The organism is Bifidobacterium apousia, assembly GCF_007559275.1.
Lineage (GTDB): Bacteria > Actinomycetota > Actinomycetes > Actinomycetales > Bifidobacteriaceae > Bombiscardovia > Bombiscardovia apousia.
This window is the reverse complement of record NZ_VMHK01000001.1, coordinates 1-57,671: the sequence shown is the minus strand read 5'-3', so window position 1 is coordinate 57,671 and position 57,671 is coordinate 1. Positions and strand designations below refer to the sequence as shown.

The window sequence follows — 57,671 nt, the reverse complement described above, 5'->3', positions numbered from 1 at the left end:
CCCAGCTTCACGCCTGAGATTCACTCCATGCCGGTGCCAGTGACTTATTCGGAACTTCCGGACGATAGCCAGGACGAGGATCTGGATGACGAGACAGACATGGCCGACACCCGTCTATTCGGCCGTTTTACGACTCGCTCTGTAGTTATTGCGGTAGCGGCCGCAATCATCGTAGTGGCCTTGGTCTGGGCGGTCTCGACCATCTCCGGCTCCCGGCCCAACGTCGGCAAGGAGGAGGGCGGCTGGCCAGTCATGTCCAACGTCCCCTTCCCCGGTGGGACTGATGGGGACGAGGAGGCGACAACTTCCAGCAATGGCAAGGCCAAGGCTAACGGCAAGGCCAAGGCCGGAGCCGACAAGGTCAGCCATGCCGACAAGGAGGCCAAGAAGGTCCCCGATCCGCCCAAGCCCAAGAACACCACAGCCTATCAGTCGGATCGGCAGCTCTTCCTGAACAAGCCCGCCGGCCTGCAGGGATTCGGATGGTACATGCACCTGACCAAGCCGGAGGAAGTCTCCCGCCTGACCATCGTCATGCCCCAGAGCGGCGGCCATGCTCAGATCTACGCGAACTCCACAGCGGCCCAGCCCAACCAGGGGCAGCCGCTGGCCGACTTCAGCTTCGATCCCTCGGGCACCACCCAGGTCACCCTGCGTGAACCGGTCACGACCCAGGACCTGGTCGTCTGGGTGCCCATGGACGGCATGCCGGGCAACTCCCTACGCTTCACGTCTGTCCAGGCCTTCTAAGCAGGTCCGTCACACGTCCTTGGCGAAAAACTTGGCTGTTCATCCTTACCGCTGCCGTGCTGTTGCCGATCTTCAAAGCAGCTAGGATTGGAAGTTCCTGGAAAATTGGCAGGAATCCCAGGCGGGGTTCCGACCATGGGTGTACCGAAATGGTAATGTGTTGGATTTTTCCTCCAACAAAGCCCTTGCAGGTAATACAGTTTCCTTAGACAACGGCGGCAGGAAGGCGGAAGTCAGTTATGGCGGATGATCCCAATATCGCATCCAAGGTCATCAAGAACGATCCCTGGTACAGCTCCTATGCGGCACGGGCCGAGCAGATGCGCGCCTCCGAAATTCGCGCCCTCTTCGCTGTGGCCAACCGGCCCGAGGTAGTCTCCCTGGCCGGCGGCATGCCCTACCTGGGCCGGATGCCTTTCGATAAGCTGGCCGATCAGCTTGGCGACATGCTGCGGAGCAAGGGCCAGGTGGCCTGGCAGTATGGGTCAGCACAGGGCGATCCCCACCTGCGCGAGGATGTGCTGCCCATTATGGAGCTGGAAGGCATCAAGGATGTCCAACCGGATGACGTGGTTATCGTCAACGGCTCCCAGTCGGGACTGGATCTGATCACCAGAATTATGTGCGACCCCGGCGATGTCGTGCTGGCTGAAGCACCTAATTATGTGGGTGCCCTGGGCGTCTTCCAGTCCTTCCAGGTCGATGTGGTCAACGTGGCCATGGACGGAAACGGACTGATTCCCGAGGCTCTGGAGGAGACCATTCTGGAACAGCGCCGCCAAGGCAAAGCAGTCAAATTCCTCTACACTGTACCCAACTTCCACAATCCTGCCGGCGCCACCATGAGCGTCGAGCGGCGGCCGCGGATCATCGAGATCGCCAGAAAGTACCACGTGCTTATTGTCGAGGACAATCCCTACGGACTGCTGGCCTTCGACGGCCAGACCTATCCGGCCCTGCGCTCCTACGATTCCGAGGGCATTGTCTACCTGAGCAGTTTCTCAAAGATCATCGCCCCGGGCATGCGCGTGGCCTGGATGGTTGCGCCTCCTGGCATCCGACAGAAGCTGGTTCTGGCCAACGAGTCAGCCATTCTCTGCCCCTCCAACATGAGCCAGATGACCATCACCACCTACCTGGACAACTTCGACTGGAAATCGCAGATCAATGATTACCGAGGGATGTACAAGGAACGCTGCGATGCCATGGACGAGGCTTTGAAAAAATATTTGCCCTACTGCTCATGGCTCAAGCCCAAGGGCGGCTTCTACATCTGGCTGAAGATACCCCAGGGGCTCAACGCCAAGGACATGCTGCCCAGAGCGATCACCGCCAAGGTGGCTTACGTGTCAGGCACAGCCTTCTACGATAACGGGGAGGGAGCGGATCACATGCGCCTGTCCTTCTGCTACCCCACCCCCGATCGGATCCGGGAAGGAATACGCAGACTGTCCACAGTCATCGAGAACGAACTCGCCACCGTCCGGCTGTTCGAGCCTGACAGCGGCAAGGAAAGGGGCTGAATCATGGCGCCCAAGCACAGCAAGACACCTCGGCAGCAGACCGGGGGCAAAACCGCGGCGGCCAGCAAGACCAAGGCAACCGCGAGCGCGACGACGACCACGGTCGCAAGCCCGACCAGCACTGCGGCCACCACTTCAGCCACAGCTGCTGGCGAAGTGGCCAAAAAAGCCAGGCGGACCTCACATCGCTCCATCCGTGAGGCTACGCCAGTCACCATGGACGATGTCACCTCCCTGGCCAGCAAGGCCACCAAGCGTGCTGATAAGTCGATCCTGGTGATCTGCGGGGGCCTCAGCCATGAGCGTGATGTCTCCATCAGCTCAGGACATCGGGTCCAGGGATTCCTGGAGGAGGCCGGGTGGACAGTCCACGTCCACGACATGGATGGCTCGCTTCTGCCGTACTTGACCGACGAGTCGACCCGCCCCGATCTGGTCTGGCCTCTGCTGCACGGCGCCAACGGCGAAGACGGCTCCATCCGCGATGTCTTGGAGATGGCGGAACTGCCCTACATCGGATCCCGGGCCAAGGCCTCACGGACCGCTTGGAGCAAGCCCATCGCCAAGAACGTTGTCCGCATGGCCGGATTGCACACTCCGCATTCCGTGACGCTGCCCGAATCCATGTTCCGCGAACTGGGTGTCGAACCCGTTATCGATATGCTTCTCGGCTCGCTAGGACTTCCGCTCTTCATCAAACCCACCATGGGCGGCTCAGCTATGGGCTGCACCATGGTGACTGAACAGAGCCAACTCACTCAGGCGCTGATCAACTGCTTTGCCTATGGTGATGTAGCGCTGATCGAGCAGGCTGTCACGGGCACCGAGGTCTCTGTGTCCATCCTCGAGTTTGACGGACACCCCCTGGTGCTGCCTCCGCTTGAAATCTGGACTCCCTCAGGCACCTACGATTTCGAAGCTCGTTCCACACCCGGCCCGACAGAGTTCTATGTTCCAGCCCGACTGGATGCCAAGACCACGCAGGCTGTCAGCGATGCCGCACTGACTGCTCACCGTGCTCTGGGGCTCCGCGATATTTCACGAACCGATTTCATTGTTGATGCCCAAGGTCAGCCGCAATTCCTGGAGTCCAATGTGGCGCCCGGCATGACGGACACTTCGCTGCTGCCACAGTCAGCGCAGGCCGCTGGTTACAATCTGCCAGAGCTATACACGGCATTGGTTCAATCGGTTTTGAATCAAAAGCGAACCAATTGATATCTTAAAGCCCCTTTGGTCCCGCCTATCGTTCGACTGGCACGAGCAAGGTCCGCCTGGTGCATAGTTTGCAATTCGTGCAATATGCGCCAGGCGGATCTGCAATATAGACGGATTGCAATACAGGCCGAGCGGATAGCACCCAGGGCAGGCACCATATTCTCATTAGCATCGTTTCCCGGCCATCGAATGACGGCTGTTCACCATTCACCATTCATTGTCGGTTATTTCCTTCCCTCTATTTGATGTGCTCGCCTCTCCACATCTGCTGTATTCTCAACTTCTTCTCTACTACTCAGCCAAGGCCAACATTGCCCGAAAGGCATGTTCAATCAGGTTCCGGCTTTTATATTGCCGACAAGACTCACTCGCGGAAGCGACGCGGACTAATGAATTGTCGATGCTGCAATAACTGGGTCATCCTCCAAGACTCCACGCTCAGTAAACCGCAGTATTGATACACACCCTTGAATACAAACACAGTCGATATCGAATGTTTCACGTGAAACATTCCGAGGTGATCAACTTACGTCATCAACTCCAGCGAGGGCCTCACGCGATATAGCGGTCTATGACCGGCAACGGATTCTCCCGTTAAAAGTGCTAGTCGAATAAAGATATGATCGAGCGAGAATGAAGACAGCCTTCATAGGGTTGCAATCACAACAAGTTTCGCATCATGTTGCTCAAGTTATCTCACCAAGATATCTCATCAAAACCCGCAAGGCGGCATATAGGCGATGCTGCTTTTAAAGCATCGAAAATCAGGCCATTTCGACTATGCCGTCACGAACTGAGAGCGAAAGCTGTGTTTTCACCTGCGAATTATCATTCGATCCTAGGCATTGTTATCCCAGTTCATTTGCCCTAGTTTGTTCATCGCCCTCGCTGAGAGCATGATCTTCTTATCAGAATTCATTTATCGAGTCATATTGTGCTGACGCGGTTTGCTCCCCCGTGCCCGCTTCAAGACCTATAGATACAAGCCCATAACTACTCTGCAAATCAGTGGATCAATATATCCAAGTGCATCAATCTGTCCTTGTTCAGGGACTGCATTTCACAAGATCAAACAAACAATCGAAACCGCACCCCACTATGATTGAACAGTCTGCGGCCTTGCTCAATATGCCTTACTTATCTCCGCCTCTTTCCTCGCCCTTGTCCGATGCGCGCGAAGAACTTTCACCCGGTTCTTCTTGAGTCGAGGATGTATATCGGTCGGCAGACCTAACTGTCATATCATCATCAGCTCCAAGGCTTTTGTCTGTTACCAGAGAATCTGCGTCCAACTTGTCTTCATTGTCATCAGAGCTTGGAGGATTCCAAAAACGCCAGCTATGCCAGCTGTCATCCTCATCCTTATCATCTGTCTGATGGCTGGGATGCTCCCGCAGTAACCGATCAACTCGGAGCATAAACCAGATCAGCACCAGAATCGTCCCAAGATTGGTTACGATAGCCACTATCACGGTTTTCTCCATGGTTTAAGAATAGCCTGCTCTGTCAGGAACGGACTTACAGTGAGATAAGTAAGGATCCTTTTCGCCCACCGCGTGTGACCCGGTCATCATGCATGGATACAGTAGCGTTATGAAGCAAACTGTTCACGATGCCATTGTCATAGGGTCCGGACCAGCGGGTTACACCGCCGCCATTTATCTTGGCAGAGCCGGTTATGCTCCCCTCGTTATTGCTGGAGCCCTAACGCCCGGCGGTCAGCTTATGAACACGACAGAAGTGGAGAATTTCCCAGGATTTCCAAAAGCTGTACTGGGACCGGATCTGATGAATCAGATGCGCGAGCAGGCCGAACATTTTGGTGCTCAAATCGAATACGATGATGTCGTCTCAGTTGACTTGAGTGGAGACATCAAACGGATCACCACCGATGGCGGTGAAGAATACCAAACTCGAGCAGTCGTTATCACCACTGGTTCGCAATATCGAAAGTTGGAGATTCCCGGAGAGCGCGAATTTTCTGGGCGAGGGGTTTCCTACTGCGCCACATGTGACGGATTCTTCTTCAAGAATAAGCCGATCGTGGTCGTTGGCGGCGGCGACTCTGCCATGAGTGACGCAGACTTTCTGACCCGTTTCGGCTCCTCTGTCACGTTGATTCACCGTCGCCAAGGCTTCCGCGCTTCAAAAATCATGGTGGATCGAGCCAAGGCCAATGACAAGATCAGCTTCCTTCTCGATTCAGTCGTCACGCGGATCAACGGCGATGGTAGCGGCGTAACCTCTTTGGATGTACGCAATACAGCAACAGGTCAGCAGTCCAATATTCCGGCGAATGGAGTTTTTGTTGCCATTGGATTCACCCCTCAGACTGCTTTCTTTAATGGCCAAGTCGACCTGGATCAGGACGGCTATATCCTGGTCAAGGGTGGGTCAACGAAAACCTCAGTACCCGGAGTCTTTGCCGCTGGTGACGTAACTGACAAGATCTATCGTCAGGCCATTTCTGCTGCCGGTATGGGTTGTCGTGCAGCCTTGGATGCTCAAGAGTATCTTACGAGCCTGGATAACCGATAAAGCCTGATCCGCCCTGTAAACAAGAATTTACGTGCCTGGCAGTTTACGATTGCCAGGCACATCGTTTATTGACCATCACAGCCGTTTATTCAGCTGCCCTTAATTGTCCAATGGTCACGACGGAATAGCACGCTCAATAGGAACATCACTGACCTTACAGCTGCTACTATCGCCCCCACTGAAATAACTGCTCCCCGTTGAGGAGACATTGCACAACCCAGCCCCCCTCGCCACATCGAAAATTCTAAAGGCCCTGCCAGCTCAGGTATATTATCGCCCTACCAGACAAGAGCGATGCTTGCTCTAGAACCACCTTTAAGCGGTGAAGACTCACCTATCTAGCTGACACACGCATAAGCAACCATTCCAGTATGCCCCACTAGCTGGCTGGCTGGTCAACGACTCACCGCACGCCCCCACTATTGGAGGCACTCATCCATCTATGACAGCTAAAGAGCTGAGATACCGATCGAATCTGATGTCGTGAGCCCGCAACATAATCTGGTTGCTCGGTTAGCAGTCATTCGGAATCCGACAGTCTGGCAGCGGATATATTGCACACAGCCTTTCAACACCGATATATCTGTGCAGAGAATGGCACATACTAACGGCATTCAGCCATCCCGGGTTTAAGACAAATGCAGCGATTGCTCATCAGCTCATACAAAACCAAATTGAGCGATGAAACAATCGCTTGCCTTATCGGCAGGGTTTGGTTGAGCAATCCCTGCGGCCGCAATTTCAGAATGGGATCAAACCCAGCCTTTGTCGCCTGAATGACTGCTATTACTCGCGGATTGATCCTTTTCCAGGAGTATGGCAACAATGCGGTCCATATCTTCAGGCGAAGAAAACACGATTTCTATTTTCCCGTGCTTTTTAGTGCCCTTAATAGCCACCTTTGTATCAAAGCGGCTTTCCAAATCTTGGCGTACAGGACTATCTACCCATGCGTTGACCCTAGGCTTTTTTGCTCTCTTCTTCGTCTGCCCGGTCTGCAATGCTACGAGTTCCTCCGTAGATCTTACCGACAGTCCTTCAGCAATGATCTTGTCTGCCAGAGCCGTCATGGATTTTTCATCTGGCAAAGTAAGTAGGGCACGGGCATGTCCAGCTGACAACACCCCGGAGCTTACTTTTTTCTGCACACTTGGAGGCAACTTCAACAATCGAAGCGTGTTGGTGATCTGAGGTCTGGACTTGGAGATTGACTTAGACAAACCGTCCTGAGTCAAGCCGAACTCATCGATCATTTGCTGATAAGCCGCTGCTTCTTCCAAGGGATTAAGAGCTACTCTATGGAGATTCTCGAGCAATGCATCACGCAACATGGCGTCATCGCTCGTTGTTTTCACAATTGCAGGTATGGTATTTAGGCCAGCCAACCTAGTAGCACGCCACCGACGTTCGCCCATTATGATTTCATAATGTGTTGTTTGCCCCAGATTAGCGTTTCTCTGGTTTAAATGCTGGCCCGATTGCTCTTCACTAGTCTTAGTGTCAAATGCTTCGGATTTACCTCCTGCACTGGCAGCTGAAGTTGTTTTATCCTCGATTGTTCTTGGCCGGTCTGCAAAAGTTGATTTTCGCACCACTATGGGCTGCAATACACCGACTTCCTTGATGGAGCGGGACAGCTCCAACAGTTCATCTTCATCGAAAATCTGCCGCGGTTGCTGAGCATTGGGCCTAATGTCGTCCACACGCACTTCAGCCAAATACCCGCCTTGGACAGGCTTCAGCTCCTCTTGGCTATTGCCCTCCGCTTTATTTAGCCCACTATCATTGTCGATAGTAGCTGCTCGGTTAATGCTTTGCCGAGTTTCCTTTGTCCGAAGATCATCAGCCTCTATCGATCCCGCAATCGGCGATGTTTCACGTGAAACATTTGTCGTCGTAGAACCGAAGAATAGATCGCTCGGATGCTCCAAGCTGCTGATGGATGGGACAGACCTACGCTTGGTAGCCCTCTTCGACGGTGATGTTTCACGTGAAACATCACCGTCGAGGGACTTGGAAATACTTACTCGCTTTTGTCCTGTGTTGGTATGTTTACGACCGCTTTTAGACAATCTTTCAGAATCCGCGAGGTTTGAGCTAGCAGGATCCGAATGCCTAGTTCTTCTTTCTGGTTTTGTCTCGCCTTTTGCTGTGTCGTCCTTCTCTAGGCGCTTTCGTCCATTCGACTCCGCACCCAAACCTTGAAGAGCAGGCTGCTTATTGCTTGGATTTGGTACTTTGTTATCTTCTCGCCGACTATTGTCAGCATTGGTTTCATCATCTTCACCTGGCAGGGCAGGGAATAGAGCCCCCAAGCCTTTGCCTAACCGTGAACGGCTTGTCATGTCCTCACTCCCCCTGTCTTCTATTGGCAATATGTTCCAGCACTTGCTCGGATCTCTGCGCGATTTCTAACGCTGCCTCTTCATAAGCGATAGCGCCGGCTCCCTTAGGGTCGTAGGTGACAACGCTTTGCCGAAAGCTGGGAGCTTCAGATATTTTGACAGAACGCGGAATGGTCGTATTCAGCACTATCTCTGGATAGTGTTCCTTGACTTGATCAAACACTTCTTTGCTGAGCAACGTCCGCCTGTCGTACATCGTCAACAACATGGTGGAGATTACGAGATAAGGATTATAACTTTGCTGAACAAGTCCGATAGTATGCAGTAGTTGTTGCAGTCCTTCAAGAGCATAATACTCAGCTTGCACTGGGATCAATACTTCGTTGACTGAACACATGGCATTCAGAACTAGCAGTCCGAGGCTAGGTGGGCAATCAACGAGAACATAGTCATAGTGTTGGTGACAGACTTTGAGATAGTCGGCAACTGCTTTTTTCATCAGCTGATTACGGTTGGGCATATCCGCAACTTCCAGCTCAGCACCACTTAGATCAATAGAAGATGGGACCACCTCGAGGTTGGGGAATTCAGGGGAAACCACCTTAACGTCATCGATCCCAAGACGACCCTCGAGCACATCATATGTTGATGGTGTACCAGACTCATGGGCCACACCCAATGCAGTAGAAGCGTTGCCTTGTGGATCCATATCGATGACAAGCACCTGTTCATTGAATTCAGCAAACGCGCATGCCAGATTGACTGTGGTCGTAGTTTTCCCTACCCCGCCTTTTTGATTGGCAACGGCAATGAATCGGGTTTTTGAAGGATGAGGGAATTGAGCCTGGCGTAAGGCCTGATAACGTGCAGAAAGATCTGCCATTTCCGCACCGGACACCGAACCTGCCCCGTCAGCGAATATTCGATTCAGAATATCCGTTGCCGACTCCATACCTGATGCGTTCGGCGTATCTTGCTCACCGCTATCCGAGGTATTTCTCGTAACGGGTTTCACCTTCTTCGATGCGGCCACGAACCTTCCTCCTTTTGATAACAACTCAATTTTCCCGTCCTAGTTGGACATGTCAGAATAACCGCTAGTTACACACAGCCGTTGTTCATAACTGTGGATAAGTGTGGATAGTTACATCGGTGCCTCGATCGCTGACCCTTTCTATAGATTATTAGCTTTGCCTTGTGATTATTGACAATTCTGGCGCTACCCACAAGGCGGCATGGTCTACAAACGATAATGTGGATAATTCATTTGTGTGGTCTAAATTGTGCATAACTTAAAAGTCGGGAATCAATAAATTCACTACCTCACTTATGCATGCAATACTATTCATGGGACTTGTCAATGAATACATCAACCTGTTGGATAGCGGTTATAACACTGCTTCAACGCTCCTATTAAACCTCTTGGCGAGGGACCCTGTACAACTGTACTGCAGAGTAGTGTTTCACGTGAAACATCTCTATTGTCTGGGAGGTACTATTACCTTGTTGATTGTTGGCTCACGTAGTTGCGTGCTTTAATCTTGCCTGTTGTATATTCAAAGCCTGCCCTTCTACAAGAAGTCAATATTACGGATTCAATAGACACTTCTCACTTTTTAAATTATAAAAATGTATTTATATTGTTAAGCGATAGGTCTTACTAACCGATAAGCGTCGTATTCTACCAGGTGTAAGTGTGGTTGCATAAAGGACTCTAAGAAAGAGATCACAGACTACCCGTTTCCTAATGAAGATATAGAAGCTAGTGCCATATTCTTTCACATGTACTCCAACAACCGTGATCTAGATTATTGAATTCCGCGTCGATAGTTTCACGTGAAACATTGCAAACAATCTCCACTAAGAAATCAGCCACTAGGATTAGCAACAACTGAATAAGGTCATGGCTAAGATGCTGCCGAATATAGCTGTCTCAGATACCTCTCTTGGATACCTCTCTCTTATGTCACATACCCTCAGCGATCAACTCGGGTATTAACCTGTGACATCGGTAAGCAACGAAGCATGGTTTTTCAGTTAAATGTAAAATAAGATATGTATTTACAATGTTTCACGTGAAACAATCTCTGGTGCACACATCAGGAACTAGTGAATATCTCTCTTGTACTCAGTGCAGCGCTAACCTCTACCTCCAACATCAGAAGAATATTCGATGTTGAAAAGTGATTCCGGAGTTTCTCCGTGGCTGACCAATCGATTACTCCAGTTATCGCTCATACATGTATAACGATCAATATTGCTCGGTAAGTGTTAATGATTAGACAACGAAGGGCGCTGCACAGGTTCAAACACGTTAAATCCCCTGTATGTAATGGGACCTGCAAATGAACACACCATGGCGAGTATAAATAGAATGGTCTACGCAAGAACTGGGTAAAGCAGGTCAATTTATAGATCACCGAGCGCCAAAAGGACAACGTCGCCAGAGACGGTTAATCAAGCGTCAGAAAGTTGGCGGTATATATCAAGTTCGAAGATATATCCCATACAATTAGCCCAACGATGTACGGGAGACAAAACCAGTATCAACTAAGACTCGAAGCGAAGCAACCGGAAGATACAAAGCGTAGTGCTCAATCGCAAAAGAGACAGGCATGATTATTTCAAATATTATAATTATATGTAAACAGCTGCAGCCTTACTCTTTGACACAGGATAGATACTGGAGTGTCAAAGTTCATAAAAGCTCCGGAGTGACAACCATTCTAAGGAAGGCAATACAGGATCACAAGTGTGCTTGCACTCCCCTTAACTGAGCATGGCACCCATCACGATAAGGAGGCAACCACTCATGTTGCTGTCCGGGAAAGGCAGTTTCAATCAAGAAGAGTTGTTCAATAATTTCTCATTAGCTTTGACATGGCTCTGTTTGAATGCTGATAATTTATTCTCTGATATAGCAAATTCCTAGGTTGCCTGATTTTTATCTCGCTATCAAGTAAATGCTCTGACAACGCAGTCATAAAATAATGTTGTATCAACGTCGTGTTTTAGCGTTTGTCCACAAGAACTACGTGGGTTTCTTCAAGACCAGGTGCAACTGGAGCTTGGCTGACCCGTGGATTCACTCCATGATATTTTTTTATCTCTTTAGCAGCTTTATCAAGCTCATTTTGCGCTGAACGGCCTTTAAGGGCAATAAGCTGACCCCCTGATCTCAAGAGAGGTAGGGTCCACCCAGCGAGCTTTGTCATAGGTGCCACAGCCCGGCAGGTCACGACATCAAAAGTCTCAGGTACTGAAGGCGCGGAACCTACCCTTGCCAGACTTTCTCCGCCCATCGCTGCCGATGATTCAGGACCATTCACGGTTTGCTGACTATCACCATTCCTGGTGGTGACCAAAGTTGAAGAACCATGGCCAGAAACAGAATTGGACCCTTCCTCGCTTCGGCGACGACCATGACGGTGGCTTTGTGAAGCTCTTTTCTTGTGCCGATTCGATGCGTGAGAGGATTGCGGGACCAGATCCTCTGCACGTTTGCGAAGCACTGAGGCATTAACCAGGTGCAACTCATCAATGACTTCCCGCAACCAGAGCACACGCCGCTCCATTGGCTCGACAAGCACAACACTGCACTGCGGAAGACACGCAGCTAGCACAATGCCCGGAAAGCCCCCACCAGAACCTATATCTGCCACCGTTGCTGTCTGACCATCAGTAGTCAATCGTTCTCGCACAAAAGGCACAATGGCAGCTGAATTGAGTATGTGCCGTTCCCAAATAATGTCTTCATCGCGAGGGCCGATGATGCCCCTCTCCACACCCTCACCTAAGAGCTTGTCGTGAAAACGCTGCATGGGTGACAAAGCATCGCCAAGCACCTGCCTCAAGAGGGGACTATCGTTCAGTTCATCATCCACAACAGCCATTTCAACTCCTCACATTCACATTCGACGCGCAGTCAATCACAGCCACAGACCCCGACAGCGTCATACTGTCTTGCATCTTGCATCCAGGAGATTCCACCATGTCAGAATCTGAAACCACTGGATTCTGAAAGCAGTTACCAACATGCGGTTTTCAACTGCAAAATAGCGTCGAAGGCACACATCAGTATCCTCACGGAACCAGCATAGGAGGCGGCCTCCTATATGGGATGACCAACCAAGATCATTCCGAATTAAGCAGCATGGCAAACTCAGCACCATCATGAGCCAGACAAGGCAATACATCTGACAGATGGCACGACCCTGGCCGATAGCACAGCAAACTTAGACAGTCTGACGGCAGCAAACAATGAAACAATCCAAACAAGGCGGACGTCACCAATACTTCATCGGCGCACAGCCCTACTTGGTTCTGCAATCACTCCCTGTCCGCGCCAGCAGGATCGTCATCAGCCGCGTAGTCAGCCGAATCATCGGCCTGATCGGTTTCATCCGAGTCCAGCGGGGCATCATACCCGACTGGCTCGTCCTCAACATCGTCAGGCAGGTCCTCGTCTTCGCTCTTGGCCTTCAGGTAGACGGTGACGTACCGGTGGGGCTCCTCACCGTGGGAGCGTGACTTCAGCCCCTCCTCTCGGACCATGTCATGGACGATCTTGCGTTCAAAGGAGTTCATGGGCTTCATATTGACGGGATCGCCGGTCTCACGGACCTCATCGATCACATCCAGGGCCTGCTCGCGAAGATGCTCGCGCTTGCGCCGCAGGAAGCCGTCCACATCCACGATCAGATGGGAGCGCTCCCCTATCTTCTGCTGCACGGCCAGCCGCGTCAGCTGTTGCAGGGCATCCACCACCTCGCCATCCTTGCCGATCAGATGCTTGATATCCGTGTCGTCGTCAGCCACAATCTGCACGGTCGGACGGTGGTTGCGCACCCCCATCTCGATATCGCCCTCGTAATCGACGATGTCCAGCAACCCCTCCAGATAGTCGGCGGCGACATCCGCCTCCTCATTGAGTTGCTCGATGGTCTTTCCCTGATCCAGAGACTGAGACATCTATGCTCTCCTTACACGCGTTTACATCCGATTCATAACCTCAGGTCCACTGGATTCCTAGTCACCAATCGAGTGTCCAGTATTGAGGATACACGGACGTGATGATTGCAGACTACTCCAGTATCCGCCCGACCGAAAACTTGGTCACCGCACCGGCCACCGCTGCCAGTAGCTGCATCAACGACCGCGACGCTTGCGGTGGGGCTGAGAACGCTGGTGGGAGACGTTCTTGTTGTTGCGGGCTTCCTCCTCCAGCCGCTTGGCCTCCATCAGCTGCTCCTCCTCCAAAGAGGGCAGCCCTTGGCGCTTGCGACGAGCGTTCTCACGGCGGTGGTCCCGCTCCTCCTTGCTCTCTGCAGCCGGCGAGCCCGGCGTAGGCATATGGCGGACCTGGAAGAGGGTTCGGCCCAGATTCCAAAGGTTGTTGGTCAGCCAGTAAATCAGCACGGCGAAGGGGAAGTAGATGCCTGAGAAGATGTACATGACCGGGAAGATGAAGGCCATCATCTGCTGCATCTTGTACTGCTGTCCCTGCATGGCCGACCTGGGCATGTTCCGCCGGACGTTGTGGAACTGCGAGTAGAACATGGCCAGGCACATGAGCACGATGAAGACCACTATGACTATGCGGCCCGCACCCTGGGCGGACATGAAGTTGTCCGAAATCCGCAGCCCGAAGAAGGTGGTCTCCTCGAATTCCCGCGCCACCTGTCGGTTGAAGGCTCCAAGGGGCGCCCGCTTGCCCCGGGCGATGAAGGGCACAGCCGAAAGCACGTAGAACATGGTCATGAAGACCGGGCCCTGGACCAGCGCGGGCAGACAGGAACTCATGGGGTTGGCATGGTTATCCTGGTAGACCTTCATGGTCTCCCGGCTCATGGCCTCTCGGCTGGCTGGATCCTTCTTGTTGCGGTACTTGTTCTGGATCTTCATCAGCTTGGGCTGCAGGGCCTGCATCTTTTGCATGGATCGCAGCTGCTTGATGAAGAGCGGCAGCACGCAGAGGTTGACGACCAGCACCAGCATCACTACCGAGAGCGCCCAGGCCACCCCGGGACCCTTATGGAGCCCGATCAGGGTCAGGAACTTGTGGCAGTAGGTCATGATGTAGGTCATGAGCCACTCGATGGGGTAGAGGATCTTATAGAAGAAGCCGTATATGCCCGTATCGAAAGTGAAAGTGTCGTTGTTCTGGAACATTGTCAGGCCGTCTCCTTGTCTGGGGCCATGGGGGTCAGCCGGGCCTCCTCATGGGCCTTGGACCACGGGAACCGATAGAAGATGGAAAACCTCTGGGGCACGTCATCGATCCCGCCGTTGTTGAAAGGCGTGCAGCGCAATAGCCGCAGAACGGCCAGGATGGTTCCACGCAAGGCCCCGAACCGCCTCAGAGCGGTCAGAGCGTACTGGGAGCAGGTCGGGTAGTAACGGCACCGCGGCGGCGAGAGGGGTGAGATATGGCGCTGATACCAGCGGACTGCACCCTGCAGAGCCCGGGAGGCCAGGCCGCTCATGCCCTGTATCCTTCATTGGCTTCCAGCCGTTGAGCCGGTTGACGCTTGGACCCGACGAGCTGCAAACCTGATTGCGTTCGCCCTTCAGAGCCGCCGGCAATCTTGCCAGTCTTGCGCATAAGGTCACGGAAGAGCCTGTCCACTTGCTCCTCCAGCTGCTCATAGGTGGCTCTGGCAGCGCTGGGCTTGGCGCGCATGACCAGATCACAGGAGGATGGCAGCAGGCCCTCCTTGGATCCGGCAAGTTGCCTGAATCTGCGCTTGACCTTGTTCCTAGTCACGGCATTGCCTACATTTTTGGATACAGCGAGTCCCATGCGGCGTCTGCCCGCAGGCAGGATGTCATGCCGCCCTTCGTGCGCAACCGATGCCACCGGCAGCGGGGTCACCGTCTGGTCAGATCCAGGGATCGAATAATGAATAACCAGATCCCGGCTGCTGACCCGATGGTGTCGCCTGAGCACCGCCGTGAACTCCCGGTGGCTCCTCAGCCGTTCCACCTTTTGCGAAAGGATCGAAATCCGATTCAGGCGGAGAGCGTCCGACGGCCCTTGGCCCGGCGACGATTGATCAGAGCGCGGCCAGAGCGGGTGCGCATGCGAGCGCGGAACCCGTGCTTCATGTGACGACGGCGGTTATTGGGCTGGAATGTCCTCTTCATAATTCGTTGCTCCCGTGTGTAGACATACTCGAGTACGGCTCGTTATGAGTCAAGCTATATCACGGTACACAGGAGCCGGGACGGAGTCAAACAGGCATCCGCCCCTCAGATGACAAGGACCGCCTCGTATCCTGCACAAACCCTGTCGTGGCGCGAGAAAGCGCCTCCTCACTTATCCACAAATTACATCACTGTTATTCACATTCAGCGCAGACACAACACGCTATCCTGTGGATAACCACGCAAAGTCGGTGTAACAATGGGCTACTGTCGACTTTGAGAGAAGCAGGAAACACGGGAAATCCGTCGTCGAGAAGAGAGGAGCACACTGATGGCGCAGGATCCGCTGGATGCCGCTGCCCAGGCCAAGAGAATCTGGGATGCGGTCCTGCAGGTGCTCCGCTACAGCAGTTCGCTGACCTCCAGGGACAAGGGCTGGCTTGAAGACATCACCCCCGAGGCGGTCTTCGGCACCACCATCGTTCTGCGTGTCTCCTCCAAGGCCACCCAGGAAGCTATTCAGGGACCGCTCAGCCAGCCCGTCCTCAGCGCATTGCAACTGGTCACCAATCAGGAAATGTTCCCGGCCATCAAAATCGTCTACCCTGAGCAGATGGCCAAGCAGATGGCTGCCGACCAACAGAACGACCAACGCGCATCCGCCATGGCTGGCTCCGCCCCGGGAAGCGGCGAGTTCCGTCAGGTCCCCGGCCCAGCCCAGGATCCATACGGCGACTACCAGCGCCAGAACAGCACCGGCCGATCCTCCTCCGGCACAGAGACCCGTTCAAATTGGAGGCCTGAGACCGCAGGGACCGCCAAAACCCCGATCGTCTCGGCCAATGATTTCCATCAGGGCACCTACGTGCCCATGACTTTGGACATGCAGGCCGAGCTGTCCGAGTCCTCCCCTGCTACAAGGTCCACGGCGAGCGCTGATGCCGATCAGCAGGCCGAGGCCGAGCGGACAACGTCTCGGCCCGCTTTTACCGTGCCTCGCTTCCCCATGAGCCAGAACCGGGTGGAGCGCGATCCGCAGACTCATCTGAACAAGAACGCCACTTTCGATACCTTCGTCCCAGGCGACTCCAACCGCTTCGCGCGAACCGTGGCCCTGGCCGTGGCCGAAGGCTCGGGCCAGGACTTCAATCCCCTGTGCATCTATGGCAGCTCAGGTCTGGGCAAGACCCATCTGCTCAACGCCATTGGCAACTATGCCCTGGTTAAGGATCCTTCGCTCAAGGTCCGATACGTCAATTCGGAGGAATTCACCAACGAGTTCATCGACGCCCTGCAGAACTCAACCCAAGGCTCGGGCCAGATCGCGGAATTCAACCGCCGCTACCGGCAGGTTGATGTGCTCCTTATCGATGACATCCAGTTTCTGGGGGGCAAGGAAGCCACCCTGGACCAGTTCTTCCACACCTTCAACGCCCTGCACGACGCCAACAAGCGCATCGTCATCGCCTCGGACGTGGCCCCCAAGAATCTGAAAGGCTTCGAATCGCGACTGATCTCGCGCTTCGACTCGGGCCTTACCGTGGACGTCAAGCCGCCAGACAGGGAGACCCGAGTGGCCATCCTGAGAATGATGGCCTCCATGAACGGGGTCAGCATTCCCAACGAGGTCCTGGATCTGATCGCGGAACGCTTCACCGAGAACATCCGAGAGCTTGAGGGGGCTCTGACTCGTGTCACAGCCGTGGCCAGCCTCAATAACCAGCCAGTCACCACGGCCTTGGCTGAACAGACCCTGCAGGACTTCTTCTCCACGGACGTAGAAATCAAGCCCACCGACATCATCTCCCAGGTGGCCAAGTACTTCCATCTGACCTTTGACGATATCGTCGGCCGTACGCGCACCAAGAACATTGCCCTGGCCCGGCAGATCGCCATGTACTTGGCCCGGGAAATGACCAGCATGTCCTTGGTAGACATCGGCGAGGTCTTCGGCGGCCGCGACCATACCACAGTCATGCACGCCTATACGCGCATCTCCAATGAGATGCAGGAAAAGCGGGAGATTTACAACTACGTCATGGAACTGACGGTCCGGCTCAAGCAGCCTCAGAACTGATGCGACACGCAGGAACCGGTGTGGATCATCAGAAAAAGATATCCACCTTCTTATCCCCAGATGTGGGCAAACCTTGGGAATAACCCACCGATTTTCCGGGGACAAGTGGTGGATCTTCAGCGAATAACCACCATACTTTTGTGGATAACTCAGCAAAAATCCGCCCTTGTGGATAATTTGGCTTTTTAGTCACATCGATCTCACCACTTATCCACAGCGCCTGGATGAGGTATATCCACCGCATTGCAAGGATTTGGAAACTTATCCACACCATCCACCGAGCTTATTACGATGACTCTATGTATATTTATGCAACAATCATCGTCACATTCAAGCACACTTCTTCACTCCAACCACATCCCCTGACCTATTCGATAGAATGATCCCAGTTCATTCATCGACAAGAAGGCTCCCATGAAAGTAGAAGTGAATTCATCCGCACTCTCAGATGCAGTGGCTTGGACCACCCGCATCATCCCCTCCCGACCGGCTTCGCCGATTCTGGCGGGCGTGAGAATGGAAGCCTCGGACGGAACATTGAAACTTTCTGCTTTCGATTATGAAGTTTCAGCGAGAAACCATATCGAAGCAGGCATCGACGAATCCGGAACGGCTCTAGTCCTAGGCAAACTTCTGGCGGACATCACTAAATCACTGCCTTCGGAGAAGACCTACCTATCAACCGAGGGATCCAAGATGACCATCACTTCGGGCAAATCCACTTTTTCCCTGCAGCTGATGCCTGACAGCGAGTATCCCGACCTCCCTGCCGTTCCCGAACCCATGGGCCAGGTAGATGCTGAGACCTTTATCCAATCCATCTCCCAATCCATCGTCGCAGTTTCCCGGGAAGAGAGCCGTCCAGTCCTGACTAGCGTAAAAACCGAAATCAGCGGGGACAAGGTGGTCATGACCGCCACCGACCGTTTCAGGCTGTCCCGTTCGAGCTTCACCTGGACTCCTCGCGACGCTGATTTCTCCACCTCGATGCTGATACGCGGTTCTCTGCTACGAGACATTGCCCGCTCCCTCGACGAACACCAGAACGTGACCATGGATTACGAGGCTGACAACCCCACCATCATGGGCGTGGAAAACGCTGGCAAGATATCCACCACCCAGTTGATTGACGGGGAATTTCCGGCCGTGGATCGTCTCTTTTCGGACGAGTACCCCATCCAGGCGGTCATCGCCAGGCAGGATCTGATCGACGCCATCAAGCGCGTGGCCCTGGTTGCCGAACGCAACGCCCCCATTCGCATGGTCTTCTCCGGCAACGAGGTGACCCTGAGCGCAGGCACGGCTGACGAGGCACAGGCCCATGAGGTTCTGCAGGCGGATCTGGATGGCGAAGACATCACGGTAGCCTTCAATCCCAGCTATCTGATCGACGGGCTGGGCGCCATCGCCGAGCCCTTTGTCCGTATCAAAATGACCTCGGCGGTCAAGGCCGTGGAGTTCAACGGCCAGCAGGAGCAGGATTCCGAGGAGTCCATGGACTACCGGTACCTGCTGGTGCCCATGCGTTTCAACAACTGACACCCGGGCAGGTTCGAGGAACGATCGCCGTGCACATCTCCCGTCTGGTTCTGGATCACTTCCGTTCCTGGGAGCACTGCGTCCTCGATCTGGAGCCCGGAGTGACCATTCTGGAGGGGCGCAACGGTCTGGGCAAGACCAACCTGGTCGAGGCCATCGAAGTTCTGTCCACCGGCGGCAGCCATAGGACCTCATCCTCGCTGCCCCTGGTAGAGCGTGGGCAGTCCAAGGCCACTGTCAGGGCCAGGCTGGAGCAGGACGGGACTGCCACCGACTATGAGCTGACCATTGCCGCCAAGGGAGCCAACCGGGGAAGAATCAACGGCGGGCCTGCCCTCTATCAGCGTGACCTGGTAGGCCGGGTGCCCTGCGTGACCTTCAGCCCCGAGGATCAGCTGATGGTCTCCGGAGAGCCGGCAGCCAGGCGGGCCGTGCTGGACCAGGCCGGCAGCCAGCTCGATGCTGACTATTTTCAGGTTCGGCAGGATTTTCGCCATGTGGCCAGGCAGCGCGCCGCCCTGCTCAAGCAGCTCTCCCAGGCGGGCCGCGACCCCTCGGGTGATGGGCGTGACGCAGCCCTGTCCGGCCTAGAGGTATGGACTGGGCAGTTTATTCGCACGGGGCTGGATTTGAGCCAACGACGGGCGGCTCTGGTAGAGGCTCTGGACCGGCCCTTCAGTGATCTGTATGGTCGGCTGGCAGGCCCTGATCAGGATGCCCGATTGACCTACCGGCCCTCCCTGGAGGAGATAGGACCCGATGGGCAGACCGGTCCCGAGGTCGCCGAGGCCGTCAGCCGCCACTTTCAGCGGATATACCCGGGGGAAGTGGCCCGGGGCACCAATCTGATCGGCCCCCAGCGCGATGATCTGGTCTTCACCCTCAACGGCATGCCTGCCCGGGAGTTCGCCTCCAACGGTGAGATGTGGACCTTGGCCCTGGCTCTGAGGCTGGCTCTGCTGCAGGTGGTCAAGGATCGTCGCGCCCTGGATCCCATCGTTATTTTGGATGATGTCTTCGCCCAGTTGGATCGGGGCCGCAGGGATCAGATTCTCGACTTTGCCCGCCAGCAGGACCAGGTGCTGATCACTGTGGCCGCCGACAGCGATATCCCCTCCTTGCAGGGTGCCAGCTTGGTGGATGTGTCCGCACTGAGGCCCGTGCAGCCATCCGATCCGGCTGCCCAGGATCCGGCCATCGCCATTGCCATGCAGGACTTGCGTCGAACCAGGGGGACGGCTCATGAGGACTCTGATATGCCGGATGGGCCGGAGGGGAACGACCTGTCATGAAGGCGCCCATGGTTGAGACCCTGCACCTGGACCAGCGTCGATTGCCGGCCTTGGTCTTCGAGGGCTGCACGCGACGGGCGGCTACTCGTCGGCAGCGGGAGGATGACTCCCGCAAGGCCTGGTATGCATTCGGCAAGCCAGGCCGCGACCCCGCCAAACTGGGAGGAGTGGTGACCAGCCTGGCTGCCGGGAGCGGGTGGACCAGCCACCTGAAGGTGGCCCGGCTGCGCAACCAGTGGGACAGTGTGGTGGGACCCGGCATCGCCGCTCATTCGAGAGTGGTCTCCTGCCGGGAGGGCGTGCTGATCATCCAGGCGCAGACCACAGTCTGGGCCACCCAGCTGACCTATCTGGTCCCCCAGCTCAAGGCGACCATTGTCAAGCGGCTGGGCATGCCGGTCAAGCAGATCCGGGTGACTGGCCCCCACAACTACAGTTTCCGCCGTTCTCGGTTCGATCCGCCCGGCCGAGGCGTGCGCGACACCTACGGATGAACCCATAATCTGCGAATACCGTCTTCCCAGCTTTCTGTAAGCCTAAAGTCCCCTAGCGCTGGTAATCTATAGGTTATAGGGTCAAACGCTTCCAAGGCCCCTTTATGGACGATTTGGAACCTGGTGACCATGACTCGATCCCCCGCTCGACCACGAACGGAAGCTGCTTTGTCGTCAGTGGGCGACCATGGGGGTGCAGAAAGGACTATCCGTGGCAGATCTCAACACTGACCCGTCCCGGACCCCGCAAGAGGGCCGGGAGCATGAGGAGGACAAGCCTCAGGATGACGGCATGACGGGCCAGGATCAGCTGGACGACGCGCAGCTGGATGACTCGCTCTCCCCCGAACACTATGACGCCAGCGATCTGAAAGTGCTGGAGGGGCTGGAGGCTGTTCGCGTCCGTCCCGGTATGTACATCGGTTCTACAGGTCCCAGGGGCCTGCACCATCTGGTCTACGAGATCGTCGACAACTCGGTCGACGAGGCTCTGGCCGGGTACGCTGATCACATTGAAGTCACCATCCTGCCCGACAACGGCATCCGGGTGGACGACAACGGCCGTGGCATACCTGTGGACGAGGTGCCGGGCGAGGGCAAGAGCGGAGTCGAGGTGGTCATGACCAAGCTGCATGCCGGCGGCAAGTTCGGCGGCGGCGGCTACGCGGTTTCAGGCGGCCTGCACGGCGTGGGCATCTCTGTGGTGAACGCCCTGTCCACCCGGATCGATGTCCAGGTGCGCCGTCAGGGTTACCACTGGCATCAGAGTTTCCACAACCAGAAGCCCACCGCTCCCCTGTCCAAGGATCAGGCCATGGGACCGGACGAGGGCACCGGCACCTCCGTGACCTTCTGGGCCGATCCCAAAATCTTCGAGACCACGGTCTACGACTTCGAGACCCTGCGCAGCCGTTTCCAGCAGATGGCCTTCCTCAACAAGGGCTTGAGAATCACCCTGACCGATCTGCGCCCCAACAACCAGGCCGGTGACGAGGTGGCGGGCGAGGAGCAGACCCCTGAGCAGAAGGGCCAGTCCGTCAGCTACCAGTATGCCAACGGCATCAAGGACTATGTGGACTACCTGGTCAAGGTCAGGAAGGCCACGCCTGTGGAGGCCGAGGTCATCGACTTCGAGGCCGAGGACCTGAAGCTGGGCATCTCCGCCGAGGTGGCTATGCAGTGGACCACCGCCTACTCGGAGTCGGTCCACACTTTCGCCAACACCATCGCGACCACCGAGGGCGGCACCCACGAAGAGGGGTTCCGTGCGGCTCTGACCAGCATGATCAACCGCTACGCCCGGGACAAAAACATCCTCAAGGACAAGGATGACAACCTCTCGGGCGATGACGTGCGCGAGGGGTTGACCGCCGTGGTCTCCGTCAAGCTGACCAATCCGCAGTTCGAGGGCCAGACCAAGACCAAGCTGGGCAACTCCGAGGCCAAGACCTTCGTTCAGCGGGTCATGACCGAGAGGCTGAGCGACTGGTTCGACGCCCATCCCGGCGAGGCCAAGGCCATCATCCAGAAGGCCATGGAGGCCTCCCGGGCCCGGATCGCGGCCAAGAAGGCCCGCGAGAACACTCGCCGCAAGTCCATCTTCGAGACGGCCGGCATGCCCGACAAGCTCAAGGACTGCCAGTCCAGCGACCCCGAGGAGTGCGAGCTGTTCATCGTGGAGGGCGACTCCGCAGGCGGCTCGGCCATCCAGGGGCGCAACCCCATGACCCAGGCCATCCTGCCCCTGCGCGGCAAGATTCTCAACACGGAGCGGGCCAGTCTGGACCGCATGATGAAGTCCGACACCATCGAATCCCTGATCACGGCTGTGGGCGGCGGATACGGCGAGGACTTCAACATCGACAAGGTGCGCTACCACAAGGTCATCATCATGGCCGACGCCGATGTGGACGGCGCCCACATCGCCACCCTGAATCTGACCCTCTTCTTCCGCTACATGCGGCCCATGATCGAGGCTGGCTACGTCTACGTGGCCATGCCCCCGCTCTACCGGCTCAAGTGGACCAAGGGGCCCCACAGCTTCGTCTACACCGATGCCGAGCGCGACAGGGTCCTGGCCGAGGGCAAGGCCTCCGGCCGACAGCTGCCCAAGGGCGAAGGGATCCAGCGTTACAAGGGTCTGGGCGAGATGAGCTACCAGGAGCTCTGGGAGACCACCATGGATCCGGATCACCGCATCCTCAAGAAGATCCGCATCGATGACGCTGAGCAGGCCGACGAGACCTTCACCATGCTCATGGGCGACGAGGTCGAACCTCGGCGTCTGTTCATCCAACGCAACGCCCACGACGCCCGCTTCATCGACGCCTGAGACGGAAGCCTCCCCTTTTCACCATTTGAGCTAAGGATCGATTTTGGCAGACGATAACAACAATGACAACAGCCCGGACCAGGCCGGCCTCAACCTGCCCGACGGGTCCCGAGAGCCGCTCAGCCCCCAGGAGATGGACAACACCGATTACGGCCTCCTTAAGGGCGAGCGGATTCAGCCCATCGACCTCCAGCAGGAGATGCGGGAATCCTACCTCTCCTACGCCCTGTCCGTGATCGTGGAGCGGGCCCTGCCCGATGTCCGTGACGGCATGAAGCCGGTCCACCGCAGGGTCATCTACGCCATGTACGACGGCGGATACCGGCCCGACCGCGGCTACAACAAGTGCTCGCGCGTGGTGGGCGACGTCATGGGCAAGTACCACCCCCATGGCGATGCGGCCATCTATGACACCATCGTGCGTCTGGCCCAGTCCTGGTCCATGCGCTACCCGCTGGTGGACGGCCAGGGCAACTTCGGCTCCCCCGGCGACGACCCGGCGGCCGCCATGAGGTACACCGAGTGCCGTATGGCCCCCCTGGCCATGGAGATGGTGCGCGACATTGACAAGGACACGGTCGATTTCATCCCCAACTACGACGGTAAGACCCAGGAACCCACGGTTCTGCCCTCCCGCTTCCCCAACCTGCTGGTCAATGGATCAGCCGGCATCGCCGTGGGCATGGCCACCAACATTCCTCCTCACAACCTGCGCGAGGTATCCAAGGGCGTGCACTGGGCCCTGGAGCATCCCGAGGCCTCCAAGGAGGAGCTGCTCAACGCCCTGATCGCCATCATCAAGGGGCCGGACTTCCCCACAGGCGCCACCATCCTGGGCCACAAGGGCATCGAGCAGGCCTACCGGACTGGACGCGGCCTGATCACCATGCGGGCCGTGGTCAACACCGAAGAGATCCGCGGCAGGATGTGCCTGGTGGTCACCGAGCTGCCCTACCAGGTCAACCCCGACCGGCTGGCCTCCTCCATCCGCGAGGCGGTGCGCGACGGCAAGATTCAAGGCATCGCCGACATGCGCGATGAGACCTCGGGCCGTACCGGCCAGCGCCTGGTCCTGGTGCTCAAGCGTGATGCCGTGCCCAAGGTGGTCCTCAACAACCTTTACAAGCACACCCAGCTGCAGCAGACCTTCGGGGCCAACATGCTGGCCCTGGTGGACGGGGTCCCCAGGACCTTGAGTCTGGATGCCTTCATCCGCCATTGGGTCGACCACCAGCTGGATGTGGTCGAGCGGCGCACCCGCTATCTGAAGCGGGAAGCCGAGGATCGCGACCACATCCTGCAGGGGTATCTGAAGGCCCTGGACATGATCGACCAGGTCATTGCCCTGATCCGCGCCTCCAAGGATGTAGAGACGGCCCGCACTGGCCTGATGGAGCTGCTGGATGTGGACGAGGTCCAGGCCGATGCCATCCTGGCCATGCAGCTGCGCCGTCTGGCCGCCCTGGAACGGCAGAAGATCCTGGACGAGCATGAGGATCTCATGCGCAAAATCGCCGACTACAACGACATTCTGGCCCACCCCGAGCGCCAGCGCACCATCGTGGGCGACGAGCTGGACGAGATCGTCGACAAGTACGGCGACGAGCGGCGCACCCGGATCGTCCCATACTCGGGCGAGATGAACGTGGAGGACCTGATCGCTGATGAGCAGGTGGTGGTCACCGTCACCCACTCCGGCTTCGTCAAGCGGACCAAGGCCGACGAGTACCGGGCCCAGCACCGCGGCGGCAAGGGTATCCGCGGGGCCAGGCTGCGCGAGGACGACGTGGTGGACCACTTCTTCCTGACCAGCACCCACAACTGGCTGCTCTTCTTCACCAACAAGGGGCGGGTGTACCGGCTCAAAGCCTATGAGCTGCCCGAGGGCTCCCGCGACTCCAAGGGACAGCATGTGGCCAATCTGCTCCAGCTGGGCCCGGGCGAGCGGATCGAACAGGTCCTCTCCCTGCATGGCTACGACGATGCCAACTATCTGGTTCTGGCTACCCGGACCGGACGGGTCAAGAAGACCCGTCTGGCCGAGTATGATTCGCCACGCCAGGGCGGCCTGATCGCTGTGCGGCTGATGGAGCTGGGCACCGTCACCGACGAGGAGGGGCAGGAGGTGCCCCAGAGCGACGAGCTGGTGGGTGCCGCCCTCTGCAATGCCGACGACGAGATCATCCTGGTCTCCCGCAAGGGCATGAGCGTGCGCTTCCCGGCCGACGACTCCACCCTGCGGCCCATGGGACGGCAGACCGCCGGCGTCCAAGGCATGCGGTTCCGCCCTGGCGACGAACTGCTGAGCATGGACGTGATCGCCAAGGAGTCCGGGGATGATCTGCTGGTGGTCACCGACGAGGGCTTCGCCAAGCGCACCGCTCTGAGCGAGTACCGCCTGCAGGGCCGCAACGGCTACGGCGTCAAGGCCATAGCCATGGTCGAGGGCCGTGGTTCTCTGGTCGGCGCCCTGGTGGTGAACGAGGACGATCAGATCATGGCCATCATGAAGTCCGGCAAGGTCATCCGCTCCGATGTGGCCGAGGTCAAGCGGACCGGCCGCAACACCCAGGGGGTCACCCTGGCCAAGCCCGACAAGGGCGATGAAATCCTCTCGATCGCCCGCAATGCCGAGCGTGACGATCAGGAGGAGAGTAGCGGTCAGGTTGATGTGGCTCCTGCAGCTCCCCTGGCGGCCAAGGATCAGCCCATCGCCACCACCGGAACCGGCGACGGCCAAGGTCTGGCCCAAGAGGACTGAGCAGGTCCGCTACCAGTCTGACAAGACTGGTAGCCTCGTAAGAAGTCGTGCAGGTCCTGCGGCGGTGTGCGCGGACTGGTGAATGCAAGGATCAAGGAGTGCCGATGAGCCAGGATGATCAGAAGCAGGCCAAGGCCGGTACCGGTAAGAAGGGTACAGCAAAGCCCAAAACCGGAAAGACCAAGGCTGATGAATCCGAAAAGGACGAGTCCCGCCGACCATCATCGGCCACTCCCCCGGCTTCTGCTGCCGGCCGGACGGCATCAGGGCGTTCCGTAAGAACCGCAGCTTCTGCTGCCGGTCCGGTCAAGGCCTCTTCGACCACGCGTCCTCACGTGCCTCGGGCCCGGCGCATGCAGCTGTCCTTGACCCGGCTGGAACCTTGGTCCGTGGCCAAGGTCACCTTCCTGCTGTCCATCGCCGGGGCCATCATTCAGGTGGTGGCCGCCGCCCTGCTCTGGATTCTGCTCAACGCTATGGGGCTCTTTGACAACCTGACCCAGGTCATCTCCAAGACAGGCCTGGATGCGGGTGGTTTCGACCTGGGCCAGGTGCTGAGCTTGGGGACGGTCCTGAGCTCGGTGACCATTTTCTCTATCTTCGAGATCGTCATAGTAGTGGCTCTGGTCACCATTTTTGCCTTTCTCTACAATCTGGTCAGCTCCCTGGTTGGCGGCATCCACGTAACCTTGGGCGACGACTGAGCTCTTCGTCGGCGCAGTCAATCGGACAACAGGCCTAAGCACGATTTAGACTGGAATTGTGCTCTCGACATACCTGGACTACTTCAGCGGCTCCTTCGGCATATCTTTGGTCTTTTGGCCCCTGGCCTCGCTGATCCTGACCCTGCCCATCCTTGCCCTGATCTACAACCGCTATCACCGGCTCCGGCTGACAGCAGCCATGGCGGCTTATCTGACCGTCTTGTACCTGCTGGCCTTGGTCTTCTTCACCCTCTGGCCCATGCCCGACGACCGTGCTGCCTTCTGCGCCACCCATCATCTGACCCCCCAGCTCAATCCCATGCAGTTCCTGGCCGACCTGAGCACAGGCGGGCGGATGGCCATGCTGCAGATCCTGCTCAATGTGGCCTTCTTCCTGCCTCTGGGCTTCATCATGGGGCGGGTCTTCCGCTGGCGCTTCATCCTGGCCCTGCCGGTTGCCTTCCTGGTCTCCCTCTTCATCGAAACGGCCCAGCTGACCGGGGTTTTCGGCATCGTGGGCTGCGCCTACCGCCTCTTCGATGTGGACGACCTGATCTGGAACACTTCAGGCGCTCTGATCGGCTACCTGGTGGCCATGGTGGCCAACAAGCTCGTTCCCACTCGTCAGGCTGACGCTGCCCAGCTGGTCACCAACCCTGGGTTCATTCATCGTGCCGTCTCCCTGGCTCTGGATCTGCTTCTGGCCACCATTCTGTCCATGTCCCTGGGGATGGGCGTGACCTATGCGGTCCATCGCCTGGGCGCCTATCAGCTGGATGGTCACTATCGCTTTGGTGGATTGCTGATCGCCCCGTCCGCTCTGGATGTGTTCGGAACCGTGGTTGATCTGGCCATGCTGCTGATCTTTGAACTGCTCATACCCCTGCCCCGCCGGGGACGGACGCTGGGCGCCACCTTCACCCACATGACCGTCGAAACCAAGCAGCGGCATGGCTGGTCCCGCTTCCTCTTCTATCTGTTCAGGACTGCAGTCATCCTGGCTGTCTTCGGCCCTTGGACCGGCAAGGTTCAGACTGCGACGCGCATCCTGGCCCTGCTCCTGCTGGTCTTCTACCTGATCAAGCGGCAGATGCCCTATGACCTCTTGCCTGGGGCATCCTACCGGGAGGAGGACACCGGTGCAGAGGAATCCGCCGACGACCGGCGTGGGTGAAGCCTGACCTCGGACAGGATGATGGCGGCGAAGATGATGGCGAAGCCCAGCAGATGGGTGGCCGTCAGCTCCTCGTGCAGGACCAGTACCGAGACCAGCATGCCGAACAGGCTCTCCGAGCACAGGATCAGCGAACCCTGGGCGGCGGGGACCCTGGAGAAGGCAATGTTCTGAAAGTTCTGAGCCATCAGGGTCGAGATCAGCGTCAGATACATCATGGAACCCAGGGTCGAGGGCGTGAAGTCGGCCGCAGTGGGCAAGGGATCGAAGATCAGCGCGCAGACCAGAAAGAGCATGCCGCCGAAGAGCAGCTCCAGGTAGGTCAGCGTGGGGGCATCGAACTTCTTGGTCAGGAAACCGGTGATCACCAGGTTGACCCCGTAGAGCAGGGCGCCGGCCAGAGTCAGCAGGTCGCCAGTGCTCAGAACCAGCCCCTGTCCCCCGCCTTGGGCCGGCAGCGAGATCAGAGCCACGCCCAGGATGCAGATGGCGGCCGCGACGAAGTGCCGCAGGGCCGGCCGTCGGCGGGCCATGATCCAGACCAGGAAGGGCACGAAGATGCAGTAGGTGGCCGTCAGGAAGGAGTTGCGGCCCGGAGCGATGGTGGTCAGCCCCATCATCTGCAGGCTGAAGGCCGCCCAGTAACTGACCCCCAGAATCAGCCCCGGTACCAGGGTGTGTATGGCCCCGGTTCTGCGCAGCCGGGGCAGCAAAAAGGGTGTCATGATGACGATGGCGCAGAGGATGCGAATGCCCATCAGCCAGCGCACGGTCAGGGTCTCCATGGCAACCTTTTCGAAGGTGTATCCGGCCCCCCAGGCGGCCGCGGCCATCAGCAGCATCAGACGGGCCAGCCAGGTGGAGGGTTTCCAGGACGAAGAGGGTGCGAAGGTAGACATGTTTCGACTCTAATCGTTCCCGCCCACAAGTGAGAATTCATTCGCAACGTACAAAACGAGTAGTTCAAACTTGTTTGCTTTTTTCAAGCCAACCCCCCTGCTTGTCAGCGTTCGGCTTCAGGCAAGCGGGGTCTGCCATGCGGACATCTCCGATATCATTGAAGAACGGTGATAACGGCGGCCATGGGTCCTTGGTCGACGGGGTAAGGAGTGTGTGCCAGGATGATCAGAATCGCAGTGGTGGATGACGACTCCATCAGCTGTCGGACCATGGTCAATTACCTGAGCCGCTACCGCAAGGAACGTCAGGAAGAACTGACGGTCAGCGTCTTCACCGAAGGCAAGGCTTTTGCGGATGGCTATCGACCCGTCTATGACATCCTCCTTCTGGACATTCAGATGACCCCCATGGACGGAATCGAAGTGGCCCGCAGGGTACGCGCCCGTGACGAGTCGGTGGTCATCGTTTTCATCACCTCCGCCCCTCAGTACGCCATCAACGGCTATGAGGTGGGCGCTCTCTCATATCTGCTTAAGCCCCTGCCCTGGTTCGCCTTCTCCCAGGAGCTGGACCGGTCCATCGCCCAGGTGCGCGGCCGCGTGGACCTGTCCATCCTGATCACCGAGGGTGCCCGATCCACCAGGATCCCCCTCAAGGACATCGTTTTCATCGAATCCGTTCGCCACAGCAGCGTCATTCACACCTTGGATTCCTCACTGACCACGAACAACACGCTGAAAAGCCTGGAGGGCCAGCTGGACCAGCAAGGATTCTTCCGCTCCAACTCCTGTTACCTGGTCAACCTAGCCCATGTGACGGGCATGGAGGACCAGGACTGCATCATGTCTACCGGCCAGCGGCTACGGGTCAGCCGGCCCCGCAAGAAGGCCTTCATGACGGCTCTGACCGCCTATGTGGCAGGTCGGCCATGACCAGCACCCACATCCTCAACGCCCTGCCCGACATCCCCCGGCTCTATACGGGCATCAGCGAGTGGCTGGGTTGCTTGGTCTATCTGCTGGCCATCGGCGTGCGGACATCACGCCTGAGAATGACGGTTGTGCTTCTGCCTGGTCTGGCCGTGCTCATCGGGGTCCAATACTGGGCCGGCACCCTGCCTATCGCCTTCTGGATCATCAGCATGTGTCTGGCCGTGGCCTGCATGTATGCCATCATCATGCTGGCTTCGGGGTTGAGGGCGCTGGACGGGGCCTATCTGCTGGCCCGTGCCTTCGTCCTGGCCGAGCTGGTTGCCTCCCTGCACTGGCAGCTGGATTCCTTCATGCGTCCTTCCAACCACAGCCTGTACGACCCGGCGTCCTTGATCCTGCTGGTGCTGATCTACGGGGGCGTAGGACTGCTGGCCTGGGTGGCGGAACGGCGCAACTTCGCCGATGCCCAGCCTTCTGTGCCAGGACGCAGCGTCTTCATAGCCGCGGTCATCGCTGTGGTTACCTTCGCCATGTCCAACCTGAGTTTCGTTTCCACCAACACCCCCTTCTCCGGTCGGGTCGGCCTGGAGGTCTTCTACATCCGCACGCTGGTGGATCTGTGCGGCTTCGCCATGCTCTACGCCCAGCAGGAACAGCTGCGGGAGAGCCATACCAGCGCCGAGCTGGCTTCCATCAACGCCCGGGCTTACAGCCAGCATCGGGAGTACATACGATCCAAGGAAAATCTGGAGGCCATGGGCAGGCTCGCCCACGACCTCAAGCATCAGATCGCCGCCTTGCGCTCGCAGATGGACCCTGAGCGCAAGTCCCAGGATTTCGAGGAGCTGGAGGCTGCGGTCGGGCGGTACGGGTCCCAGCAGCACACCGGCAACCCCATCCTGGACGTGGTCATGTCAACCAAGGAGCGCATCTGCTCCGAAGAGGGGATCACCCTGACCATGGTGGCCGAGGGCTCCCTCTTGGAGGGGATGTCGCCCATGGATGTCTCCACCCTCTTCGGCAACGCCTTGGACAATGCCATTGAGGCTTTGAGGAAGGTTGAGGAACCCGACCGCCGCCTGATCAAGGTGGCCCTGTATGCCCGGGGACAATTCGTGGTGATTCGCATTGAAAACTACTTCGCATCGCCCCTGAATTGGAAAGGCAATGGCGAGCTGGCCACCACCAAGACCAGGACTGAGGATGGCCTGCATGGCTACGGGGTCAAGTCCATTCGGCACATAGCTCACCGCTATCAGGGCGAGATGACCCTGCGGACCGAACATCACTGGTTCAGCCTCTGTGTACTCCTGCCGCGGGTGGGCGATCAGTTGAAGCCCATGGCGGCTTCGGCGGCCTTATAACCTAGACGGATGGCCAAGCGACCGGGCCTGCCCGGCATGTTGATCATCCGGCAGAGCAGGGTGGAGCGCACGTCGGAGGCGATGACGGGGGAGCGGTGCTCTAGCCTTCGCCAGAGCATGTCCTTGTTTCGGTAGTTGCTGGGCTTGCGAGAGAGAATCAGGAAGACCGAGGTCACCACGCAGTTAATGGACAGATAGTGGATCATATAACGATAAAGTCCACGGGGAACCGTCCCTGGTTCAGGCGTGGAGTCAGCCATGAGCCCGTTGACCAGCAGCAGTTGTGAAACCCGGGCGATCATGATCGAGGTCTGCACTGACTGGCCCTGACGGCCGGTGTGGTAACGGTAGAAATCCGTGTCCAGGTAGAGCAGGGTGTGCACCCAGGGCAGGGGCTGATAGGAGTAGATGAAGTCCACGTAATAGGTGTGCTCGGGCAGGCGGGTGTGGGCCTGGCGGAGCACCTCGGTGCGCAGGATCAGGGCATGCATGATCATGTACTGGGCCAGCCCGAACCGCCGCAAATGGTTCCAGTCCAGCACCCGTCCCGGGTCCATGACGCTGCGGAAGTTGATGACCCGCTTATGCTTGCGGCCTTCCTTTTCATAGACATAGTTGGTGACCATCATGTCCACCGGATTCGAACGTCGCGACTGGTTGCGCAGTTGGTCCAGAACCAGACTCAGGGAGGTCGGGTCCACCCAGTCGTCGGCATCGACCACCTTGATATAACTGCCCCGGGCGGCTGCCAGACCCGTGTTGACCGCGCCGCCGTGGCCCTTGTTGGTCTGGCTGATCAGGCGGACAGTGTGCGGGTGGCGTGCCTGGTATGACTTCACCACCTGCGCTGTGGCATCGGTGGATCCGTCGTCGACCACGATGACCTCCAGATCGTCCCCCTCCCGGCTCAGGAGCGAATCCAGGCAGGTCGGCAGATGCTGGGCCATGTTGTAGGCGGGGACGATGAAGGTGAGAACGGGCGGGCTCGTGGAGGCCGGTCGGTCAGCTGTCATGAACGATCACTTCGCAAAAGAATGGGTCGGCGGGGTTGCCGGCGGGGTTGCCGTAATCCCGTCGGCGGCCGTTGTATGCGACCACTGTACATGATGGGTTTGAGGAAAAGGCCCCGCCCCTCTGGCTGCCGATGCATGCCGGTTCATTGACAGCCGGGGGAGTGGGGCCAGAATTTTACTGGGCGCTCGCCTCTGATTCGGTGGGCTCCTGACGGAAGATGACCTTGAAGATGGGGAAGAAGACCCAGAAGGAGATGGCCGAGTTGATGATCATGGTGACCAGATCAGCAATGGTGGTCCCCAGGCTGCCCCAGTTCAGGGTGTGCTGGAAGAAGCCGTAGATGGGGTCCTTGTACCAGCCCTGCAGCGCCGCCGCGATGATGGTGATGATCACGTAGGCCACCAGGTACCAGAAGGCCGCCTTCCAGACCGAGGAGTTGGACTTGAAGGTGATGTTGCGCTGGAGGAAGAAGTTGATGATCTGGGCGATCAGCAGGGTGATCTCCACCGCGAGGAAGTAGGCCAGGCCGCCCCCGCCGCCGTGGCCGATGGACCCGGCTGCGTAATCGAACAGGTAGTAGGGCTTGCCGCCGACGGTCCCCATGCGCCAGATCTGGAAGTTGGTGCCCACCAGGGAGGTGCCGTTGAAGATGGCCTTGAGCACAGGCATGAGCACCAGCTGCAGGACGGTGACCCCGTTGGACAGGATGAAGAAGACGATGAACTGGGCCAGGGTGGTGTGCCGGTCGCTGAACCGCCGCCACCAGCGGACGATCGCCCACTGCGAGGCCGTTGTCGTCTTCCCCTGGGCCGGCTGTCCGGCCTGCTGGCTGTGCTGATCACTCATGATTGAGCTCCTTTCCGGTCCTGCGGTTGGCAGCCATGTTCCTGAAGAATCCAGCGATGAATCCGCCCAGCCCCCTCCATAGGTGGCCGTTGGGAATGCGGACGATGGCCTCGACCATGGCCGTGTCGATCAGCCCGTTGGTCATCTTGGCCATGGCCCTGGGGGGCATGTTGAGCAGGAAGAGGGTGTTCAGGTCGGGGTTGCCGGTCTTGGCTTCGTGGCGTCTCTCGCTCTTGGCCAGGAAGTTGGCCACGAACCTGGCCAGGGCGCTTCTGGAGTCCTTCCAGGATGAGAGCGGATCGTTGACGCCGAAGGTGCTGACGGTGCCCTGTCGGACCACCGGGTGGCCGAAGAGCGCTGTCACAGCGGCATCGTCGACTTCCTTGACCCGGCCGGTCAGGTAGGCGCCCAAGGCAGGGTCGGGATTCTGCGGGTCGACGGTGCCCTGGACGCTCAGGTGCCCGCTCAGCTCCATGGTGCGCGCGTCGGATCCGATCATGATGGTCCAGTCGCCGGACTCGACCTGCCAGGAGTTGCTGGCCGTATCGAAGTGCCGGAAGGTCGTCTGGTCGAAGTCGATGCGGACCTGGGTTGACTGGCCGGCCTCCAGGCTGACCTTTTTGAAGCCCTTCAGTTCGCGGACTGGCCTGAGCACGCCGCCCTTGGGCGCCTGGACGTAGAGCTGGGGAACAGTGGCCCCCTGCCTGTCCGAATCATTGGTCAGGGTGAAGGCGACTCCCTTGTCGTCCACGGTCAGATCGGCGTAGGCGAAGTGTGCATAAGACAGGCCGTATCCGAAGGGGAAGCGTTCCTCCACGTCGGCGGTCAGGTAGTAGCGGTAGCCGACGAAGGGGCCCTCCCGGTAGATCGACTCGTGCGCGGGGTCGGGGTACCAGTCGGCGCTGGGGCAGTCGGCATAGGACTTGGGCCAGGTTTCCGCCAGATGGCCGGAGGGGTTGACCCGGCCGGTCAGGATGTTCAGGGTGGCTGATGCTCCAGCCTGTCCGGACAGTCCTATGTAGAGGACGGCATCGCACTGGTCGATCCAGTCGGTGGTGACGGGGGAGCCTGCCACCAGGACGACCACCAGGGGCTTGTCCGTCGCACCAAGGGCCTTGATCAGGTCGACCTGGTTGCTGGGAATGTCCATGTGGGAACGGTCCAGACCCTCGGATTCGCTGCGTTCATCCAGGCCCACGCAGGCGACAATCACGTCAGCCTGGCCAGCCGCAGCCACGGCCTGATCGATCAAAGAGTGGTTCTTCTCGCCATGGCGTTCGTAGCCCTGGCTGTAGGAGGCCAGCTCCAGTCCGTCGCCGTTGCCCTGCCTAAGCAGGTCCAGCATGCTCTCCTGCTTGGCTGCGTTGACCTTTGAGGATCCGGATCCTTGGAACCTTGCGGTTTTGGCCATATCCCCGACCAGGGCGACCCGGGTGCCGGCGGCCAGTGGCAGGCGTCCCTCCCGGTTGACCAGAAGGACGGCGGATCCCTCGGCGATGCTCCGTGCCACCTGATGGTGGTCCCGTATCTGATCCGCGGTCAGATTCCCATCAGGATCCATGTCAGAGTGGTAGGTCAGCTTGGCCAGCCGCGCCACCTCTTCGGCCCGGGCGTTCAGGTCGGCTTCGTCCAGTCGACCCTCCTGCACGGCCTTGGCAACCTGTCGGACGGAGTCATATCCGGCCTGGGGCATCTCCAGGGAGGAGCCGTTGGCGGCTGCGGCGACCGCGCTGTTGGAGCCGCCCCAATCCGAGACCACCATGCCGTCGAAGCCCCACTCTTTGCGCAGGATGTCCTTGAGCAGGTGGGGATTCTCGTTGGCATAGGTGCCGTTGACCATGTTGTATGAGGTCATGATGGCCCAGGGGTGGGCCTGGCGCACGGCGATCTCGAATCCGGTCAGATAGAGCTCGCGCATGGTGCGCTCGTCCACCACGGAGTCAGATGCCTGGCGGCGCAGCTCCTGGCTGTTCATGGCGAAGTGCTTGGGGGTGGCGGCCACGCCCTGGGACTGGATGCCTTCGATCAGGCCTGCAGCCATATGACCGGCCACCTGGGGATCCTCGGAATAGTATTCAAAGTTTCTGCCGCACAGGGGGTTGCGCTTGATGTTCATGCCCGGACCCAGAACCATGTTGACGCCCAGGCTCCTGGCCTCGCTACCCAGCGCCTGGCCCATGGTCTTGGCCAGCTCCGGGTCCCATGAGCAGGCCACGGTGCCCGCTGTAGGGAAGCAGGTGGCGGGCTTGGACTTGCCCATGCCCAGGTTGTCCCCTGATCCGGTCTGGCGGCGCAGGCCGTGCGGGCCGTCGCTCAGGACCATGCTCGGGATGCCCGCCCTCTTCAAGGCACGGGTTGCCCAGGTGGATTTTCCGGAGAGCAGCGATGCCCGTTCCAGAACTGTCAGATCCTTGACTTCCATAGTGTTCCCTCTCTGTGACGGGGGCCGATCCTGCTGCGGGAACCCTCGTTGCTTCCACAATCGGCCTCGGACTGGTACTGAATTTTCATTATTCCCCGACTGCCGAGGCCTGCTCGAGCGGGTTGCATAACCTGTTGTTTTCCTGGCATGAATGCTGCCTGGGCGTCAACGGGGGTGTCGATCCGCTCCTCGGCCGACGGTGCATAGGTCCGTCCGCCGAGGAGCAGATCAACAGAGATGGAGGATCAGGCCGTCGGCCCTTGGTCGGAGCTGTCCTCGGACGGTGTGGTCTCCATGCTGGCCGGATCCTGGGCGCGGGTCTGCCGGGCGTCGTCCGCCAGATCGCTCAGGGTGCCCACATCCACAGCGCTGCGACGTGCCTTGAACCTTCTGAAGGCCAGGTACTCCAGGGCCAGGAAGATCAGGGCCAGCACAACCAGTGCCACGTAGAGGGCGATCTGCCAGGCAGGGGTCTGCACCTTGGGGTCGCCATTGGCGTACTTGTAGCCATGTACGACCGTGTAGAGGATGTTGTGGCTAGCCTGGCGCATGGCCTTGACCGAGGTGGCGCTCTTGTCCTTGACGTGGTTGGTCACCTCGGTGGTGGCCAGCATGGCGTCGTTCCCGTTGCGGATCAACTGGTCGGCGTTCTGGTAACCATAGACGCCGAAGTAGTCGGTCAGAACCATGCCGCGGAAGCCCCACTCACCGCGCAGTACATCCTGCATCAGCGGCGCATAGGCGGCCACGTAGGTGGTGCCGACGTAGTTGAATGAGCTCATGGCAGCCTGGGCACCGCCCTTGACTACAGCAGCCTGGAATGGCTTCAGGTAGATCTCGCGGATGGTCTGCTCGTTGGCCCAGGTGGCCAGCATGTTGTTGCGGTTGGTCTCCTGGTCGTTCATGGCGAAGTGCTTCATGAAGGAGTAGACGCCCTTGGACCGAGCTGCTGCGACCTCGTTGGATCCCATGACTGCATTGATTTCGGGGTCTTCGGAGAAGTACTCGAAGTTACGTCCGGAGAAGGCGCTGCGGTGGATGTTGAAGGCCGGCGCATACCAGCCGGAGACATCCATGTCATGGGCCATGGTGCCGATCATCTCGCCGTAGCGGGTGGCCAGACCGGGGTTCCAGGTGCAGGCCATGGAGGTGGATGAGGGGAAGCCCAGGGAACCGACCTTGGTGAAGTTGTTGTTCAGGGCAGCGGGGCCGTCGGCATCGGTGAGCTCGATCTTGCCGATGCCCTTGACAGCTTGGGTGCCATAGCCACTCATGGCGATCAGACTGTCCATGTCCTTGACGCTGAGCTGGTCCAGCAGCTTGTCCCACATGGGGTCGTCGTACTTCTTGTCGCGCAGCTGGTAGAGCCTGACATTGTTCTTGGCACCTGTCGTGGGCATCTTGTCGCTGTCGTTGTCGAACTTCTTGGGGTCGTAGTTGCTGTTGTTGTAGAAGTGGGCCTTGGCCTCCTCGGGCATCTCGGTGCTCTTGGGCGCCGCCACGGCATCCTCATAGTTGGCGAAGTGGTTGGCCCTGGACAGATAGGTCGCCGTGCCCTTGGCATCGTCGAACCTGTTGGTGGCTGCAACCTTGTCGACGGAGCGAGGATTGCTCTTGTCATAGGTGACCGTATGGGCGATGTTGACCGTGTCGGACTGGATTGGACGGTGGGAGTCGGATCGGATGGAGATGCCGTAGTCGCCCTGGTCCAGCACGTAGGCCTTGGCATGGTCGGCATCATAGGAGGCCATGTCCTCGTCCTTGAAGCTCACCGGGATGGTCTGGCTCTTGCCGGGATTCAGGATTTTGGTCTTCTTGAAGGAGACTAGGTTGGCGCTGGCCTTCTCGATGCCCCCGTTGGTGTAGGGAGGCTCGAAGTAGGTCTGGACCGTATCGCGGCCGGCCTTGGCGCCGGTGTTGGTGACGGTCACATCAAAGGAGATCTTCCCGTCAGCATGATGGATCGATCCCATCTTCTGGCTGAAGGTGGTGTACGACAGGCCGTATCCGAAGGGGTACTGGACCATCTGGTCGTAGTTGATCAGGCCTTCCTTGGCCGCAGTCTCCCAGAAGCGGTAGCCCACGTAAATGCCTTCGTTGTAGTCCACGAAGGTAGGCGTAGTGGTTTCGGGCTTGCCGGTGAACCCGGTGAAGGTGGCCTTGTGGTCGTCCATATTGGTGTAGGTGAATGAGCCGAAGTTGTTGTAGGTCGGCGTCTTGGTCAGGTCGCGCACGAAGGTGTCAGAGGTCTTGCCTGAGGGATTGACCTTGCCTTTCAGGACCTCGCCCAGGGCGGTGAAGCCGGCCTGCCCCGGGGGCGGGCACCAGAGGACGGACTTGATCTGCGGATATTGACCCACGAAGTTCAGGTTGAAGGTGTTGGCGCCGTTGTAGACCAGGACCACCTTGTCGAAGGAGCTGGTGACCTTGGCGATCATGTCGTTTTCGGGCTTGGACAGCTCCAGGAAGCTCTGGCCCTGCTTGAAGTCCGGATTGGCCTTGTCGTTGTCGTGATAGGTGATGTCCTTGGCCTTCATGTCCTTCGGCAGGTCGGCGCCCTCGCCGCCCACTCGACCGATGACCACCACGGCGGTGTCGGAGAACTGCTTGGCATCATCCATGAGCTTGCTGGTGTACTTGTCGGCCGTGGGTTCGGGCAGGGTCCAGTCCTGGGCGAACATCTCGACCTTGGGACGGTCCGCGCGGTACTTGGTATAGAAGTCGCTCAGCTCCTTGTTGGTCTTCAGACCGGCTGAGGAGATGCCGTCAAGCAGGCTGGTGGTGGGGTTGTCTGCCGACATGGAGCCGGAGCCTGTGCCGCCGTAGACGGGGTTGGTCGAGGCCCAGCCGAAGACGTTGACCTTGTCGGACTTCAGGGGGAGTGTGCCATCCGAATTCTGCAGCATGGTGACGGACTCACGCTGGATGTCCTTGGCCAGGTTCCGGGCTGCGGTAACGGTCGCCGGCTGCAGCTCGTGCTTGCTGGTGGACTTGGTGATCAGGTTGGACAAGGGTCCAAGGAGCATGGTCGCCAGGGCTGCGACGACAGCCACAAAGGCCACCAGCCAGGACTGGGAGTGGATCATCTTTCGGTTGGCTACGTTTTTGACGGTGTGCTTGTTCACGGCGATCGTGATCAGCAGGGCCAGTACCAGAAAGACGCCGATAACCACCAGCTGGGGTATCAGCGACTTGAGTACGGCGACCACATCGCTCAGATTGACACTGAACATGTTCGCTACTTTCCTCTGTTCTCTGCCGAAGCTTCACCCGGTCACGACTATGGGCCGGTCACGCAGCAGACGGAGCATTTGAACTGTGATCCGCCTCCTGGGTGGGCGAGCGACCTTCAGCTGCATCGACACGCCTTTATGCCACAATTTCAGTTAATCATTTACGACGTGTTTCTGTGGCTGCACATGCGCGAACTGTCGAATTCGCCGCATAACCTGATTTGTTTCGCGGCGTGTATTTGCGTGTGCGAAGTGGCGCGACACCCCTTTGGGGAAAGCAAGTATAGGTCAAGTATAGGTTTGAAAATCAGAGAGACGGGTGTGATGGGAACGATTCTCGCACTCTGTGTCACTACGATCTAGGAACCCCGGTCGACTCTCGTTCGATCAGGTGGCCTGGTAGCTCAACCAGCCTGTTCCAGTCATCGGTTCTGCCTCGCCCTTGATCGACATCGTCGATTTCCGTTTTCAATAGGTCGAAGGCCTTTTCTCCGGCCTTGAAGAAATCCTGATGGATCGTCGTCAGGGAGGGATTCCAGATCTTGGCAATAGGATGATCGTCGAAGCCTGCTACTGATACATCTTCGGGCACTCGTCGGCCCACATCGTTGAGGCCTCGGATGATGCCCATGCCGATCTCGTCATTGCCGGCAAAAATGGCGGTGACCTCAGGCTTTCGTCCCAAGGCTGACCCTATGCGCTTGCCGGACTCTGGATCCCAATCAGCCTTTATGGGTGCTGGTGCCGGCACTCCGGCATCCTCACAGGCGGATCTCCATCCGGCCAGGCGGCTGTATCCGCCAGCGCCACCGGGAATGCTGACGTGATACACGGTTTTGTGTCCCAACCCCAACAGATAGGAGGTTACCGCATACCCTCCGTCGCGCTCCTGCATGGAAATTTGAGTGACATCCGATTTCCGGTTGCCGGCAATGAGGATGATGGGCAGATCCTTGTTCACGTAAGCGAAAGCATCGTCGCTAACCTGATCGTAATCAAGGAGTACAATGCCTGCCGGATTCTGGTCCAAAATCGATTGGATGCGCTGGCGTGATTGCTCGCCCGCCTCTGGGCTCAGAACTCCGATATTCAATGTGTACCCAGCCTTTTGCGCTCTTTCCTCGATGCCAAAGATGGTCTGCGATTGGCCGAACAGAGTGGTATTTGTCGAGAGAACAGCGATGGTTTTGGTCCGTTCCTTAACCAAGGCTCTGGCAATAGGATTGGGGCGGTAGCGTAGGAGCTTCACAGCTTTGGCAATTCTGTCGCGTTTTTCCCTGCTGACCCGTTCTGGGCTGTTGAGGTACCGGGACACAGTGGGAACAGAAACTTGGGCCAGGACAGCAACGTCTTTGATGGATGCCGGTTTATTGTGATCGACCGTCCTAGCCATAGCAACTCCCATACCCATATGCCGCCTTGTGCCTGACCATCGGATGGAATTCACGCATACCTGCAGAATCAGACTGACGGAGCGACATCTGTTCGTCCGTCCTTTTGGCCGACTGCCACTGCCGTCGACTTCCGGCCACTTCATAGTACATGAGGAGGCCGGACGCGGGCGGTGTCATGCTGATACCCTGCCGTCGGCTTCCGGCCTCCTCATTCGGTCTACTTCACTGCTCCACCGGTGATGCCTGAAATGATCTTGCGCTGTGCCAAGGCGAAGATGATCAGCAGTGGCAGGCTCATCAGAATGATATAGGCGAAGATCAGATGCCAGTTGTTCAGGTAGAGTCCGGCAGAGGCGATGTTGTAGAGATTCAGCGGCAACAGATCCATCTTGCCGGAAAGTATGAAGAGCGAGTAGAAGACGTCGTTCCAGATATAGAGGGTGACCAGAATGGTTGCTGTGGCAAGAGTCGGTCCCAGGAGGGGAAGGATGATCGTGAAGAATATCCGCATAGGACTGGCCCCGTCCATGCGTGCGGCCTCTTCAAGAGAGATCGGTATCGTCCGGATGAATCCAGTGACGAAGAAGATAACCGTAGACAGGTAGATTCCGACGTAGACCCCGATCATTCCCAGAGCTGTCCCTGATAGGCCGATGATCTTGAGCAGCATCATAACGGTCACCACTGCCGGCGGCAGGACAAGGCCAGAGATGGAAAGGGCGTACACCACAGTCATTGGCTTGGTGGCTCGACGGGCAAGTACCCAGGATGCCATAGAGCCGAGCAACAGAGCCAGAAAGACCGAGGGCACCGTAACGATCACCGATCCGAAGAAAGCCTTGATCATTTTGCCATCGGTGATGACGGTCGAGAAGTTCTGCAAGAGCTGCCAATGGCTGGGCAGGCTCATCGTGGGGCGGATCGCCTCGGCCTGGCTTTTTCCGGCCGTAACGATGAGCAGCCAGAAAGGAACGCCCAAGAGAACCAGCATGACCAGAACCACCAGTACCGCATGGACGATGGTGCCGGTTTTGGATCGTTTGTTCACAGTTGTGCTGCTTTGGGCCTGGGTGGCCGTATCCGGCGTGTAGGTTGCCGATGTCATAGGATCTTTGCCTCTCTTCTCCGCAGGTAGATGATCAGGGGGATGGCGATGATCATCACCATGACAAACAGGACCAGGCTCATGGTTGTCGACTGCGAGTAGAGTCCCTGACCGAAGGTTCTCCAAATAAAGATGTTCAGTATTTCTGTAGATCCACCAGGTCCTCCTGCTGTAGTCGCCTGGACAATGTCAAAGCCGTTCATCGAGCCCAGGAGTGATGTGGCGACATTGAAAGTGAATGCTGGAGCCAGCAGCGGGAACTTGATCTTCCAGAATATCTGGCTTTTGCTGGCGCCATCAATGCTTGCAGCTTCCAAAACGTCCGGATCGATGGTTTTGAGTCCGGCCAGGAAGATCAGCATAGACAAGCCCATCCATTTCCATCCGTGGATTGCTGCGACAAGAACGATGGTCCATGTGGTGTTACCCAGCCAAGCCAGGTCGATTGTCCGTCCCAGGAAGAAGGAGAGTATCTGATTGAGGGCGCCATCAGATTTGAGCACGGCCTGCCATATGTAGCCAACCGCTAGGGCCGACATGATGACTGGGACGAAGAACATGACGCGAGCGAACCTGTTGAGGCGGGTGTCTTCTTCGAGAAAGACCGCCAGGATCAAGCCGAAGGTGTTCTGGAATATGGCCACGAGAATGGCATAGACCAGGGTGATGCGCAGGTCCCGCATCAAGGTGCCCGAACGGAACAGATCGACGAAATTGCGTACCCCGTTGAAATCAATCGTCTTGCCAAAGGCTGACCAGTTGGTGAAGGCGTAGATGAAATTCATGATCGTCGGAATGAAGAAGAAGATCAGCAGGACCACAAATGCCGGAATGACGAATTGCAGCGGGTAGTTCTGCTTCATAAGCGTTTTGATGGGATTGACGGGGGTGATCAATCTGTTCCTTCTTCGCCCTCCGTGAGGTGTGACCCCCTCGGTTGCATGGTTTACCATACTTATCTGCTTTTCCTTCCATGAGATGGGCATCAGGATCAGGAGCGCCGGCCCCGATGCCCATCCGATGTCGTGCATGATGACCGCTTCCGGCTGTTGCCTTGGTGTGAGCAGCTGCCGGAAGCAGGACAAAGACAGGAACCTTTAGAAGTTCTTGGCCCCCTGTGCTTTAGCCAATTGAGCGAACTGGTCCTGGGTCGCCTTGGTCACATCCTGGGGCGACTTCGTGCCGTTGACCATATCGGCCAAATTGATGTAAAGATCAGGATTGGCTATGGCCAGGGACTGCATGGAGCCTACGCCGGTCTTGATCGCAGCTGCGGAATCAATCAAGGCTTGGGGAACCGAATCAGGGGACTTAACCCCCTTCAGTACGGAGATGATCTTCTGGTCCTTGACGAAGTCTGCGTATCCGGTGCTCATCCAGTAATTGATGAGCTGACGAGCGGCGGCTTCCTTTTTGCTGTCCTTGCTCTTAAAGGCCACCAGCGCGTTGTTCTGTTCGGGGATGATGGTTCCGACATTCCCATCCTTGGAAATGGGGAAGAAGCCGATTCTTTCGTCCAAGGCCTGTTTATCATTCTTGGCCAGAGCCGCCACGGCGTTGAACAGCGAATTGACCTGGATGATCATTCCGGTCTTGCCGTCCCAGAGCGCTGCGGCCTGGTCGGTGTCCTTGGCTGATCCTGCGTCCTTGTTATAGAGGCCCTCATCAAAGAGCTGCTTGTAGTTGTCGACTGCGGTCTGAATGGTTTTGTCGGTGAACTTCTCTTTTCCGGTATTGATGCGGTCCCAGAGGCCGTTCTGAGCCGCCTCGGCCAGTTGGACGGATACCGCGTACTGGGTACCCCATTGTGAGCCTGCCATTTCGAACAGGGGGGAGTTCACTCCAGGGACATTGGCCGCTTTGATCTTCTTAGCGGTCTCGACCAGGTCGTTCCAATTTTTAGGTGTCTCGGTGATACCGGCCTTCTTGAAGACTTCCTTGTTGTAGAAGACGCCCTCAACTGGCGGGGTGGAGAAAAGAGCCGCATAACGGGTGCCGTCCACTACGCCACCGGCATCGGCGATGCCCTGGGTGTAGTTCTTTACCCAAGGCGCATTATCGAGCTTTTGCAGCTTATCCTGGGCGATAAAACCAGCCAGCATGGACTTGGTGGGCTGCCAGAAGGCCAGGTCGGGTGTATCTCCAGTCGTGATCTTCGTCTGGACATTCTGCTCGTACGGATCAGGAATGGTCTGGACATCGATTTTGGCACCCGTAGCCTTCTCGAAGTTCGAGACCACTTTCAGCGGAATCTTGTTGGAGTTCTGGGCTACCCACATCTTCAGCTCGACTCCGTCGAGTTTTTGCGTTGCCGAAGGCCAATAATCCTTAGAGCTTGTATCGGCACTGTCACTGCTGCCAGTCGAGGGATTCGAGCACCCGACCAGAGAGAAAACCATTGCACCCGTCAGGGCGATGGCCGCGCCGACTCGGGTTGTGTTGAATATCTTCATTGAAATTCCTTTCCTAGGTTCCACGATCCTTCGTGGAACCTTCTGCCCATCATGAATGGCTACTCGGAAACCCCGGTTTGTAGGTGTTGACGCCTGCCGGTAATTCCTTAAAGACGACTTTGACCTTGGGCCTCCTTTCTTGTGACTAATATGGTTCGGGACGTGAATCGACGCTCTGGCGCTTGCAAACGCAGCTTGGCAGCGTTCTGGTCCCAAAGGATTTTCCATGGCGCGAATCGTTCGCCTGTGGGGAAGATGGTATGAATGTCAACGGCTGAGTCGGCGAAATCAGGCAGGGATAAGACCACATTGCTTTCTTCGCCGGCAGGGTTTCGAGCCCACACCGTCACTAGTGCGCTCTGGTCATAGCGAAGACCGAGGGCCAGTGCCTTGTCTGTCCATCCGGGCAGTCCCATGGGCCAAAAAGGAACAGCTCTGGAAACGATGGGCTGTATGTGATACTTGTAGGTCTGTACGGCCTGGGCAATCAGGTTGCGCTGGTCCTCATCCATTGCATTGAGAAAGCCCGAAATGAACAATCTGCCCAGCATGCTGGTGTTCAGGTTGAAGGCGATCTCTTCCAAGCTCATGGAAGCTTGTGGATAGGCCCAGTTGGCCGTCTGCTCCGGCACGGTCATCATTGGTGAAGATGCTGCGATCGGTGGATAGAGACGATAATCCTGCTGGTCCGAAGTTGATTGGACACGGAAGTGACTGGTCTGCATGAAATCTTCGCGCATGCCACCTGAGGAGCAGTTCTCAAGAATTAGATTTGGATAACGCTCATGCAAAGCATCCAACCAGCCGCAGTAGGCCCGATTGTGACCTAGAAGCCCGTCTCCTAGGCTGTCGGCTTGATTGTCGGTGCCGGCTCCTGGAGAGACGTTGTAGTCGAACTTAAAGTAGCCGATGCCGAATTCGCCGATAAGTCTGTCGACGACCGAGTCCATATACTCTCGAGCCTTATCAGCTCGGAAGTCCAATAGGTAACGGTCCTGTTCGACGACACGACGACCATTGCGCTGGAAAAAGGCTGTGTTTGGCAGAGCGGCGGCGATAGGGCTACGCACGCCCACGACCTCAGGTTCCATCCACAGACCGGGAACCATGCCACGCGAGACAATGGCATCAATCACCTCGGCGAATCCCCCTGGGAAGCGCGTCGTGGAAGGTTTCCATTCGCCCACTGACGGCCACCAATCGCCGGAATCGTCATACCAGCCGCAGTCGATGCAGAAGACCTGGGCGCCCACTTCAGCTGCGCTGTCGATAAGGGGAAGCAGCTTCTCGGTGGTCGGGTCGCCGTTGATGGTATTCATGTAGTCGTTGAAAACCACTAGCGGATATTGGTCCTTGGCCACGTGCGTGCCGAAAGTCCGCCGATAAGCGATCAGGGAATCGTAGGCCGATTGAAAGGAAGAGGCCAGAGTGACCGAGGCTGGTACGGACGTAAAGGTTTGCCCCGGTGCAAGGCATTTTGACCAGGAGTGATCTTCATTTGTGGGTCCGGATAAAGCCATGTATCCATCGACGGTGTAGTCGCCGACCTCCCATCGCCAAGCTCCGTTGTGCTCGACTTGGAAAATCCAAGTGGCTGTATGGCTCTTGTTGCATAGGACCGCGAGCGGGGCCTGGTGACCGGTTGACCACGTGCCTGTGGAGATCGCTTTGTACTCGTTACGTGGATTGTTGCCAGTCAGTTCCTGTGAGAGTTGAGGGAAGAGATCCTCGGTTTTTTCAGAGTGCCAGCGGTTTTCGCCCAACCAGGCGAAAGCGCCATGAAGAAGTTTCCAGCTGCCTGCATCCTGCTGTGCTCCGGGCGTGGATCCGAACAGACTGACCCAACTAGTGACTGATTCGAGGCTGATCGGGCGGTTTCCGATATTGGTCACTGTTACAAAGGTTCGAAACGTGGTCTGATTCGTAGGAAGTTGATAGGTCACGTCAGCTTGAAGACCGGCGGTACGGTTCTCCATTCGTACGTGCAACGAATTGATACCGTTTTCAGATTTGTCAGAATGATGAGAAACGTATCGCATGCCAGCCCCGATTGAAGTGCTGACCAGCCTTTCGCAGGCAATCCAATGACCGAAGCCAGCGGCCATGATCTCCACAAGGGGCAGATTGTCGTCGATCCTCATGTCCACATCATCCGACGTAATCCGACCTATGCTGACCGGAGCGTCGTCATCCCAATGGAAAAACAAGGATAGACGATTATTACCCCATTGAAAGTCATGTGTCATGATGTCCTCTGCCATATGATTACAGCCCAGTCGGGTGTCGGTGGAGATCGTGGTGACCGATAACCGCAAACAACCTTCCCTGCTTATTTGCTGATCGCCTCTCTGTGGTCTTGGAGAATGTTCATATCCCTATGACCACGAAGGTCAATCCCTAAAAACACAGAGTAATTTGAAAACGTTATCGAGTCAATTAAGCGTGTCGCTTCTGTCGGGTTGCAGGTGTGTCTGCCGGCGATGCCGGTCTTCCTGTGGCTATCGGAATGGGGAATGGCCACAGGAAAGCCGTTAATTCGACTAAGCCTCACAGTATGCACAGTATGTCATGACTGTTTGCCGTGAGAATGCTGGACCATCATGAAAGCCAGAACGGAAGTTCCTACAAGCACGATGGTTGTAAGGAGGATGAGCGTAACTGCAGACCCTGTGGATGAAAGTCGGAATTCCTGACCTTTTTGTCCTGCTGCTTTCGCGCTCGACCTAGGTTTAGCTTTTGAATCGTTCGCGGTTGACGCATCTGCGGATGTCGCCGGAATCACCTGAAGACGGAAGGACGAGCTGGCACTTCCGGAACTTGCTGTGATCGTGCAGTTGCCAACCTCAAGGGCAGACAGCATGCCTTGGGGGTCTACCGTTGCTATGCGTGGATCCGATGTGGACCAGGTGATGGCGGCATCAGATGATCTCTGCGAATCTGTGGCGGTCAACTGCAATTTCTGGCCCTTACGCAGTGTCATTCGGCCCTGAACCAGACCGGGGGCATGGATGGTGACTGAACCTGGTTCTGATGGGTGGGACTCTAGGTCTTCGGATGTCGGCGTCCCGATGATTTCAGGGTAGAAAATCAGGGAGTCGATATTCGGTGCCACTCCCCAGGAGACAGCGCCTCTGCCCGTTCCAGCCGGATCCCAGTTCCCCAGTGATAGGGCCCCTCCATTCGTGGATATCTGCAGCGAACGGTTCAAGAAGCTTCTGTCGGAATAGGTATACCTAAACGAACCTCTGGCAAGTTCGGGGCCGTGGCCATCCCCCTGGCGGATTTGCAGTCCGAGGTCCACGATTTGCGGGTTATAGTCGTGCCTGCCAATGAAGGCATCGTTGGAGAATCTGACGGCCACCATATAGTCCCCACGAGGAACCGTGCCTGCCGGAATGGTCATGATGCCGGGATTGTGCGTATTCACCTTTGGTCTGTTGTTGCTATTCTCAACCACCACACGGGTGCGATCGCCGTATCCGGCCGGGCCGCTTTCAGCAGTGGTGAACTGATTTCCCAGGCCGATCACGTATTGGTGGTTTTCGGCATTGGACGAATTCTCAGTGGTCGCGCTCGCCCCGCCGTTCAATTGTTGATCCTCTGCCTGAAGGGAGATGGCAGAGTGACGCAGATCCTTGGATGCGGCGACCTGAACATCGCGTAGACTCACGCCTGTTCCCGAAAGGTCCAGACTGTTGATGCCTTCACTCAGTGCCACCTCAAGACTGGTCGATTGCAGACCTGAGTAGGCGGCAGTGATTCCCGGGAGGGTTTTTCCATTCATGTTCAGGGCAATCGGTGTTCCTTTGGCGGCCCGATAGACGAGTTTGATCGTGTGGTATCCCTGGGACCAGCCATGGATGAAGGCATGAGCATGGCCTGATCGAAGTTCGGCGAACCCGCGACTGCCTTCATTGGAGAAATCGAGCGAGGCTCCGCCGGCAAGACGGAATTGCGTAGCCGGGTAGTCTACGGCATCGCTGGTTCCATCGCGATCCTCGGGAATCCTGTACAGGAGGAACTTGTCAAGGGTGTTATCCAAGGCCGTCGACCCATGGATACTGATGATGTGTCGTCCTTGAGTAAGGTTCATCTCCAGCTGAGTGCTTCCCCTATACAGCCATTTCGCGGCATCTTTCATGGCAAGTTCGGCGTGATAGTCCAATTCGCCAACGGCTTTGGAGTCCACGCTGACCTTATTAGTCCCTGGGAATCCTGTGTTTCCGCTGATTACCTGCAGCCTGTATTTGCCGTCGGCAGGGGTTTGGACTTCCCAGTCAGCTGTGGCCCCATCCTTGAAGTTGCCGACATCACCGTTGCCGGACGTCATGAAGTAGCTCCACCCATTGCCCGAAGGTGTTTTGTCGTAAGCACGGGCGCCGCCGGATAATTTGGTCCGTTCAGCTTCTGTGACTTGAAGGTTTCGGCCCAATTGGTCATCCGTGCGCAGTGACCGGTCCTGGTGTGGCGTGACTACGAGTTGGTATGAGGCATACCGGTCTACGCTGGTTGTGGTGACATCGAGTGTGCCATTGTGTACCTGAGCATTTGAGATCGCATTTACCACGCGGGGGGATGCAGCGATGCCGTCTGGTCCTGTAAAAGTATTCTCGCGCACTTCGACATCCACTGTGGAGCCGAATCCTGCCTTGTCTAATCCAGTTAGGTGTACGGTCACCGGAATGTTGGCCCCTGTGTTCTTCACTTGATCAGCATTTTCGTCATTGGCGCCTCCGTACAAGACTGTTCCCTTGTGGTTGGTAGCATTCAACGCCCCTATGCCCTGGAGCGAGTCGATCTTGTTGCGGTGCCCGGAATCCACAGAGACGGTCTGATCTCCTCGTAGATCTCCGTACCATTTGAACTGCCACCAGCCTGCATTGGCGGCGTTGGCATTGGCCATATTGTCTGATAAGTTGCCTGCATAGTTCCAGTAGGCGGTCTCGGCCTGGACCTTGGTGTCCTCGAACATGCTCATCCATTGCACAAGTTGACCTGGCACAGACATGTCGCGTAGCTCTCCGTACTCGGTAATGTTGATCTTTCTGGCAGGCACGCCGATGTCCTTTTCCAAAGCGCGATAATTCGCGTAGTGGGTGCGATAATTCTGCAGGCTTTCTTTGCCCAGCTCATGCCAAACGAAGACATCCGGCAGGGTTCCCTCTGCCTTGGTATGGCGCAAAAAGGCCTCTGATCTATTCTGTCTGAAGGATGAGTCCCCAGGGCCGGCTATGCGGGCGTGCTCGGCTGTGGGGCGCACCTTGCTCGGCTTCTCGCCAGTCTTGTATTGTTGCCAGATGGCTTCTATCAGTCGGTAGTCTGTGTCCCAGTCATTGAGGAAAGTCGTTTTAAACAGCGGGTTCTGGGCATCGTCGCCTGTGTAGTACCAGTTGCCTCCGTCTGGCTCGTTGAAGGGGATAAAAGTGTATTGGTCAGGATGCTCTGATTGGGACAGTATCTTATTGACGACGATTTCGACGACTTCGCTATAATCCCAGCGCCCATTGGGCTCATCGCTGTAAGTGCCATACCTGGGATCGCTGACGGGCACATTAGTTACATATGACCGGTCATCGCCTGGGCGTGAACCATGGTTATAGGACCAATCTGGGTAATAATCTTGCATGTATACTGCCAGTTCTCGTCCTCCATTAGCAAAGAACTGACCCTCCAAAGCCAGGGCGTCTCCGCTGGGGTGTTGGGAACCTGTTGGCGGTTTCTGTGAGGAATTCTCCACACGGGCGCCGTCGAGAATGGCATCTGTCGGCGATCCTTCGTCGCCCAAGCCGTACAGGGTTCCCGAAGCTCCGCCGAGGAAATTCCCGGTTATCTTGCCCATATCGACTTGGAGGACTTGCGCTGGTTTGGCTTCATCGGCGTAGGCTGCTGGCAGAACGCATGTTCCGGTCAGCAGGCCCGCGCTCACTGCTAATGCTATAAGTGTCTGATATTTTCCCATGATGCGTTTCTTTCATCGGAATGCAAAGCAATCGCTAGATTCGGATAGTTCGGGATCCGAGTGAGTGATGCTGAGAACTACATTGTTCACGCGTTGGCCGTCTGATCCTCAACGGCGAGGTCATAATCGGCTTGGGTGCGCTGGTATGTGCAAGGCTCCTTTCATTTCAATGTTGGTTCTGTCTCGTGAATGCCCATCGATGGCATCATCGACGCGACTAAAAACAGCATATTGTGAAAACGTTCTATCGTCAAATATGAGCTTCTATAGAGTTATAAAACCCACGAGAGAATAGGCTTTCTCTAGAGACCCTATTTTATATAGATAACGTTCTCATAATTGAGAATATAGCAATATTTATTGAGTGCAGGGGTAGGCGATCTCGCTGCTGAGATAACTGCGTCCGCGTCTGGCACAAAGGAATAGATACAACGTTAGTATTCATTTGGGCAGCTATTCGAATATTTACCATTGTGTATTTGAAAAAGAGTAGTTCAGAATACTTGATTTGTCAGGCAATCGTATATAGAGTACATTGTCAGTTAAGAAGTACAAGGTTGTATTAAATATCAGGGCGCTGATGCACTGGCATCGGTTCCCGGGTTTAAGACAACGTTGTTTCGCTTCATTCGGTATGGAGGTAGCAGAGGAATGGAATCCATGGCGCAAACCCGTCAGAGACGGTCGTATATGCATGTGGACGGGAGGTATCAGTTAGCGGCGGTCGATGATAGGCTGTTCGGCTCATTCGTCGAGCACCTTGGTCGGTGTGTGTATACGGGGATTTACGAACCTGACCATCCGAGAGCCGATGGCCACGGATTCAGGCAGGATGTCATCGATCTGGTAAAGGAACTGGGTGTTTCGACCATTAGATATCCTGGCGGCAACTACGTGTCAGGCTACCGTTGGCAAGACGGAATCGGTAACCCTGCCAGCCGGCCACGTCGGCTTGATTTGGCATGGCATTCCACTGAAACCAATCAGTTTGGCCTCCATGAGATGGAGGACTGGCTTGCTGAACTCGGCGGCAATGAGCTGATGGAGGCTGTGAACTTGGGGACACAGGGGATCCAGGAAGCCCTGGATCTTTTGGAGTACTGCAACATTCCCTCTGGAACAGCTCTATCGGATTTGCGACGCCAGAATGGGGCAGACCGGCCTTTCAACATCCGTATGTGGTGTTTGGGCAATGAGATGGACGGTCCCTGGCAGCTAGGCCATTGCGATGCGATTGATTATGCCCGGATGGCGGCCAAGACTGCGGCAGGAATGAAGCAGCTTGACCCGGATCTGGATTTGGTCGTCTGCGGTTCTTCCAGCCATGCCATGGACTCGTTCGGCGAATGGGAACGGACAGTGCTGGAACATACCTATGATTATGTGGATTTCATCTCTTGCCATGCCTATTACCAGCCTCACAATGGCGATATGGAGAGTTTTCTGGCCTCCGGGGTTGATATGAACTCCTTCATCAGGGATGTGTCCGCAGTGATTAACTCTGTGAAAGCCGAGCGGCATAGTGATCATCAGGTTTATATCTCCTTTGATGAATGGAACGTGTGGTATCAGGATGGGGAGAAATCAAAGAATCCAGAGGGTATCGACAACTGGCCGATCGCACCCCGCCTTCTTGAAGATACATATACTGTCACTGATGCCGTTGTCTTCGGCGACCTGCTGATCACCCTTCTGCAAAATGTAGACGTTGTTAGGTCTGCTTCTTTGGCACAATTGGTAAATGTCATAGCCCCCATCATGACCGAGCCGGGCGGGGATGCCTGGAGGCAGACGATTTTCTATCCATTTGCTTATGCTGCACGATATGCCAAGGGCGGTACGGTATTGTCTGCTCCGCTGGAAAGCTCTGAGCACCATACCAACCTCTACGGCACGGTGGCCGATGTCAATGCTGCAGCTGTTCAGCGCTCTGACGGCACACTGGCGGTGTTCGTCGTCAATCGTTCGGCGAAAGGCGACAATCAATTTACCGTTGACCTCGGCGAGAGTGCCTCATATTCACAGGTTGAAGCCTTTACCCTCCATGATGATGATTCACAAGCCGCAAATACGGCTCAGAAACAAGAAAGGGTGGTTCCTTACCGGAACAGAACCGCAGTCATCGAAAACAATGGCAGGCAGGGATGCGTCACGCTTCCTCCTGTGTCTTGGACGATGCTGTTGTTCGCATGAATCAGTTTTGCCGCCCAACAAGGAAGTGGGCGGCAGAGTTCAAAAAGGAGAAAAGATGAAAACAGCACGACTCATGGGTGCGTCGGTACTGGTAGCTGTGATGGCGTTGGCAGCAGGAGCTTGCGGTTCTCCTGGATCGCCCTCTGGCTCGTCTAATAACGAAGCATCCCAAGTGCATAACGATGCCAAAGCCAACGATACTGCCAAATGCCGCAATACGGTTAAAAAGCCCAATGCTGAAAAGGTGACTGTATGGGCTTGGTACCCTGCTTTCGGCAAGCTGGTTGATCACTTCAATGAAACACATGATGATCTTCAGGTCTGCTGGACCAGCGCCGATCAGTCTGCCAAGGCATACTCTCGATTCAACACCACCATTAAGGCCAAGTCCGGTGCTCCCGATGTGATTCAGCTCGAGTATGCAGTTATGCCACAATTCGCGTCAGGTGTGGAAAAGCATCTGGTGGACCTGTCGAAGTTCGGCGTAGATAAGATCCGGAGCAATTACACGGCAGGCGCTTGGAAAGATGTCCAACTGGGAGGTTCTAAAGGAGTCTACGGAGTGCCGGTGGATGTGGGTCCTGTGGTCATGTATTACCGCAAGGATATCTTCGACAAGTATCAGGTCAAGCCGCCAACGACTTGGGATGAGTATGAACAAGCGGGGCGTGAGCTCAAGCAGAAGGGCTACGCAGGGCATATAGGCAACTGGCAGCCTAATGGCACGCTGTTCAACTACGCCTACTACGATCAGAATGGCGCTAAAGTCTTCAAGTATTCAGCCAATGATCCTGAAAATGTCGGTATCAACATTAATTCCGACAAGGTAAAGAAAGTCGTCTCCTTCTGGCAGAAACTAGCCAAGGATGACATTGTTGCGACGGATGATACAGACACTGCAGAATGGAATAAGAAGAACGTCGACGGTTCCTATGCGACAATCATCCATGCCTCTTGGCTGGTCGGATACCTCAACGGTGTCAGCGGAGTGCAGGAGGGATCACAATGGCAGATTGCCAAAGCCCCTGTTTGGGACCAGTCAGATCCTGATGTCAACTGCGGCGGCTCGGGAATGGCTGTGACTGATCAGGCCAAGCATACCGAGGCTGCAGCGAAGGTGGCCATGGAGCTCTTTGGTGATGATGCCGCACAGGATATTGCAGTCAATGACAGCGGCCTGTATCCTACATGGACCAAGAAACTCAGCTCGGCAGCCTTCTTGGATAGGCAGGAGCCGTTCTTCGGCAATCAAAAAATCAATAAGATTATTGCTCCGGTGGCCCAGGGGTACAAAGGATATCAGTTCCTTCCGTTCCAGACATATGCCAATGACGAACAGACCAAGACACTCTCCGCCATTCTCCGAGACGGGAAGAATGCCTCAACGAGCTTGGATTCCTTGCAGCAAACGCTAAGCGACTATGCCAAGCAGCAAGGATTCAAGGTATCTCAGTAAGTCTGGTCGGATCTCATGGGGGGAGCTGATCACTCCCCCCGGGAGGATAAATCATGTCAGCAAAATATGTGTCTGCCAAAAGGCGTCGCCGGCTGAGCAAGGATAATCTGTGGGGTTGGTTCTTCACGCTGCCTTTCGGCATTGTTTTTATTGTATTTCTGGTCGTCCCGCTAGTTTATGCCTTTTACGTGTCCCTTTTCACCTACACGCAAGTGCGTGGAAGTGTTTTCACCGGCCTGGAAAACTATCGACGGGCCTTTTCGGACCCTATATTCCTCAAAGGCATGGGCAGGGTCGTGATCTATACGTTGGTCATGGTGCCGATTCAACTTGGCTTGGCGCTGATTCTAGCCTTGGTTATCGATTCCATGATGACGCGTTTGGCGTCCGCTTCCCGGCTTCTGTTCTTCCTTCCCTATGCCATCCCGGTGGTCATCGGGGCGCTGATGTGGGGATTCATTTACTCGAAGAACCTGGGTCCGTTTACTTCGATCTTTGCCTTATTCGGCCGTCAGCCACCAGATTTTTTGAGTACAAACGGCATATTCGGAGCATTGGTCAATATGGTCACATGGCAGTGGACAGGGTATTACATGGTAATTCTCTACTCTGCCCTGAGAGCCATACCGCATGATCTATACGAATCCGCTAGGTTGGATGGCGCTTCGGAGCTGCAGATAGCTGTTCGGATCAAAACGCCTATGATCAGCAGCTCGTTGGTCATGGTCACGATCTTTTCGTTGATTGGGACCTTGCAGTTCTATACGGAGCCAATGGTGTTGCGCAATAATGCCAACTCGGCCATACCCCCGGAATACACGCCTAATATGTATGCCCAGGCGTTGGCCTTCAACTACAACCAGATTAACTACTCGGCAACGATCTCATTCGCTTTGGGGCTTCTGGTCGTTATTTTCAGTGTGATATTCATGCGGGTTACCCGCAAGCAGTCTGGGTTAGGGGATTAGCATGCTAAAGGAAAAGGATGCGGCTCGTAGAATCGCCCAGCCACATCGCGTGGGTTCGAATCTTCTGTTGATCGTATGCATCATCTATTTCCTGATGCCTGTGTGGTGGCTGGTTGTGGCCGCGACAAAATCCAATTCTGGACTGTTTATGGGTACGGGTGGATCCCTTTGGTTCGACAAGCATTTTGCGCTTTTCGACAATATCAAGGAGCTCAGCACCTACGAAGGGGGCATATATTGGCGATGGCTGCTGAATTCCTTCCTATATGCCTTTGTCGGAGGACTGGGGGCCACTATTATTTCGGTCATGGCCGGTTACGGGTTCGCAAAGTTCAGGTTTGCCGGCAGAAATGCCTATTTCGATATCGTGCTGGGCGCCCTGATGATTCCGACGACCGCCTTGGTCATCCCCACCTTTATTCTGATGTCGCAGATAGGAATGAACGATACGCTCTGGGCGGTTCTGTTGCCTTCGCTGCTGTCGCCGTTCGGCACATACCTGATGCGCGTGTACTGCACGGGATCTCTGCCAGACGAAATGCTGGAGGCGGCGAGGGTTGATGGAGCCGGGGAAATCCGGACCTTCATCCAGGTGGCCCTGCCTATCATGACCCCGGCCATAACCACGGTTTTCCTGCTTTCCGTGGTCAACTGTTGGAACAACTATTTTCTTCCGCAAGTTGTGCTTGCCGATACCAAGCTGTTCCCGATTACAGTGGGATTGACCCAGTGGCAGGCCAAGTCGAATGCCGGCTCAGGGTCGGAGCAGGTATGGAACCTGATTACCTCCGGAGCCTTTATCTCAGTCATTCCTCTTGTCTTGGCCTTCCTTTTCCTGCAGAAGTACTGGGTAAGCGGGCTGACAGCTGGTGCCGTCAAAGAATAGGCAATCCTAGTATGTCCCGTTTGTGCCTCTCGTCGTTTCGGTGGGGGGCACGTATATTCTCGAAGAGGGAGTGATCGTTGCATCCATAAGGAGCGGCAATGCGGAGACGAGTGACCATCAAGGATGTGGCCAAAGAGGCAAACGTCTCCATAAAGACCGTTTCCAACGTGTTGAACCATTCAGGCAGTATGCGTCCCGAGACCAGGGAACGTGTCAAAACAGCCATGGCCAAATTGGGCTATCAGATCAATATGTCAGCCAGATCGCTCAAGACAGGAGCAACGGGCATCCTGGGGCTGGGAATATTCGATTTCACCCAGCCCTTTGGGGCCTATCTGGCTGACAAGGTGATAGAAACCGCCCGTGAGCGTAAGTATGGTGTGGTAGTTAGTACCTATAGCTCGGGCGGGTCAGGTATTCGAACCATTATCGACGAGACCTACCATCTGGCCGCAGATGGGTGGATATTTTTCGTTGAACGGCCCTTGCGCGACAAGGGTATTCTGCTTTCGCAGACCTACCCTCTGGTGATGACCGGGGACTATCGCCCATATGGCAAGGCAGACTTTGTCACCATGCCGAATACTGAGGCAGAGCGATTTGCAACGGGACGGCTTCTTGACGCGGGTTGCAGACGGTTGGCTCTGGTTGGGGCGCCAGCCAAGTACAGTCGCCGATCGGTCTTTTCCGCGGTGGAAGGAACTCAGGAACTCCGGGTCAGGGGATATATACAAGCTTTTGAGGAGCGCGGACTGGAAGTTGATTCCAGTCTTATTGTCAGCCTGCCGCGCCTGATGACCGACGAGGGGATTAAGGCAGCCGATTTCCTCTTGGATGATCATCCTGATGTCGATGGAATCATTTGCTTGAATGATGCAGTTGCTTATGGAGTGATGCATCAAGTTCAAAAAAGAGGTCGTTCGATTCCAGAGGATATTCAGGTAGTGGGGTTTGACAATACCCCAGAGGGAAGCTATTCCAACCCTGCTTTGACGACTATCGACCCTTTGATTGACGACTATGCCCGGGTGGCGGTCAGCATGCTGATTGAGCGAATCAACGGATATGCGGGCCCTGTGCGTACTTATACCACGGGTTTTGAGCTTGTTGAACGTGATTCAACACAGGTTGGAAAAGATGCCGATAAAATGACTCCATGACTGGTCGCATTGCGGTAGTTCCCAGTAGCTCCCGATTATATGGGACGCGGATCAATGGTGCGCGCTTTGTTTTCTCGATGAATCCGGCACCTCCTCATGCTCCTATCATTCTTTACCTCCATGGTGGTCCGGGTGATGCCTGCATTCCGCTGACCATGCGCTACAACGCGGCCTTGGAGCGCGATTTCCGCTTCATCAACCTGGATCAGCGAGGCAGTGGGCTGTCCTATCATCCTTTTGCGCCTGGCGAGGTAGTGACCATCGATTCGATGGTTGAGGACGTTCACCAGTTCGTGCTTGAGCTTCTTCGTGCCTACGGGCAGGATTCCCTCATCCTCATCGGTCATTCATGGGGCAGCGTCCTGGGACTGGAGATGGTGAAGCGGTATCCCTCGCTCGTTCGCTGTTACATCGGTCTTGGACAGGTTGTCAGCATGCGCGCCGCTCTTCGGTTAAGACGGCATTGGGGGCAACAGAGTTTGGGCTCCCGGCTTGGTGCGATCGTCAGCAAGGAGAGCGGGGCTGCCGACGTGGTGCTGATGGTCGATGAGCTGCTGTCGCGTGGCGGGGTTGCCATGCTGTTCGGATCTCTGGGACGGATCATGACCTACCTGCGCTCGCCCTGCTACAACTGGTCGCGTCTGCTCAACCATGTCAAGGGGGTGGCTCAGTCCCGGGCGCGCTTGGACGCTGAGCTGGAGCAGGTCGATTTCAACGGGCAGACCTCTTTCGGGGCCCCTGTTTATTTCATCAGCGGCAAGTATGACCGTCATCTGCCAGGCAGTCTGGTTGAGTGGTTTGCTGATGGGCTGAAGAGCGCGCATCGGTTCATCCGCTTTGACCGTTCAGGGCACTGCCCACAGTGGGACGAGCCAGAACGGTTCGCAGCAACGGTTAAAGCCCTCTGCGTGTAGCGCGCGTAAGAAGGAACTGCAGCCTGGCTGCACGCGTTCATCCGCATGGTGGAAATACCTCTTGCGAAGAACCGAATCTACTAATATGAGTCATTGAAGATATTGGTTTGAGCCTCGCTGAAGAGTGCGCGGGGCTCCTGGATAGGTGAAGGCCAATTGAGCGGGGCTTGGTCGGCAAAAACCGACACGCCGTAGAAACCGCGAAATCATTGGGTTCCACCGTGATTTCAGTATGCCAATTTGCAGGTCAACCCAAACTCGTGTAAGTTTACTTCTTGCTGCCCGGCAGTGATGAGGACTCTTCGGAGGGCTTGGAGCTGTTGGTGTGGTGGTGGTTTGAGAACTCAAGAGCGTGTTTGTGCTACTTATAGCTTTTTGATTGCCAGTCCGGCGCCTTCCCTTGTTGTGGGGTTTCGTGGGAGCGTGTAATTGGTGTCGGGGTTTTTCGTGGGTTGGTTTCCTCCTTATGGAAGCTGGCCCGTCAATTATTGATGTGGGCTGTTTCGGCCTTCTTCATGGTTTTTTGTGGAGGGTTTGATTCTGGCTCAGGATGAACGCTGGCGGCGTGCTTAACACATG

39 protein-coding genes and 2 pseudogenes (1 of these 41 running past the window's edge) are annotated in these 57,671 nt (G+C 56.6%); 20 read left to right on the top strand and 21 right to left on the bottom strand.

Going from position 1 to position 57,671, the window contains the following annotated elements:
• The 3 genes from FPK30_RS00210 to FPK30_RS00200 all read left to right on the top strand — a co-directional run.
• Positions 1–750: the final stretch of a murein biosynthesis integral membrane protein MurJ gene (locus FPK30_RS00210; protein ID WP_144084817.1), read on the top strand. Its footprint begins 3,468 nt before the window's first position; the window shows 750 of its 4,218 coding nt (coding positions 3,469–4,218); the start codon falls outside the window, past its left edge; the stop codon is at positions 748–750.
• A 239-nt stretch (positions 751–989) separates the two neighbouring features.
• Complete coding sequence (locus FPK30_RS00205; RefSeq protein ID WP_144084816.1) at positions 990–2,273, top strand: aminotransferase-like domain-containing protein; 1,284 nt, start codon at positions 990–992, stop codon at positions 2,271–2,273.
• A gap of 3 nt (positions 2,274–2,276) precedes the next feature.
• Positions 2,277–3,491 carry a D-alanine--D-alanine ligase family protein gene (locus FPK30_RS00200; protein WP_144084815.1) on the top strand — a complete coding sequence of 405 codons (1,215 nt, stop codon included), beginning with the start codon at positions 2,277–2,279 and terminating at the stop codon, positions 3,489–3,491.
• Positions 3,492–4,624: 1,133 nt separating this feature from the next.
• Here FPK30_RS00200 and FPK30_RS00195 read toward each other — a convergent pair.
• The gene (locus tag FPK30_RS00195; RefSeq protein WP_144084814.1) at positions 4,625–4,975 is read right to left on the bottom strand and encodes a hypothetical protein; all 351 of its coding nucleotides are present in this window, start codon (positions 4,973–4,975) and stop codon (positions 4,625–4,627) included.
• Positions 4,976–5,084: 109 nt separating this feature from the next.
• On the opposite strand from FPK30_RS00195, the gene trxB reads away from it, so the two are divergent.
• Positions 5,085–6,029 carry a thioredoxin-disulfide reductase gene (trxB, locus tag FPK30_RS00190; protein ID WP_144084813.1) on the top strand — a complete coding sequence of 315 codons (945 nt, stop codon included), beginning with the start codon at positions 5,085–5,087 and terminating at the stop codon, positions 6,027–6,029.
• 752 nt (positions 6,030–6,781) lie between these two features.
• On the opposite strand, the gene FPK30_RS00185 is transcribed toward trxB, so the two are convergent.
• The 8 genes and pseudogenes from FPK30_RS00185 to rpmH form a co-directional block, all read right to left on the bottom strand.
• Positions 6,782–8,374 (bottom strand): ParB/RepB/Spo0J family partition protein, encoded by a 1,593-nt coding sequence (locus tag FPK30_RS00185; RefSeq protein ID WP_144084812.1) that lies wholly within the window; start codon positions 8,372–8,374, stop codon positions 6,782–6,784.
• 4 nt (positions 8,375–8,378) lie between these two features.
• Positions 8,379–9,326: a ParA family protein gene (locus tag FPK30_RS00180; protein WP_186279330.1), complete on the bottom strand. Its 948-nt coding sequence runs from the start codon at positions 9,324–9,326 to the stop codon at positions 8,379–8,381.
• Between the two features lie 2,059 nt (positions 9,327–11,385).
• Positions 11,386–12,267 carry a 16S rRNA (guanine(527)-N(7))-methyltransferase RsmG gene (locus FPK30_RS00175; protein WP_144084810.1) on the bottom strand — a complete coding sequence of 294 codons (882 nt, stop codon included), beginning with the start codon at positions 12,265–12,267 and terminating at the stop codon, positions 11,386–11,388.
• Between the two features lie 541 nt (positions 12,268–12,808).
• Positions 12,809–13,345, bottom strand: a pseudogene (locus FPK30_RS00170) (Jag family protein); the annotation flags it as partial.
• Positions 13,346–13,522: 177 nt separating this feature from the next.
• A complete protein-coding gene (yidC, locus tag FPK30_RS00165) occupies positions 13,523–14,545 on the bottom strand; it encodes a membrane protein insertase YidC (protein ID WP_045925058.1) in 1,023 nt (340 codons plus the stop codon).
• Between the two features lie 2 nt (positions 14,546–14,547).
• On the bottom strand, positions 14,548–14,859 hold the full coding sequence (gene yidD, locus FPK30_RS00160) for a membrane protein insertion efficiency factor YidD (protein ID WP_045925193.1): 312 nt from the start codon (positions 14,857–14,859) through the stop codon (positions 14,548–14,550).
• A gap of 101 nt (positions 14,860–14,960) precedes the next feature.
• A pseudogene (rnpA, locus tag FPK30_RS00155) lies at positions 14,961–15,359 on the bottom strand (ribonuclease P protein component); the annotation flags it as partial.
• Positions 15,360–15,385: 26 nt separating this feature from the next.
• The gene (rpmH, locus tag FPK30_RS00150) at positions 15,386–15,520 is read right to left on the bottom strand and encodes a 50S ribosomal protein L34 (RefSeq protein WP_015022700.1); all 135 of its coding nucleotides are present in this window, start codon (positions 15,518–15,520) and stop codon (positions 15,386–15,388) included.
• A gap of 331 nt (positions 15,521–15,851) precedes the next feature.
• Here rpmH and dnaA point away from each other — a divergent pair, with 331 nt between their 5' ends.
• Positions 15,852–17,597 carry a chromosomal replication initiator protein DnaA gene (gene dnaA / locus FPK30_RS00145; RefSeq protein WP_144084807.1) on the top strand — a complete coding sequence of 582 codons (1,746 nt, stop codon included), beginning with the start codon at positions 15,852–15,854 and terminating at the stop codon, positions 17,595–17,597.
• Between the two features lie 28 nt (positions 17,598–17,625).
• Here dnaA and FPK30_RS08180 read toward each other — a convergent pair whose 3' ends face one another.
• A complete protein-coding gene (locus FPK30_RS08180) occupies positions 17,626–17,871 on the bottom strand; it encodes a hypothetical protein (protein ID WP_222102851.1) in 246 nt (81 codons plus the stop codon).
• A 140-nt stretch (positions 17,872–18,011) separates the two neighbouring features.
• On the opposite strand from FPK30_RS08180, the gene dnaN reads away from it, so the two are divergent.
• The 7 genes from dnaN (at position 18,012) to FPK30_RS00105 (ending at position 27,893) form a co-directional block, all read left to right on the top strand.
• A complete protein-coding gene (dnaN, locus tag FPK30_RS00135) occupies positions 18,012–19,136 on the top strand; it encodes a DNA polymerase III subunit beta (protein ID WP_144084805.1) in 1,125 nt (374 codons plus the stop codon).
• A gap of 29 nt (positions 19,137–19,165) precedes the next feature.
• Positions 19,166–20,428: a DNA replication/repair protein RecF gene (recF, locus tag FPK30_RS00130; RefSeq protein ID WP_144084804.1), complete on the top strand. Its 1,263-nt coding sequence runs from the start codon at positions 19,166–19,168 to the stop codon at positions 20,426–20,428.
• 8 nt (positions 20,429–20,436) lie between these two features.
• Entirely contained in the window at positions 20,437–20,922 is a 486-nt protein-coding gene (locus FPK30_RS00125; RefSeq protein ID WP_415873692.1) for a DciA family protein, read from the top strand.
• Positions 20,923–21,214: 292 nt separating this feature from the next.
• Complete coding sequence (gyrB, locus tag FPK30_RS00120) at positions 21,215–23,254, top strand: DNA topoisomerase (ATP-hydrolyzing) subunit B (protein WP_222102856.1); 2,040 nt, start codon at positions 21,215–21,217, stop codon at positions 23,252–23,254.
• A gap of 133 nt (positions 23,255–23,387) precedes the next feature.
• Positions 23,388–26,015: a DNA gyrase subunit A gene (gyrA, locus tag FPK30_RS00115; protein ID WP_415873696.1), complete on the top strand. Its 2,628-nt coding sequence runs from the start codon at positions 23,388–23,390 to the stop codon at positions 26,013–26,015.
• 104 nt (positions 26,016–26,119) lie between these two features.
• A complete protein-coding gene (locus FPK30_RS00110) occupies positions 26,120–26,719 on the top strand; it encodes a DUF3566 domain-containing protein (RefSeq protein WP_144084800.1) in 600 nt (199 codons plus the stop codon).
• Between the two features lie 58 nt (positions 26,720–26,777).
• Positions 26,778–27,893 carry a VanZ family protein gene (locus FPK30_RS00105; protein WP_144084799.1) on the top strand — a complete coding sequence of 372 codons (1,116 nt, stop codon included), beginning with the start codon at positions 26,778–26,780 and terminating at the stop codon, positions 27,891–27,893.
• Here the strand turns inward: FPK30_RS00105 and FPK30_RS00100 are convergent.
• A complete protein-coding gene (locus FPK30_RS00100; protein WP_121914851.1) occupies positions 27,839–28,792 on the bottom strand; it encodes a DMT family transporter in 954 nt (317 codons plus the stop codon). The genes FPK30_RS00105 and FPK30_RS00100 overlap by 55 nt on opposite strands.
• 222 nt (positions 28,793–29,014) lie before the next feature.
• On the opposite strand from FPK30_RS00100, the gene FPK30_RS00095 reads away from it, so the two are divergent.
• Both FPK30_RS00095 and FPK30_RS00090 read left to right on the top strand, forming a co-directional pair.
• Positions 29,015–29,725 carry a LytR/AlgR family response regulator transcription factor gene (locus tag FPK30_RS00095; RefSeq protein WP_144084798.1) on the top strand — a complete coding sequence of 237 codons (711 nt, stop codon included), beginning with the start codon at positions 29,015–29,017 and terminating at the stop codon, positions 29,723–29,725.
• Entirely contained in the window at positions 29,722–31,089 is a 1,368-nt protein-coding gene (locus tag FPK30_RS00090; protein WP_144084797.1) for a sensor histidine kinase, read from the top strand. Before FPK30_RS00095 ends, FPK30_RS00090 begins: the two co-directional genes overlap by 4 nt.
• On the opposite strand, the gene FPK30_RS00085 is transcribed toward FPK30_RS00090, so the two are convergent.
• The 10 genes from FPK30_RS00085 to FPK30_RS00040 all read right to left on the bottom strand — a co-directional run bounded on the left by FPK30_RS00085 (position 31,053) and on the right by FPK30_RS00040 (position 49,515).
• Complete coding sequence (locus FPK30_RS00085) at positions 31,053–32,102, bottom strand: glycosyltransferase family 2 protein (RefSeq protein WP_144084796.1); 1,050 nt, start codon at positions 32,100–32,102, stop codon at positions 31,053–31,055. The two genes, FPK30_RS00090 and FPK30_RS00085, sit on opposite strands and share 37 nt — an antisense overlap.
• Positions 32,103–32,277: 175 nt before the next feature.
• Positions 32,278–32,949 carry a hypothetical protein gene (locus tag FPK30_RS00080; protein WP_198189407.1) on the bottom strand — a complete coding sequence of 224 codons (672 nt, stop codon included), beginning with the start codon at positions 32,947–32,949 and terminating at the stop codon, positions 32,278–32,280.
• Positions 32,942–35,371, bottom strand: coding sequence for a glycoside hydrolase family 3 C-terminal domain-containing protein (locus tag FPK30_RS00075; RefSeq protein ID WP_144084795.1), 2,430 nt, complete (start codon positions 35,369–35,371; stop codon positions 32,942–32,944). The genes FPK30_RS00080 and FPK30_RS00075 overlap by 8 nt, the downstream gene beginning before the upstream one ends.
• A gap of 245 nt (positions 35,372–35,616) precedes the next feature.
• Positions 35,617–38,604 carry a glycoside hydrolase family 3 protein gene (locus FPK30_RS00070; RefSeq protein ID WP_144084794.1) on the bottom strand — a complete coding sequence of 996 codons (2,988 nt, stop codon included), beginning with the start codon at positions 38,602–38,604 and terminating at the stop codon, positions 35,617–35,619.
• A gap of 352 nt (positions 38,605–38,956) precedes the next feature.
• Positions 38,957–39,997, bottom strand: coding sequence for a LacI family DNA-binding transcriptional regulator (locus FPK30_RS00065; protein ID WP_144084793.1), 1,041 nt, complete (start codon positions 39,995–39,997; stop codon positions 38,957–38,959).
• A 218-nt stretch (positions 39,998–40,215) separates the two neighbouring features.
• Positions 40,216–41,046: a carbohydrate ABC transporter permease gene (locus FPK30_RS00060; protein ID WP_260803619.1), complete on the bottom strand. Its 831-nt coding sequence runs from the start codon at positions 41,044–41,046 to the stop codon at positions 40,216–40,218.
• Between the two features lie 53 nt (positions 41,047–41,099).
• Complete coding sequence (locus FPK30_RS00055) at positions 41,100–41,966, bottom strand: carbohydrate ABC transporter permease (RefSeq protein ID WP_144084791.1); 867 nt, start codon at positions 41,964–41,966, stop codon at positions 41,100–41,102.
• 234 nt (positions 41,967–42,200) lie between these two features.
• Entirely contained in the window at positions 42,201–43,556 is a 1,356-nt protein-coding gene (locus tag FPK30_RS00050) for an ABC transporter substrate-binding protein (protein ID WP_144084790.1), read from the bottom strand.
• Between the two features lie 107 nt (positions 43,557–43,663).
• On the bottom strand, positions 43,664–45,817 hold the full coding sequence (locus tag FPK30_RS00045; protein ID WP_232341856.1) for a glycoside hydrolase family 36 protein: 2,154 nt from the start codon (positions 45,815–45,817) through the stop codon (positions 43,664–43,666).
• 305 nt (positions 45,818–46,122) lie between these two features.
• Complete coding sequence (locus tag FPK30_RS00040) at positions 46,123–49,515, bottom strand: Ig-like domain-containing protein (RefSeq protein ID WP_144084789.1); 3,393 nt, start codon at positions 49,513–49,515, stop codon at positions 46,123–46,125.
• Between the two features lie 660 nt (positions 49,516–50,175).
• Here FPK30_RS00040 and arfA point away from each other — a divergent pair.
• The 6 genes from arfA (at position 50,176) to FPK30_RS00010 (ending at position 57,092) form a co-directional block, all read left to right on the top strand.
• On the top strand, positions 50,176–51,708 hold the full coding sequence (gene arfA / locus FPK30_RS00035) for an arabinosylfuranosidase ArfA (RefSeq protein ID WP_144084788.1): 1,533 nt from the start codon (positions 50,176–50,178) through the stop codon (positions 51,706–51,708).
• Between the two features lie 55 nt (positions 51,709–51,763).
• Positions 51,764–53,164 (top strand): ABC transporter substrate-binding protein, encoded by a 1,401-nt coding sequence (locus FPK30_RS00030; RefSeq protein ID WP_144084787.1) that lies wholly within the window; start codon positions 51,764–51,766, stop codon positions 53,162–53,164.
• Between the two features lie 53 nt (positions 53,165–53,217).
• On the top strand, positions 53,218–54,132 hold the full coding sequence (locus tag FPK30_RS00025; protein WP_144084786.1) for a carbohydrate ABC transporter permease: 915 nt from the start codon (positions 53,218–53,220) through the stop codon (positions 54,130–54,132).
• Between the two features lies 1 nt (position 54,133).
• Positions 54,134–55,018 (top strand): carbohydrate ABC transporter permease, encoded by an 885-nt coding sequence (locus FPK30_RS00020; protein ID WP_024627137.1) that lies wholly within the window; start codon positions 54,134–54,136, stop codon positions 55,016–55,018.
• Between the two features lie 98 nt (positions 55,019–55,116).
• Positions 55,117–56,178 (top strand): LacI family DNA-binding transcriptional regulator, encoded by a 1,062-nt coding sequence (locus FPK30_RS00015; RefSeq protein ID WP_144084785.1) that lies wholly within the window; start codon positions 55,117–55,119, stop codon positions 56,176–56,178.
• A gap of 77 nt (positions 56,179–56,255) precedes the next feature.
• Positions 56,256–57,092, top strand: coding sequence for an alpha/beta fold hydrolase (locus FPK30_RS00010; protein WP_186279302.1), 837 nt, complete (start codon positions 56,256–56,258; stop codon positions 57,090–57,092).
• The last annotated feature ends 579 nt before the right edge of the window (positions 57,093–57,671 follow it).

Coding starts and splice junctions, on each gene's coding strand:
- FPK30_RS00085 (WP_144084796.1), bottom strand. CDS start 32,102: ATGACAGCTGACCGACCGGCCTCCACGAGCCCGCCCGTTCTCACCTTC.
- FPK30_RS00065 (WP_144084793.1), bottom strand. CDS start 39,997: ATGGCTAGGACGGTCGATCACAATAAACCGGCATCCATCAAAGACGTT.
- FPK30_RS00055 (WP_144084791.1), bottom strand. CDS start 41,966: ATGAAGCAGAACTACCCGCTGCAATTCGTCATTCCGGCATTTGTGGTC.
- FPK30_RS00090 (WP_144084797.1), top strand. CDS start 29,722: ATGACCAGCACCCACATCCTCAACGCCCTGCCCGACATCCCCCGGCTC.
- FPK30_RS00050 (WP_144084790.1), bottom strand. CDS start 43,556: ATGAAGATATTCAACACAACCCGAGTCGGCGCGGCCATCGCCCTGACG.
- gyrA (WP_415873696.1), top strand. CDS start 23,388: ATGGACAACACCGATTACGGCCTCCTTAAGGGCGAGCGGATTCAGCCC.
- FPK30_RS00200 (WP_144084815.1), top strand. CDS start 2,277: ATGGCGCCCAAGCACAGCAAGACACCTCGGCAGCAGACCGGGGGCAAA.
- FPK30_RS00180 (WP_186279330.1), bottom strand. CDS start 9,326: ATGGAGTCGGCAACGGATATTCTGAATCGAATATTCGCTGACGGGGCA.
- FPK30_RS08180 (WP_222102851.1), bottom strand. CDS start 17,871: ATGGTGTGGATAAGTTTCCAAATCCTTGCAATGCGGTGGATATACCTC.
- FPK30_RS00195 (WP_144084814.1), bottom strand. CDS start 4,975: ATGGAGAAAACCGTGATAGTGGCTATCGTAACCAATCTTGGGACGATT.
- FPK30_RS00075 (WP_144084795.1), bottom strand. CDS start 35,371: ATGGAAGTCAAGGATCTGACAGTTCTGGAACGGGCATCGCTGCTCTCC.
- yidC (WP_045925058.1), bottom strand. CDS start 14,545: ATGTTCCAGAACAACGACACTTTCACTTTCGATACGGGCATATACGGC.
- FPK30_RS00100 (WP_121914851.1), bottom strand. CDS start 28,792: ATGTCTACCTTCGCACCCTCTTCGTCCTGGAAACCCTCCACCTGGCTG.
- FPK30_RS00020 (WP_024627137.1), top strand. CDS start 54,134: ATGCTAAAGGAAAAGGATGCGGCTCGTAGAATCGCCCAGCCACATCGC.
- FPK30_RS00185 (WP_144084812.1), bottom strand. CDS start 8,374: ATGACAAGCCGTTCACGGTTAGGCAAAGGCTTGGGGGCTCTATTCCCT.
- FPK30_RS00080 (WP_198189407.1), bottom strand. CDS start 32,949: ATGAGTGATCAGCACAGCCAGCAGGCCGGACAGCCGGCCCAGGGGAAG.
- FPK30_RS00015 (WP_144084785.1), top strand. CDS start 55,117: ATGCGGAGACGAGTGACCATCAAGGATGTGGCCAAAGAGGCAAACGTC.
- dnaA (WP_144084807.1), top strand. CDS start 15,852: ATGGCGCAGGATCCGCTGGATGCCGCTGCCCAGGCCAAGAGAATCTGG.
- trxB (WP_144084813.1), top strand. CDS start 5,085: ATGAAGCAAACTGTTCACGATGCCATTGTCATAGGGTCCGGACCAGCG.
- FPK30_RS00175 (WP_144084810.1), bottom strand. CDS start 12,267: ATGGCTGTTGTGGATGATGAACTGAACGATAGTCCCCTCTTGAGGCAG.
- FPK30_RS00040 (WP_144084789.1), bottom strand. CDS start 49,515: ATGGGAAAATATCAGACACTTATAGCATTAGCAGTGAGCGCGGGCCTG.
- FPK30_RS00205 (WP_144084816.1), top strand. CDS start 990: ATGGCGGATGATCCCAATATCGCATCCAAGGTCATCAAGAACGATCCC.
- FPK30_RS00125 (WP_415873692.1), top strand. CDS start 20,437: ATGGTTGAGACCCTGCACCTGGACCAGCGTCGATTGCCGGCCTTGGTC.
- gyrB (WP_222102856.1), top strand. CDS start 21,215: ATGACGGGCCAGGATCAGCTGGACGACGCGCAGCTGGATGACTCGCTC.
- dnaN (WP_144084805.1), top strand. CDS start 18,012: ATGAAAGTAGAAGTGAATTCATCCGCACTCTCAGATGCAGTGGCTTGG.
- FPK30_RS00030 (WP_144084787.1), top strand. CDS start 51,764: ATGAAAACAGCACGACTCATGGGTGCGTCGGTACTGGTAGCTGTGATG.
- FPK30_RS00070 (WP_144084794.1), bottom strand. CDS start 38,604: ATGTTCAGTGTCAATCTGAGCGATGTGGTCGCCGTACTCAAGTCGCTG.
- yidD (WP_045925193.1), bottom strand. CDS start 14,859: ATGAGCGGCCTGGCCTCCCGGGCTCTGCAGGGTGCAGTCCGCTGGTAT.
- FPK30_RS00045 (WP_232341856.1), bottom strand. CDS start 45,817: ATGGCAGAGGACATCATGACACATGACTTTCAATGGGGTAATAATCGT.
- FPK30_RS00110 (WP_144084800.1), top strand. CDS start 26,120: ATGAGCCAGGATGATCAGAAGCAGGCCAAGGCCGGTACCGGTAAGAAG.
- arfA (WP_144084788.1), top strand. CDS start 50,176: ATGGCGCAAACCCGTCAGAGACGGTCGTATATGCATGTGGACGGGAGG.
- rpmH (WP_015022700.1), bottom strand. CDS start 15,520: ATGAAGAGGACATTCCAGCCCAATAACCGCCGTCGTCACATGAAGCAC.
- FPK30_RS00010 (WP_186279302.1), top strand. CDS start 56,256: ATGAATCCGGCACCTCCTCATGCTCCTATCATTCTTTACCTCCATGGT.
- FPK30_RS00025 (WP_144084786.1), top strand. CDS start 53,218: ATGTCAGCAAAATATGTGTCTGCCAAAAGGCGTCGCCGGCTGAGCAAG.
- FPK30_RS00095 (WP_144084798.1), top strand. CDS start 29,015: ATGATCAGAATCGCAGTGGTGGATGACGACTCCATCAGCTGTCGGACC.